This is a genomic window from Bradyrhizobium sp. LB8.2 (assembly GCF_040548035.1).
Lineage (GTDB): Bacteria > Pseudomonadota > Alphaproteobacteria > Rhizobiales > Xanthobacteraceae > Bradyrhizobium.
This window is the reverse complement of the sequence record NZ_JBEPQV010000014.1, coordinates 54780-111328: the sequence shown is the minus strand read 5'-3', so window position 1 is coordinate 111328 and position 56549 is coordinate 54780. Positions and strand designations below refer to the sequence as shown.

54 protein-coding genes and 3 tRNA genes (1 of these 57 only partly in view) are annotated in these 56549 nt (G+C 64.0%); 17 read left to right on the top strand and 40 right to left on the bottom strand.

The annotated features are described in order from the left end of the window. The 19 genes from ABIB06_RS18715 to ABIB06_RS18625 form a co-directional block, all read right to left on the bottom strand. Positions 1-935 carry the 5' portion of an NADH-quinone oxidoreductase subunit M gene (locus ABIB06_RS18715; RefSeq protein ID WP_247447335.1) on the bottom strand. 574 nt of this gene lie to the left of the window's left edge, so only the first 935 of its 1509 coding nucleotides appear in the window; the start codon lies at positions 933-935; its stop codon lies off the left edge, out of view. Further along, the gene (nuoL, locus tag ABIB06_RS18710) at positions 936-3035 is read right to left on the bottom strand and encodes an NADH-quinone oxidoreductase subunit L (protein ID WP_354049584.1); all 2100 of its coding nucleotides are present in this window, start codon (positions 3033-3035) and stop codon (positions 936-938) included. A 65-nt stretch (positions 3036-3100) separates the two neighbouring features. After that, entirely contained in the window at positions 3101-3409 is a 309-nt protein-coding gene (nuoK, locus tag ABIB06_RS18705) for an NADH-quinone oxidoreductase subunit NuoK (protein ID WP_015685769.1), read from the bottom strand. Then, the gene (locus ABIB06_RS18700) at positions 3406-4044 is read right to left on the bottom strand and encodes an NADH-quinone oxidoreductase subunit J (protein ID WP_007610978.1); all 639 of its coding nucleotides are present in this window, start codon (positions 4042-4044) and stop codon (positions 3406-3408) included. The genes nuoK and ABIB06_RS18700 overlap by 4 nt, the downstream gene beginning before the upstream one ends. Before the next feature lie 9 nt (positions 4045-4053). Continuing rightward, positions 4054-4542, bottom strand: a complete 489-nt coding sequence (nuoI, locus tag ABIB06_RS18695; RefSeq protein WP_247349480.1) for an NADH-quinone oxidoreductase subunit NuoI — start codon at positions 4540-4542, stop codon at positions 4054-4056. Positions 4543-4556: 14 nt separating this feature from the next. After that, positions 4557-5624: an NADH-quinone oxidoreductase subunit NuoH gene (gene nuoH, locus ABIB06_RS18690; RefSeq protein ID WP_007603555.1), complete on the bottom strand. Its 1068-nt coding sequence runs from the start codon at positions 5622-5624 to the stop codon at positions 4557-4559. 4 nt (positions 5625-5628) lie between these two features. Next, on the bottom strand, positions 5629-7704 hold the full coding sequence (gene nuoG, locus ABIB06_RS18685) for an NADH-quinone oxidoreductase subunit NuoG (protein ID WP_354049585.1): 2076 nt from the start codon (positions 7702-7704) through the stop codon (positions 5629-5631). Between the two features lie 5 nt (positions 7705-7709). Then, a complete protein-coding gene (nuoF, locus tag ABIB06_RS18680) occupies positions 7710-9035 on the bottom strand; it encodes an NADH-quinone oxidoreductase subunit NuoF (protein ID WP_247447332.1) in 1326 nt (441 codons plus the stop codon). Positions 9036-9050: 15 nt separating this feature from the next. Continuing rightward, the gene (locus tag ABIB06_RS18675; RefSeq protein WP_247447331.1) at positions 9051-9257 is read right to left on the bottom strand and encodes a hypothetical protein; all 207 of its coding nucleotides are present in this window, start codon (positions 9255-9257) and stop codon (positions 9051-9053) included. Beyond that, a complete protein-coding gene (nuoE, locus tag ABIB06_RS18670; RefSeq protein ID WP_247349315.1) occupies positions 9257-9868 on the bottom strand; it encodes an NADH-quinone oxidoreductase subunit NuoE in 612 nt (203 codons plus the stop codon). The genes ABIB06_RS18675 and nuoE overlap by 1 nt, the downstream gene beginning before the upstream one ends. A gap of 12 nt (positions 9869-9880) precedes the next feature. Next, a complete protein-coding gene (locus ABIB06_RS18665) occupies positions 9881-10843 on the bottom strand; it encodes an FkbM family methyltransferase (protein WP_354049586.1) in 963 nt (320 codons plus the stop codon). Then, complete coding sequence (locus ABIB06_RS18660; protein WP_247349318.1) at positions 10843-12039, bottom strand: NADH-quinone oxidoreductase subunit D; 1197 nt, start codon at positions 12037-12039, stop codon at positions 10843-10845. The genes ABIB06_RS18665 and ABIB06_RS18660 overlap by 1 nt, the downstream gene beginning before the upstream one ends. A gap of 2 nt (positions 12040-12041) precedes the next feature. After that, positions 12042-12656, bottom strand: coding sequence for an NADH-quinone oxidoreductase subunit C (locus ABIB06_RS18655; RefSeq protein WP_354049587.1), 615 nt, complete (start codon positions 12654-12656; stop codon positions 12042-12044). Positions 12657-12667: 11 nt separating this feature from the next. Continuing rightward, a complete protein-coding gene (locus tag ABIB06_RS18650; RefSeq protein ID WP_247349482.1) occupies positions 12668-13249 on the bottom strand; it encodes a NuoB/complex I 20 kDa subunit family protein in 582 nt (193 codons plus the stop codon). Further along, positions 13246-13611 (bottom strand): NADH-quinone oxidoreductase subunit A, encoded by a 366-nt coding sequence (locus tag ABIB06_RS18645; protein ID WP_007603535.1) that lies wholly within the window; start codon positions 13609-13611, stop codon positions 13246-13248. The genes ABIB06_RS18650 and ABIB06_RS18645 overlap by 4 nt, the downstream gene beginning before the upstream one ends. Before the next feature lie 257 nt (positions 13612-13868). Then, positions 13869-14099, bottom strand: a complete 231-nt coding sequence (locus ABIB06_RS18640) for a hypothetical protein (RefSeq protein WP_354049588.1) — start codon at positions 14097-14099, stop codon at positions 13869-13871. Beyond that, positions 14099-15235 (bottom strand): PepSY-associated TM helix domain-containing protein, encoded by a 1137-nt coding sequence (locus tag ABIB06_RS18635; RefSeq protein WP_354049589.1) that lies wholly within the window; start codon positions 15233-15235, stop codon positions 14099-14101. The genes ABIB06_RS18640 and ABIB06_RS18635 overlap by 1 nt, the downstream gene beginning before the upstream one ends. Before the next feature lie 22 nt (positions 15236-15257). Continuing rightward, complete coding sequence (locus ABIB06_RS18630; protein ID WP_354049664.1) at positions 15258-17507, bottom strand: TonB-dependent siderophore receptor; 2250 nt, start codon at positions 17505-17507, stop codon at positions 15258-15260. A gap of 179 nt (positions 17508-17686) precedes the next feature. After that, positions 17687-18202, bottom strand: a complete 516-nt coding sequence (locus ABIB06_RS18625; RefSeq protein WP_354049590.1) for a MarR family winged helix-turn-helix transcriptional regulator — start codon at positions 18200-18202, stop codon at positions 17687-17689. Between the two features lie 180 nt (positions 18203-18382). Here ABIB06_RS18625 and ABIB06_RS18620 point away from each other — a divergent pair, with 180 nt between their 5' ends. From ABIB06_RS18620 to ABIB06_RS18610, 3 genes are all read left to right on the top strand, one after another. Further along, the gene (locus ABIB06_RS18620; protein ID WP_354049591.1) at positions 18383-19573 is read left to right on the top strand and encodes a Rieske 2Fe-2S domain-containing protein; all 1191 of its coding nucleotides are present in this window, start codon (positions 18383-18385) and stop codon (positions 19571-19573) included. A 61-nt stretch (positions 19574-19634) separates the two neighbouring features. After that, a complete protein-coding gene (locus ABIB06_RS18615) occupies positions 19635-20930 on the top strand; it encodes a spinster family MFS transporter (protein WP_354049592.1) in 1296 nt (431 codons plus the stop codon). Positions 20931-21074: 144 nt separating this feature from the next. Continuing rightward, entirely contained in the window at positions 21075-21278 is a 204-nt protein-coding gene (locus tag ABIB06_RS18610) for a hypothetical protein (RefSeq protein WP_247349336.1), read from the top strand. A 265-nt stretch (positions 21279-21543) separates the two neighbouring features. Here ABIB06_RS18610 and ABIB06_RS18605 read toward each other — a convergent pair. Further along, positions 21544-21620: transfer RNA gene (locus tag ABIB06_RS18605), tRNA-Asp, on the bottom strand. A gap of 251 nt (positions 21621-21871) precedes the next feature. Here ABIB06_RS18605 and ABIB06_RS18600 point away from each other — a divergent pair. Continuing rightward, the gene (locus ABIB06_RS18600; RefSeq protein WP_354049616.1) at positions 21872-22186 is read left to right on the top strand and encodes an HU family DNA-binding protein; all 315 of its coding nucleotides are present in this window, start codon (positions 21872-21874) and stop codon (positions 22184-22186) included. A gap of 102 nt (positions 22187-22288) precedes the next feature. Next, positions 22289-23539, top strand: a complete 1251-nt coding sequence (gene pepT / locus ABIB06_RS18595; protein ID WP_354049617.1) for a peptidase T — start codon at positions 22289-22291, stop codon at positions 23537-23539. 57 nt (positions 23540-23596) lie between these two features. Here the strand turns inward: pepT and ABIB06_RS18590 are convergent, their stop codons facing one another. Then, positions 23597-24484 (bottom strand): hypothetical protein, encoded by an 888-nt coding sequence (locus tag ABIB06_RS18590; protein ID WP_354049665.1) that lies wholly within the window; start codon positions 24482-24484, stop codon positions 23597-23599. A 351-nt stretch (positions 24485-24835) separates the two neighbouring features. Here ABIB06_RS18590 and ABIB06_RS18585 point away from each other — a divergent pair, with 351 nt between their 5' ends. The 6 genes from ABIB06_RS18585 to ABIB06_RS18560 all read left to right on the top strand — a co-directional run bounded on the left by ABIB06_RS18585 (position 24836) and on the right by ABIB06_RS18560 (position 32038). After that, complete coding sequence (locus tag ABIB06_RS18585; protein ID WP_247349348.1) at positions 24836-25069, top strand: hypothetical protein; 234 nt, start codon at positions 24836-24838, stop codon at positions 25067-25069. A gap of 120 nt (positions 25070-25189) precedes the next feature. Further along, entirely contained in the window at positions 25190-25552 is a 363-nt protein-coding gene (locus tag ABIB06_RS18580) for a hypothetical protein (protein WP_354049618.1), read from the top strand. A 55-nt stretch (positions 25553-25607) separates the two neighbouring features. Continuing rightward, positions 25608-26882 (top strand): divalent metal ion exporter subunit IhpA, encoded by a 1275-nt coding sequence (gene ihpA, locus ABIB06_RS18575; protein ID WP_354049619.1) that lies wholly within the window; start codon positions 25608-25610, stop codon positions 26880-26882. Then, positions 26879-27856, top strand: coding sequence for a divalent metal ion exporter adaptor subunit IhpB (gene ihpB / locus ABIB06_RS18570; RefSeq protein WP_354049620.1), 978 nt, complete (start codon positions 26879-26881; stop codon positions 27854-27856). Before ihpA ends, ihpB begins: the two co-directional genes overlap by 4 nt. Continuing rightward, positions 27849-31067: an efflux RND transporter permease subunit gene (locus ABIB06_RS18565; RefSeq protein WP_354049621.1), complete on the top strand. Its 3219-nt coding sequence runs from the start codon at positions 27849-27851 to the stop codon at positions 31065-31067. The genes ihpB and ABIB06_RS18565 overlap by 8 nt, the downstream gene beginning before the upstream one ends. A 2-nt stretch (positions 31068-31069) precedes the next feature. After that, on the top strand, positions 31070-32038 hold the full coding sequence (locus tag ABIB06_RS18560) for a cation diffusion facilitator family transporter (RefSeq protein ID WP_354049622.1): 969 nt from the start codon (positions 31070-31072) through the stop codon (positions 32036-32038). 37 nt (positions 32039-32075) lie between these two features. Here ABIB06_RS18560 and ABIB06_RS18555 read toward each other — a convergent pair whose 3' ends face one another. From ABIB06_RS18555 to ABIB06_RS18520, 8 genes are all read right to left on the bottom strand, one after another. Beyond that, a complete protein-coding gene (locus tag ABIB06_RS18555) occupies positions 32076-32936 on the bottom strand; it encodes a class I SAM-dependent methyltransferase (RefSeq protein WP_354049623.1) in 861 nt (286 codons plus the stop codon). Positions 32937-33003: 67 nt separating this feature from the next. Next, positions 33004-33079 (bottom strand) — tRNA-Val (locus ABIB06_RS18550). Between the two features lie 63 nt (positions 33080-33142). Beyond that, complete coding sequence (locus ABIB06_RS18545) at positions 33143-33547, bottom strand: GFA family protein (RefSeq protein ID WP_354049666.1); 405 nt, start codon at positions 33545-33547, stop codon at positions 33143-33145. Positions 33548-33619: 72 nt separating this feature from the next. Then, on the bottom strand, positions 33620-36043 hold the full coding sequence (lon, locus tag ABIB06_RS18540) for an endopeptidase La (protein ID WP_354049624.1): 2424 nt from the start codon (positions 36041-36043) through the stop codon (positions 33620-33622). 325 nt (positions 36044-36368) lie between these two features. After that, positions 36369-37640: an ATP-dependent Clp protease ATP-binding subunit ClpX gene (clpX, locus tag ABIB06_RS18535; protein ID WP_045003136.1), complete on the bottom strand. Its 1272-nt coding sequence runs from the start codon at positions 37638-37640 to the stop codon at positions 36369-36371. A gap of 444 nt (positions 37641-38084) precedes the next feature. After that, the gene (locus ABIB06_RS18530) at positions 38085-38717 is read right to left on the bottom strand and encodes an ATP-dependent Clp protease proteolytic subunit (RefSeq protein WP_247349357.1); all 633 of its coding nucleotides are present in this window, start codon (positions 38715-38717) and stop codon (positions 38085-38087) included. Positions 38718-39022: 305 nt separating this feature from the next. Further along, positions 39023-40384 carry a trigger factor gene (gene tig / locus ABIB06_RS18525; RefSeq protein ID WP_354049625.1) on the bottom strand — a complete coding sequence of 454 codons (1362 nt, stop codon included), beginning with the start codon at positions 40382-40384 and terminating at the stop codon, positions 39023-39025. 173 nt (positions 40385-40557) lie between these two features. Next, a tRNA-Leu gene (locus ABIB06_RS18520) sits at positions 40558-40642 on the bottom strand. A 153-nt stretch (positions 40643-40795) separates the two neighbouring features. Here ABIB06_RS18520 and ABIB06_RS18515 point away from each other — a divergent pair. After that, positions 40796-42100, top strand: a complete 1305-nt coding sequence (locus ABIB06_RS18515; RefSeq protein WP_354049626.1) for a multicopper oxidase family protein — start codon at positions 40796-40798, stop codon at positions 42098-42100. Between the two features lie 4 nt (positions 42101-42104). On the opposite strand, the gene ABIB06_RS18510 is transcribed toward ABIB06_RS18515, so the two are convergent. Then, positions 42105-43604 (bottom strand): NAD(P)H-hydrate dehydratase, encoded by a 1500-nt coding sequence (locus ABIB06_RS18510; RefSeq protein WP_354049627.1) that lies wholly within the window; start codon positions 43602-43604, stop codon positions 42105-42107. 382 nt (positions 43605-43986) lie between these two features. On the opposite strand from ABIB06_RS18510, the gene ABIB06_RS18505 reads away from it, so the two are divergent. Beyond that, on the top strand, positions 43987-44325 hold the full coding sequence (locus tag ABIB06_RS18505) for a P-II family nitrogen regulator (RefSeq protein ID WP_007603495.1): 339 nt from the start codon (positions 43987-43989) through the stop codon (positions 44323-44325). A 150-nt stretch (positions 44326-44475) separates the two neighbouring features. Continuing rightward, the gene (gene glnA, locus ABIB06_RS18500; protein ID WP_247349362.1) at positions 44476-45885 is read left to right on the top strand and encodes a type I glutamate--ammonia ligase; all 1410 of its coding nucleotides are present in this window, start codon (positions 44476-44478) and stop codon (positions 45883-45885) included. Between the two features lie 77 nt (positions 45886-45962). Here glnA and ABIB06_RS18495 read toward each other — a convergent pair whose 3' ends face one another. The 4 genes from ABIB06_RS18495 to ABIB06_RS18480 form a co-directional block, all read right to left on the bottom strand. Then, a complete protein-coding gene (locus ABIB06_RS18495; RefSeq protein ID WP_456649665.1) occupies positions 45963-46721 on the bottom strand; it encodes a slipin family protein in 759 nt (252 codons plus the stop codon). After that, complete coding sequence (locus ABIB06_RS18490; protein WP_354049628.1) at positions 46721-48100, bottom strand: NfeD family protein; 1380 nt, start codon at positions 48098-48100, stop codon at positions 46721-46723. Before ABIB06_RS18490 ends, ABIB06_RS18495 begins: the two co-directional genes overlap by 1 nt. Positions 48101-48342: 242 nt before the next feature. Then, complete coding sequence (locus ABIB06_RS18485) at positions 48343-49116, bottom strand: gamma-glutamyl-gamma-aminobutyrate hydrolase family protein (RefSeq protein ID WP_354049629.1); 774 nt, start codon at positions 49114-49116, stop codon at positions 48343-48345. A 90-nt stretch (positions 49117-49206) separates the two neighbouring features. Beyond that, complete coding sequence (locus ABIB06_RS18480) at positions 49207-49911, bottom strand: hypothetical protein (RefSeq protein ID WP_354049630.1); 705 nt, start codon at positions 49909-49911, stop codon at positions 49207-49209. Positions 49912-50048: 137 nt separating this feature from the next. Between ABIB06_RS18480 and ABIB06_RS18475 the strand changes: the two genes are divergently transcribed. Continuing rightward, complete coding sequence (locus tag ABIB06_RS18475; protein ID WP_354049631.1) at positions 50049-51182, top strand: AI-2E family transporter; 1134 nt, start codon at positions 50049-50051, stop codon at positions 51180-51182. Between the two features lie 6 nt (positions 51183-51188). Here the strand turns inward: ABIB06_RS18475 and ABIB06_RS18470 are convergent, their stop codons facing one another. The 6 genes from ABIB06_RS18470 to ABIB06_RS18445 form a co-directional block, all read right to left on the bottom strand. Continuing rightward, positions 51189-51485 carry an antibiotic biosynthesis monooxygenase family protein gene (locus tag ABIB06_RS18470; protein ID WP_354049632.1) on the bottom strand — a complete coding sequence of 99 codons (297 nt, stop codon included), beginning with the start codon at positions 51483-51485 and terminating at the stop codon, positions 51189-51191. Between the two features lie 102 nt (positions 51486-51587). After that, on the bottom strand, positions 51588-51824 hold the full coding sequence (locus ABIB06_RS18465) for a hypothetical protein (protein ID WP_354049633.1): 237 nt from the start codon (positions 51822-51824) through the stop codon (positions 51588-51590). Between the two features lie 57 nt (positions 51825-51881). After that, a complete protein-coding gene (locus ABIB06_RS18460) occupies positions 51882-53114 on the bottom strand; it encodes a GGDEF domain-containing protein (protein WP_354049634.1) in 1233 nt (410 codons plus the stop codon). A gap of 229 nt (positions 53115-53343) precedes the next feature. Beyond that, a complete protein-coding gene (rpsI, locus tag ABIB06_RS18455) occupies positions 53344-53823 on the bottom strand; it encodes a 30S ribosomal protein S9 (protein ID WP_247443245.1) in 480 nt (159 codons plus the stop codon). 1 nt (position 53824) lies between these two features. Continuing rightward, positions 53825-54289, bottom strand: a complete 465-nt coding sequence (gene rplM, locus ABIB06_RS18450) for a 50S ribosomal protein L13 (protein WP_092028874.1) — start codon at positions 54287-54289, stop codon at positions 53825-53827. 158 nt (positions 54290-54447) lie between these two features. Beyond that, positions 54448-54876, bottom strand: a complete 429-nt coding sequence (locus tag ABIB06_RS18445; RefSeq protein WP_247349374.1) for a PaaI family thioesterase — start codon at positions 54874-54876, stop codon at positions 54448-54450. Positions 54877-54962: 86 nt separating this feature from the next. On the opposite strand from ABIB06_RS18445, the gene ABIB06_RS18440 reads away from it, so the two are divergent. Together ABIB06_RS18440 and ABIB06_RS18435 are read left to right on the top strand one after the other, a co-directional pair. Further along, positions 54963-55787, top strand: coding sequence for an enoyl-CoA hydratase (locus ABIB06_RS18440; RefSeq protein WP_354049635.1), 825 nt, complete (start codon positions 54963-54965; stop codon positions 55785-55787). A gap of 103 nt (positions 55788-55890) precedes the next feature. Next, positions 55891-56475 carry a CoA-binding protein gene (locus ABIB06_RS18435; protein WP_247349378.1) on the top strand — a complete coding sequence of 195 codons (585 nt, stop codon included), beginning with the start codon at positions 55891-55893 and terminating at the stop codon, positions 56473-56475. Positions 56476-56549: the final 74 nt, after the last annotated feature.

Sequence of the window (56549 nt, the reverse complement as noted above, 5' to 3'; positions counted from 1 at the left end):
ATATGCGCCACTGAGGAGTACGCAATCAGCTTCTTCATGTCCTCCTGCATCAGCGCCACCAGCGAGGTGTAGATGATGGCGATGGCGGAGAGCGTGAACACAAGCGGCGCGAAATCATGCGACGCCAAGGGGAACATCGGCAGCGAGAAGCGCAGGAAGCCATAGCCGCCCATCTTCAGCAGGATCGCGGCGAGGACCACGGAGCCTGCGGTCGGCGCCTCGACGTGCGCGTCGGGGAGCCAAGTGTGTACCGGCCACATCGGCATCTTCACCGCGAACGAGGCGAAGAAGGCCAGCCAGGCCCAGGTCTGCAACGAGCGCGGCACGGCCGTGTGCATCAGGGTCGGGATGTCGGTGGTGCCGCCGTTCCAGTACAGCGCCATGATGGCGAGCAGCATCAGGACCGAGCCGAGCAGCGTGTAGAGGAAGAACTTGAAGGACGCGTAGACCCGGCGCGGACCGCCCCAGACCCCGATGATCAGGAACATCGGGATCAGGCCGCCTTCGAAGAACAGATAGAACAGCACGAGATCGAGCGCCGAGAAGGTGCCGATCATCAGCGTTTCCAGGATCAGGAACGCCATCATGTATTCGCGGACGCGGTTGGTGATCGCCTTCCAGCTCGCGATGATGCAGAACGGCATGATGGCGGTGGTCAGGATCACCAGCGGCAGCGAAATGCCGTCCACGCCCATGTGATAGGTGATGCCGGTGGCGAGCCAGTTCGCCTTCTCGACGAACTGGAAGTCGGCGTTCGACGCGTCGAACCGCATGACCAGGATCACCGATACCGCGAAGGTGATCAGCGTGGTCCAGAGCGCGATCCAGCGCGAGTTGCGCCGGGCCGCCTCGTCATCACCGCGGCTGAGATAGACGATCAGCGCGCCGACCAGCGGCAGGAACGTCGTGACGGATAGAATTGGCCAGGTCGTCATTTACTGGCCTCCAAGGCCGAACATGAACCAAGTGATCAGGCCGGCGGCACCGATCAGCATGGCGAACGCGTAGTGGTAGAGATAGCCGGTCTGGATCTTCACGACGTTGTGGGTGACATCCAGCACGCGGGCCGAGATGCCGTCGGGGCCGAGGCCGTCGATGATGAAGCCGTCGCCCTTCTTCCAGAGCTGATAGCCGATCCACTTCGCCGGACGGACAAAGATGAGATCGTAGAGCTCGTCGAAGTACCATTTGTTGAGCAGGAACTTGTACAGCATCGGCTGCGTTTTCGCGAGCTCGACCGGCAGATAGGGCCGGCGGATGTAGAACAGGTACGACACCAGGAAGCCCAGCACCATCATCACCGTCGGCAGGAAGGCGATGGTCTCGGGGATGTGGTGCATCCCCTCGATGATGTGCGGGTTCATCTTCACGGACTCGCGGAAGAACTCCTCGATGCCGTGACCGGCGAACAGCTCCTTGAACGGGAAGCCGGCCGAGATGGAGCCGACCGCGAGCACGCCGATCGGGATCAGCATCCAGATCGGCGCTTCATGCGCAGCCTCATAGTGATGCTCGTCATGGGGCTCGCCGTGGAAGGTCTTGAAGATCAGGCGCCACGAATAGAACGAGGTCAGGCCGGCCGCGACGACCGTCATCACGAAGCCGTACATCGCGAACGGATTGTGCGAGGCGTAGGCGGACTCGATGATCGCGTCCTTGGAGAAATAGCCGGCGGTCAGCGGGAAGCCGGTGAGCGCGAGCGTGCCGACCACCATCACCGCGTAGGTGTAGGGGATCTTGCGCCAGAGGCCGCCCATGTTGCGGATGTCCTGCTCGTGATGCATCGCGTAGATCACCGAGCCGGAGCCCAAGAACAAGAGCGCCTTGAAGAAGGCATGCGTGAACAAATGGAACATGCCGACCGAATAGGCCCCTGCTCCCATCGCCACGAACATGTAGCCGAGCTGCGAACAGGTCGAGTAGGCGACGATGCGCTTGATGTCGTTCTGGACGAGGCCGATGGTCGCCGCGAAGAACGCCGTGGTGGCGCCGAAGAACATCACGACGGCCTGCGCGTTCGGCGCGAGCTCGAACAGCGGCGACAGGCGCGCCACCATGAACACACCGGCGGTGACCATGGTCGCCGCGTGGATCAGCGCCGACACCGGGGTCGGGCCCTCCATCGCGTCCGGCAACCAGGTGTGCAGAAGGAACTGCGCCGATTTGCCCATCGCGCCCATGAACAGCAGCAGGCAGGTCAGGGTCAGCGCATCGGCGTGCCAGCCGAGGAAGTCGATGGTCTTGCCGGTCAGGCTCGGAGCTGCATGGAAGATGGTCTCGAAATCGGTCGAGCCGACCAGCAGGAAGATCGCGAAAATGCCGAGCGCGAAGCCGAAATCGCCGACGCGGTTGACCACGAAGGCCTTGATGGCGGCCGCGTTCGCCGACGGCTTCTGGTACCAGAAGCCGATCAGGAGATAGCTCGCCAGACCCACGCCTTCCCAGCCGAAGAACAGCTGCACGAGGTTGTCCGCGGTCACCAGCATCAGCATGGCGAAGGTGAACAGGCTGAGATAGCCGAAGAAGCGCGGCCGGTTCGGGTCCTCGTCCATGTAGCCGATGGAATAGAGGTGCACGAGCGAGGACACGGTGGTGACCACCACCAGCATCACCGCGGTGAGCGTGTCGACCCGCAGCGTCCAGTAGACCTGGAGATCGCCGGAGAGAATCCACGGCAACAGCGGAATGCGCATGTCGTGGTGCATGAAGCCGACGTTGACCAGCGTCATCCAGGACAGCGCCGCCGACACGAACAGGAATGCCGTGGTGATCAGCTCGGCGCCGCGCGAGCCCGCCGCGGGCGGCTCGGAGACGTGATGGTCGTCGTGACCGTCGCCGGGCTCGTGATGGGACTCCTGGATGACCGACGCATCCTCGTTGATCGTATCGGACGCATGCGCCTGTGCGCCGTGTCCGTGATCATCGTGGTGCTCGACCGTGTCGCCCGAGGGGTTGCGGGCATGCGCGCCGAACAGCGCGATCAGGCCAGCCAGAATGGCCCCCAGCAGAGGCAGAAAGACGATTGCCTGGACCATGACTTATTTCTCTTTGCGCATGATCTGACCGGAAAACCGGTATCCACTTTTCCGGATCATGCGCGTTAGCCCTTCATCAGATTGACGTCCTCAACCGCGATCGAGCCGCGGTTGCGGAAATAGACCACCAGGATGGCGAGACCGATCGCGGCTTCGGCGGCCGCGACGGTGAGCACAAGAAGCGCGAAGACCTGCCCAACGATATCGCCGAGGAAGGTCGAGAACGCCACGAGGTTGATGTTGACCGCGAGCAGGATCAGCTCGATCGACATCAGGATGACGATGATGTTCTTGCGGTTCAGGAAGATGCCGAGGATCCCGAGCGTGAACAGGATCGCGCCGACCGCAAGATAGTGTCCGAGCCCGATCGTCATTTCACCCACTCCGCCGCGTCAGAGTCCTGGAGCCCCTGCCCCGGCGCCACCTTGCGTATCGCCATCGCAATTTCGGGCGTGCGGGCGTTCTGAACGTTGATGTCCTGCCGCTTGACGCTCGCCTTGTGCCGCAGCGTCAGCACGATGGCGCCGATCATGGCGACCAGCAGCACCATGCCCGAGAGCTGGAAGTAGTGGATGTACTTCGTATAAAGCACCAGGCCGAGCGCCTCGGTGTTCGAGACATTGGTCGGGATCGCCGCCGTGATCGTCTTGGCGACGCCCGGGTTGATGACCCAGAAGCCGACCGTGAGCAGCAGCTCGAACAGGAAGATGCCGCCGATCACGAGCCCTACCGGCAGGTACTCGATGAAGCCCTCGCGCAGCTCGAGGAAATCGACGTCGAGCATCATGATCACGAACAGGAACAGCACGGCGACGGCGCCGACGTAGACGACGATCAAGATCATCGCCAGGAATTCGGCGCCCATCAGCACGAACAGGCCGGAGGCGTTGACGAAGGCCAGGATCAGGTACAGCACGGAGTGCACGGGATTGCGCGAGACAATCACCATCACCGCCGAGGCGACGCAGACGCCGGCGAAGAGATAGAAGAACAGCGCGGGAAGGATCATGCTCTCATCTCACCGGTACGGCGCGTCGAGCTCGATCGCTTTTGCGATCTCGCGTTCCCAGCGGTCGCCGTTGGCGAGCAGCTTGGCCTTGTCATAGAACAGTTCCTCGCGGGTCTCGGTCGCGAACTCGAAGTTCGGGCCTTCGACGATCGCATCGACCGGACAGGACTCCTGGCAGAGGCCGCAATAGATGCACTTCACCATGTCGATGTCGTAGCGCACGGTACGGCGGGTGCCGTCGTTGCGCCGCGGGCCGGCCTCGATGGTGATGGCCTGCGCCGGGCACACCGCTTCGCAGAGCTTGCAGGCGATGCAGCGCTCTTCACCATTCGGATAGCGGCGCAGCACGTGCTCGCCGCGGAAGCGCGGCGAGATCGGGCCCTTCTCGAACGGATAGTTCAGTGTCGGTTTCGGCTGGAAGAAATAGCGCATGGCGAGGAAGAACGCCGAGACGAATTCCGACAGCAGAAGCGAGCGTGCAGTGGCGTTGATGTTGATACCCATGACGGCCCTCACTTCGGCGCGATGCCGGCGAAGTGCAGCACTCCGGCCACCACGATCACCATCGCCAGCGACAGCGGCAGGAACACTTTCCAGCCGAGGCGCATCAGTTGATCGTAGCGGTAGCGCGGCACGATCGCCTTGGCCATCGCGAACAGGAAGAACATGAAAAACAGTTTCAGCGAGAACCAGATGATCCCCGGCACCCAGTTGAAGGGCGGGAGGTCCACCGGCGGCAGCCAGCCTCCGAGGAACAGGATCGTCGCCATCGCGCACATCGTGGCAATCGCGACATACTCGCCGAGCATGAACAGCAGATACGGCGTCGAGCCGTATTCGACCATGAAGCCGGCCACGAGCTCGGATTCCGCTTCGACCAGGTCGAACGGCGGACGGTTGGTTTCCGCCAGCGCCGAGACGTAGAAGATCACGAACATCGGAAACAGCGGCCAGACATACCAGTTCAGGATGGTGAGCTGCGGCAACCCGATCAGGCTGGCGAGGCCGCGGACATGCTGGGCTTCGACCACGGCCGAGAGGTTCAGCGTGCCGGCGCAGAGCAGCACCGTGATGATGACGAAGCCGATCGAGACTTCATACGACACCATCTGCGCCGCCGAGCGCAGCGCCGCCAGGAACGGGTACTTCGAGTTCGACGACCAGCCCGCCATGATGATGCCGTAGATCGACAGCGACGAGATCGCGAAGATGAAGAGGACGCCGACATTGATGTCGGAAATCACCCAGCCGAGATTAGTCGGGATCACCGCCCACGCGGCGAGCGCGAGCACGCACGACACCAAGGGAGCAAGAAGGAACACGCCCTTGTTGGCGCCGGACGGAATGATCGGCTCCTTCAGCACGAACTTCAGGAGATCGGCGAAGGACTGCAACAGCCCCCAGGGACCGACAACGTTCGGGCCGCGGCGTATCTGCACCGCCGCCCAGATCTTGCGGTCGGCGAGCAGGATGTAGGCGATCGCCACCAGCAGGACGACCAGCACCAGGACGCTCTCCGCGATCATGATGATCAGCGGCCAGAGGAACCCGGTCCAGAATGCGCTTTCGAAGAATTCCATCAGCTCACTCCGCTGCGGTCAGCATCTGCCCGGAGGCAAGCCGCGAACACTCCGCCATCACGGCGGACGCACGCGCGATTGGGTTGGTCAAATAGAAGTCCTCGACCAGCGGCTTGAACGGCGCCTTCTCCATCGTGCCGCCCTTGCCCGCGAGTTTCTTGATCTGGTCGGCGGAGCCGGCCTCGATCTGGTCGAGACGGATTAGATGCGGCACGGCCTTGAAGATTGCCTGGCGCAGGGCCGAAAGCGAGTCGTAGCCGAGCTTCTTGCCGAGCGCCTCCGACAGCGCGCGGACAATCGCCCAGTCCTCGCGGGCCTCGCCCGGCGGGAACGCGGCGCGGCCGGTCATCTGCACGCGGCCTTCGGTGTTGACGTAGATCGCGGACTTCTCGGTATAGGCGGCTGCCGGCAGGATCACGTCGGCGCGATGCGCGCCGCGGTCGCCGTGGGTGCCGATATAGACGACGAAGGTGCCGTCCGACGGCTTGATCTCGTCGGCGCCGAGCAGAAACAGCAGGTCGAGCGTCCCGAACGTCGTCATCTGCGCCACGTTAAGCCCGCCCTGACCGGCGACAAAGCCGATATCCAGCGCACCGACGCGCGAAGCGCTCTCATGCAGTACGCCAAAGCCGTTCCAGCCGTCCTTGAGCGCGCCGACGTCGAGCGCAAGCTTGGCGGCGGCGGCGAGAATAGCAGCGCCGTCGTGGCGCGAGGCCGCGCCCGCACCGACCAGGATGATCGGGTTCTTGGCGTTCTTCAGCACGTCCATGAAGGAGTGCTTGCCGGCCGCGAGTTCACCGAGCGTCTCGGTGCCCGCGCCGAGATGGTCATAATCGTAGGTCAGGTCGTCCTTGGCGCCGATCACGCCGACCTTGAAGCCGCCGGCGCGCCAGCGCTTGCGGATGCGGGCATTGAACACGGCCGCCTCTTTCCGCGGATTGGCGCCGATGATCAGCAGCGCGTCGGCCTGCTCGACGCCCACCAGCGTCGGATTGAAGATGTAGGAGCCGCGGCCGAGCGCGGGGTCGAAGGCGTCGCCGCCCTGCACCGCCAGATTGCCCGAGCCGTATTTGGCCAGCAGGTCCTTCAGCGCGAACATCTCCTCGATGCCGGCGAGGTCGCCCGCGATCGCGCCGATGCGCTTGCCGTCGGTGCGCGCCGCCTTCGCGGCGATCGCGGCAAAGGCTTCGGGCCAGCTTGTCGCCCGCAGCTTGCCGGCTTCGCGGATATAGGGCCGGTCGAGGCGCTGGGTGCGCAGGCCGTCGACGACGTGGCGGGTCTTGTCCGAGATCCACTCCTCGTTCACGGCCTCGTTGATGCGCGGCAGGATACGCATCACTTCGCGGCCGCGGGTGTCGACGCGGATCGCGGATCCGATGCCGTCCGTCACGTCGATCGACTGGGTCTTGCCGAGCTCCCACGGGCGTGCGGCGAAAGCATAAGGCTTCGAGGTCAGCGCACCCACCGGGCAGATGTCAACCAGATTGCCCTGCAACTCCGACGTCAGCGCGTGCTCGAGATAGGTCGTGATCTCCATGTCCTCGCCGCGGCCGGTCGCGCCCATTTCAGGGGCGCCGGCCACTTCCGCCGAGAAGCGGACGCAGCGGGTGCACTGGATGCAGCGGTTCATCGAGGTCTTGACAAGCGCGCCGAGATATTTGTCCTCGACCGCGCGCTTGTTCTCGGCGAAGCGGCTGGTGTCGACACCATAGCCCATCGCCTGGTCCTGCAGATCGCACTCGCCACCCTGGTCGCAGATCGGGCAGTCCAGCGGATGGTTGATGAGAAGGAATTCCATCACGCCTTCGCGCGCCTTCTTCACCATCGGCGAACGCGTGGAGATTTCCGGCGGCTCGCCCTTGGGACCCGGACGGCAATCGCGCACGCCCCAGGCGCAGCTTGCGACCGGCTTCGGGCCGCCCTTCACCTCGACGAGGCACATCCGGCAATTGCCGGCGATCGACAGCCGCTCGTGATAGCAGAAGCGCGGAATCTCGGCGCCGGCCGCCTCGCACGCCTGAAGCAGCGTGTATTCGGCGGGGACATCGATCTCTTTGCCGTCGATGATGAGCTTGGTCATTCTCTCTACTCCGCCGCGACCATGTTCACGGGATCGCGGACGCCGGCATCGTCGATGTCGGCCTTATGCGAATACTGGTCGATGCGCGCTTCGATCTCATGACGGAAATGCGCGATCAGGCCCTGGATCGGCCACGCCGCCGCGTCGCCAAGCGCGCAGATGGTGTGGCCTTCGACCTGCTTGGTGACCTCCAGCAGCATGTCGATTTCGCGCTTGTGGGCGCGGCCGTCGGCCATGCGGCTCAAGACGCGCCACATCCAGCCGGTGCCCTCGCGGCACGGCGTGCACTGGCCGCAGCTCTCATGCTTGTAGAAATAGGAAATGCGGGCGATGGCGCGGATCAAATCGGTCGACTTGTCCATCACGATCACGGCCGCGGTGCCGAGGCCCGAGCGCAGCTTGCTCAACGAGTCGAAATCCATCGGCGTGTCGATGATCTGCTCGGCCGGCACCATGCGCACCGAGGAGCCGCCGGGGATCACGGCCTTGAGGTTGTCCCAGCCGCCGCGGATGCCGCCGCAATGCTTCTCGATCAGCTCACGGAACGGAATGCCCATGGCCTCTTCGACGTTGCAGGGCCGCTCGACATGGCCGGAGATGCAGAACAGCTTCGTGCCGACGTTGTTCGGACGGCCGATGCCGGCGAACCACGCCGCGCCTCGGCGCAGAATGTCCGGCGCGACCGCGATCGACTCGACGTTGTTGACGGTGGTCGGGCAGCCGTACAGGCCGACATTCGCCGGGAACGGCGGCTTCAGACGCGGCTGGCCCTTCTTGCCTTCGAGGCTCTCGAGCAGCGCGGTTTCCTCGCCGCAGATATAAGCGCCGGCGCCGTGGGCGACGTAGATGTCGAACGGCCAGCCGTTGACGTTGTCCTTGCCGACCAGCTTGGCCTCGTAGGCCTGGTCGATCGCCGCCTGGAGATGCTCGCGCTCGCGGATGAACTCGCCGCGGACATAGATGTAGCAGGCATGCGCGTTCATCGCGCAGCTCGCGATCAGGCAGCCCTCGATCAGGAGGTGCGGATCGTGCCGCATGATCTCGCGGTCCTTGCAGGTGCCGGGCTCGGATTCGTCGGCGTTGACGACGAGATAGCTCGGCCGGCCGTCGGTCGATTCCTTCGGCATGAACGACCATTTCAGGCCGGTCGGGAAGCCGGCGCCACCGCGGCCGCGCAGCCCCGACGCCTTCATCTCGTTGATGATCCAGTCACGGCCCTTGTCGATGATGTTCTTCGTACCATCCCAGGCGCCGCGGCGCCGCGCGCCCTCGAGCCCCCAATCATGGAGGCCGTAGAGGTTCTTGAAGATGCGGTCCTTGTCCTCGAGCATGTCAGTGCTTTCCGATCAACGGTTGGCTTGCTTGTAGGCAAGCCCGGCGGCGCAGACGGCGAAGGTCAACGCCCAGAGCAGACTGGATTCCAGCGGCGCGTTCAGGGCGAAGCGCTGAAGCAGGAAAATGAACGTGGCCGCCGCGGCGGAATGCATTGCGATGAAGCCCCACTTCTTCACAACACTGCTCCCTTCAACGACTGGCGACGAGAGATCACGCATCAGGTGACCTCCTTAAGTGTGGTCGGCCCGCCCGTCGGCGCCGAGAACTGGCGGCCGTTCTGCGGGCCGGGCTTGGGCGGATTGCCCGAAGCAAAGCCGTCGAGCACCTTGCCGAAGCTTTCCTTGGTCAAATCCTCATAGGTGTCCTTGCCGATCAGCACCATCGGCGCGTTCACGCAGGCACCGAGGCACTCCACCTCTTCCCAGCTGAAATTGCCGTCCTTGGAGAGATGGAAGGGCTCGTGATGGATGCGGTGCTCGCAGACGTGGATCAGATCCTCGGCGCCGCGCAGGCGGCACGGCGTGGTGCCGCAGACCTGGACGTGGGCCTTCTTGCCGACGGGGGCCAGCTGGAACATCGTGTAGAAGGTCGCGACCTCGAGCACGCGGATATAGGGCATGTCGAGCATGTCGGCGACGACGCGGATGGCGGCTTCCGAGACCCAGCCGTCGTGCTGCTCCTGCGCCCGCCAGAGGATGGCGATGACCGCCGAAGCCTGGCGTCCGGCCGGATATTTCGCGATCTGCTGCTTGGCAAACGCGAGGTTCTCCTCCGTCAACGCAAAGCTCGCGGGCTGGACTTCCTTCGGTGCTAATCGGCGAACGGACATCTCTTCAATCTCTCACTGCATGCGGCGCGCGGTTTTGGCATTCAGGGCTTCGATCCTGTCCTGCCAGAATGCGCTTGCGGTGCCGAAAACGTTGTAGCCGACGTGGGTCGAGACCTTGATGCGATCGAGGATCGACAGTTCGGTCACGGTCTCCATCCGGTTGCTGCGCGGATCGAACACGATCAGCTTCAGCGGGGTGTGTTCAAGGATGTAGCGCGACACCGCATGCGAGCGGTCGCTGCCGTGCTCTTCGCACATGATGACGCTGTCGGCCTGGAGCAGCCGGGCGCCGCCCTTGATCGCCTCGATCTCGACGCCCTCGACGTCAAGCTTGATCAGGTACCTGCCGCTGGCGGCAACCTTGCCGTCGTCGATGAGATTGTCGAGCGCGATCACAGGCACGTCCTCGCCGCCCGCCGATGCACCGCCGGCAATGCTGAAGGCCTCGTGCTTGGTGCCGGACAGTCGCGCAGTGCCGCGGGCCGCGCCGATCGCGCATTTCATGGTCTCGAAGCGATTGCCGTTGACGCGGGCGTTGTTGGCGAGCTTCGGATAGTTCTGGCCCGACGGCTCGATCGCAATCGCCATGTGCGAGCCGAACGGCTTGCTCGACACCAGCACCGACCAATAGCCGTAATTGGCGCCGCAATCGAGCAGCGTGTAGTCGACGTCGATGGAGTCGGCGAACAACAGCTCCAGTTCGTCCTCGTAATTGTAGGAGCGATTGAGCAGCTTGCTCCAGTAACCGTCGCCGTACGGGAATTCGAACACAGCGTCGGGGTTGAGCTTGATCGCGATGTTGCGCTCGGTCAGCGTCTTCCGCAGCAGGTTCGCGCAGGCGATGTAGCCCATATGCGAGAAGTGCGACGAGATCTTCGATCCCGTCACCAGCGCCAAGGCAGCCGTCCGCTCCCACAGGTTGGCCCCTTCAAGGGCCCCCGAGGCACGGTCAAACTGGATTGGCACCTGCGCCATCACCGATCGACCTCTCCGAACACGATGTCGAGCGAGCCGAGGATGGCCGAGACGTCGGCGAGCAGATGGCCGCGGCAGATGTGGTCCATGGCCTGGAGATGCGCAAAGCCCGGCGCGCGGATCTTGCACTTGTAAGGCTTGTTGGAGCCATCGGAGACGAGATAGACACCGAACTCGCCCTTGGGCGCCTCGACCGCGGCATAGATCTCACCGGCCGGTACGTGGACGCCTTCGGTGTAGAGCTTGAAGTGATGGATCAGCGCTTCCATCGAGCGCTTCATCTCGCCACGGCGCGGCGGAGCAACCTTGTTGTCTTCGACGACGACCGGGCCTTTTCCTTCGGCTGCGTTCAGCTTCTGGATGCACTGCTTCATGATGCGCACGGACTGGCGCATCTCTTCCATGCGGATCAGATAGCGGTCGTAGCAGTCGCCGTTCTTGCCGATCGGAATGTCGAAATCCATCTCGGCGTAGCACTCATAGGGCTGCGACTTGCGCAGATCCCAGGCGGCGCCCGAGCCGCGCACCATCACGCCCGAGAAGCCCCACTCCCAGGCTTCCTTCAGCGACACCACGCCGATGTCGACGTTGCGCTGCTTGAAGATGCGATTGGCGGTGAGCAGCCGATCGAGATCTTCGACCACCTTCAGGAACGGATCGCACCAGGTGTCGATGTCGTCGACCAGCTTCTGCGGCAGGTCCTGATGCACGCCGCCGACGCGGAAGTAGGCTGCGTGCATGCGGCTGCCGGAGGCGCGCTCGTAGAACACCATCAGCTTTTCGCGCTCTTCAAAGCCCCACAGCGGCGGGGTCAGCGCGCCGACGTCCATCGCCTGCGTGGTGACGTTGAGCAAATGCGACAGAATGCGGCCGATCTCGCAATAGAGCACGCGGATCAACTGAGCGCGGCGCGGCACCTCGATGCCGAGCAGCTTTTCCGCGGCCATGCAGAAGGCATGCTCCTGGTTCATCGGCGCGACGTAGTCGAGGCGGTCGAAATAAGGGATCGCCTGGAGATAGGTCTTCTGCTCGATCAGTTTTTCGGTGCCGCGGTGAAGCAGGCCGATATGCGGGTCGACGCGGGCGACGACTTCGCCGTCAAGCTCCAGCACCAGACGCAGCACGCCATGCGCCGCCGGATGCTGCGGACCGAAGTTGATCGTAAAGTTGCGAAGGTTTTCGGGTTGCTCGTTCATGTTCAGACCTTCGGCCCTGCTTTTTCATCGCCCGGAAGGACCGGATAGTCGGCGCCCTCCCACGGAGACAAAAAGTCGAACTTGCGGAATTCCTGGTTGAGCCTGACCGGCTCGTACACCACCCGCTTCTCCTGGTCGTCGTAGCGGACCTCGACGAAACCGGTGGTCGGGAAGTCCTTGCGCAGCGGATGGCCCTCGAAGCCATAGTCGGTCAGGAGGCGGCGCATGTCGGGGTGGCCGACGAAGAACACGCCATAGAGGTCGTAGGCTTCGCGCTCGAACCAGTCGGCGCCCGGGAACACCTCGATCAGCGACGGCACCTGCGTGGTCTCGTCGGCCTGGGCCTTGAGCCGGATCCGCGCATTCAGGGCCGGTGACAGGAAGTGATAGATCACGTCGAAGCGTTTTGCGCGCGAAGGATAGTCCACCGCCGTGATGTCGGTGAAGTTGATGAACCGGCAGTTCGGGTCGTCGCGGAGGTACTTGACCACCTCGACGATCTTGCTGGCTTCGACATCGACCGTGAGCTGGTTGAAGGCCACCGAATGACCGATGGCAGCGCCCGGAAGCGCGCTAACGATCGTCTGCCCCAGGGCGTCGAGCTTGGCGTCGTCCATGACGTAAAACCTTAGCGTTCGATGGTACCGGTGCGGCGGATCTTCTTCTGCAGCAGCAGCACCCCGTAAAGCAGCGCTTCCGCCGTCGGTGGGCAGCCCGGCACGTAGATGTCGATCGGTACGATACGGTCGCAACCGCGCACGACCGAGTAGGAATAGTGATAATAGCCGCCACCGTTGGCGCAGGAGCCCATCGAGATGACGTAGCGCGGCTCGGGCATCTGGTCGTAGACCTTGCGCAGCGCGGGCGCCATCTTGTTGGTCAGGGTGCCCGCGACGATCATCACGTCGGACTGGCGCGGCGAGGCACGCGGGGCGAAGCCGAAGCGCTCGATGTCGTAGCGCGGCATCGACACCTGCATCATCTCGACCGCGCAGCAGGCGAGACCGAAGGTCATCCACATCAGCGAGCCGGTACGCGCCCAGGTGATGAGGTCGTCGGTCGCGGCCACGAAGAAGCCCTTGTCGGACAGCTCCGAATTGACCTCGAGGAAGAACGGATCACGGGCCCCGATCGGCTTGCCGGTCGACGGATCCAGAATGCCCTTGGGGGCCGGCGCTACAACCGGACCGGAGGACGGTGCAGGGTTCAATCCCATTCGAGTGCCCCTTTCTTCCATTCATAGGCGAATCCGACCGTCAGCACGCCGAGGAACACCACCATGGACCAGAAGCCGGTCGCGCCAAGCTTGCCGAACGCCACCGCCCAGGGAAACAGGAACGCCACCTCGAGGTCGAAGATGATGAAGAGGATGGCGACCAGATAGAAGCGGACGTCGAACTTCATGCGGGCGTCGTCGAAGGCGTTGAAACCGCACTCATACGCCGACAGCTTTTCCGGATCCGGCTGCTGGAACGCGACGATGAAGGGCGCGATCAGCAGCACAAGGCCAATGAGGCCCGCTACCCCTATGAATACCACGAGTGGAAGATAGTTCTGAAGAATGCCGCTCATTGACGAGCCCTTTTTCCCGCAGCCTCGGGACAGCCACGGATTCGTCCAGTTTGGAATTATTCTGAGCCTTAGCGCAGTGCACCAATGGGCGCAAGACACGCTCTTTTTAGGCCCTTTCCCGCTCCCGGAACGGTGAAATTCCGGAATCACCCCGCGCTGGTATGGAGCAGATCAGAAAACCCGGCAAGGGTTGGGCAAGGGCGCCCACGGTTTTGCAGGGCAGCGGTTCTGAGATTGCGGCGCACGGGCCGAGGCAGCTACTTGCCGCGCATCATCCGGTCAAAATGCCGGGGTTTTTGGCTGCCGCGGCGCACCCAAACCCAGGCGATGACCAGCACAGGCGCTCCCACCGTCACCCAGGCGACGTACTGGCCGACGGTCCCCCAGAGCAGCGCAGCGAGCAGACCAGTGATGGTCGCAGCCGCAAGCAGGACAGGTGCGGCAAAGACACGTATCCACCGGCGCGTACGATCAGGGGAGCCATGCATCACGACGGGACCGGGGCTCGTCTGGCGAATGCGTTGGATTTGGCAGGCGCGCGCTTGCGCCGCCGCGCCAGCCAGAGATAGAGGCCGCTGCCGATCACAACGATCGTGAGCAGGTCGAGCGCGGCCCAGATCACCTTGAGCGGCATCCCGCCATAGTCGCCGAAATGCAGCGGCTGCGAGATCAGGAGCGCCTGGAGATAGACCGGCAACGCGCGGCTGTCGGCGACCTCCCCCGTCTCTCCGTCGAGCAGCACCGGCTTGAGCAGCCGCGCCGTCAACGCCGTGTCGCCGCGCATGAAGGCGGCGAAGTGATGCGACGAGGTGAAGGGCGTCCCTGGAAAGGCGATGAAGGCGATCTCCATGCCTGGCGCGGTCTGTCTGGCGCGTGCGACGACGTCGTCGAGCGAGGCCAGATGCGACGGTGGCGGCTTGCCGGTATATGGCGCGACCATGCTGGCGAGTTCGGTCACCTTCCACTGGTTGAGCATCAGCTCGGCCCAGGTGTTGACGACGCCGGTCAGGCCCACCACCAGCGCCCAGGCCACCGTCACCACGCCGATCAAATTGTGCCAGTCGAGCCAGCGCACGCGGGTTGAGGCGCGGTCGCGAATAGTGGCAAAGCGCAGACGGCGAGTGAACGGCCAGTACAGCACCACGCCGGAGATGATGGCGACGGAGAACAGCAGACCCATCCCGCCCAGAAACAGCTTTCCGGGCTGGCCCGCGAACATGTCGGTGTGCAGCTTCAGAACGATCAGCATCGGCCCGACGCCGACCGGGCCGAGCAGCCTGGTCGAGACCGCATCGAAGGCGCGCACGGTGGTATTATCGGGCAGCCCGTCGACGGCACTGTTGGTGAAAGCCGTGACGATCCCGGGCTCGTCCTTGTCCCAGGAGATGTATTGCAGCACGCGGCCGGGATCGGCGGCGAGCGCGGCGCCGGCGACCGCCTGGGTCGTCGCACGCGCCGCGCTCGCATGAGCTTCGGGCTGGGGGGCATAGCCCAGGAGCTCATCGATCTCGTGATGGAAGATCAGCGGCAGGCCGGTCAGGCAGAGCAGCAGCAGAAAGACAGTCGAGATCAGGCTGGTCCAGGTGTGGACCACGGACCAGAGCCTGACCGTGCGCGCCTTCACGAAGCCCTCCCCTCGCCTGCGCCTACCATTTGTAGGAAACGCTGGCGGTGACGCGCCGGCGGTCGCCGTAGAAGCACGACGTCGCCGAGGCACAGCTCGCGACATAGATCTTGTCGGTCAGATTGATCACGTTGATAGCCGTGCGCCAGTTCTGCCATTCGTAATGGACTGCGAGATCGCCGAGCACAACCGCGGGAACCTCGAGGGTGTTGGCGGCGTCGGCCCAGGAAGACCCGACATAGCGCGCACCGCCACCGAAGCCGAAGCCCTCAAGCGGGCCGTCCTTGAAGGTGTAGTCCGCCCAGCCCGATACCAGCAACTCAGGCGTGTTGGTCGGCGTCTTGCCGACCAGCGACGGGTCGAGATCCCTGCTGTTGAACAGGTGATAGGCCGTGAACGCGCCGATCAGCTTCAGCTCCTTCGTGGCATTGGCCACGGCTTCGAGCTCGATGCCGCGCGAGGTCACCTCTCCGGTCTGGTTTTGCAGCAGCACATTCGACGGATCGGTCGTCGCCACATTCTGGCGCTTCAGGTCGAACACCGAGGCGGTGAAGTAGCCGTCAAATCCCTTCGGCGCGACCTTGACGCCGATCTCGGCCTGCTTGGCGGTCTCCGGCAGGAACAGCTGGTTCTGTGCGTTGAGGCCGATGATCGGATTGTAGCTCGTCGAATAGGAGACATAGGGTGCGATGCCGTTGTCGAAATTGTAGATCAGGCCGGCGCGCCCGCTGAATCTGCTGTCGTCGCGTTGGGCGATGTTTGCGCCCGTGTCGCGGGCGGCCTGCGTCGTCTCGACCCAGTCATTGCGGCCGCTCAGCACCAGCGTGAAGTTGCCGAGCTTCATCTGGTCCTGAACGTAGGTGCCGGCCTGCTTCTGCGTGAGCAGGAAGTTGCGGAACGGCGCGCCCGCGAGCGGGATGTCGATACCGTAGGCCGGATTGAAGACGTTGATCGGAGGAACCGTGCCGAAGTTGAAGGCCTGATAGTCATCGATCTGATAGCCCTTCAGATCGACACCGAACAGCATCGTGTGCCTGACCGGGCCACTGTTGAAGCGATACTCGAGCTGGTTGTCGAGATTGGCCTGATTGGCGGTGTTCTTTGCATACCAATTGTAGCGGCCCATCGTAGCCGTATTGATATTGTCCCAGCCATTACCGATGTAGCCGCGATAGGTCAGGTCGATATGTGCAAATCGCGCGTTCTGCCGGAACGTCAAATCGTCGGTGAGATTGCGCTCGAACTGGTAGCCGAGCATCTCCTGCTCGCGCGTGAACTTGTCGACGCTGGGATCGCCCACGAAGAAGCTGGTCGGGATCTTGCCGAACGGCGCGTTGGTCACCGTGCCCTGGTAGGGCAGGAAGTTGATGCCGCGGGTGCCCTGCTTCGAGGCCGAGGCCAGCACCGTGAAAGTGGTGTCGGCATCCGGCTTCCAGGTGAACGACGGCGCGATGAAGTAGTTGTTGTCGGGCGTGAAATTGACCTGCGTATTCCCGTTCTGGACCTGGCCGACGACGCGGTAGAGCAGCTTGCCATCCTGGGACTGCGTCGCGACAGGACCGCCGACATCGAAGCCGACATAGGCATTGCCGAAATTGTTGACGCCGGTCTCGATGTAACGGACCGGCTCGGTCGGCGGCATCTTGCTGATGACGTTGACAATGCCGCTCGGGCTCGATCCGCCATAGAGCACGGCCGACGGACCACGCAGCACCTCGACGCGCTCCATGTTCGGCGGCTGCAGCTTCCAGCTCGCATAGGACGTGTAGAACAGCTGCATGCCGTCGAGAAACAGGCCGACGTCATCGGATTTGAAGCCGCGGATCAGCCACCAGTCGTTGCGGGTATCCGCACCGAACGTTCCGGCGCGCACGCCGGCGGTGTAGCGCAGCACTTCGTCGAGCTTGTTCGGCTTCTGGTCGCGGATCTGCTCGGCGCCGATTACCGACACCGACTGCGGCGTTTCCATGATCGGCGCGTTGGTCTTGGTGCCCGACGAACTGCGACCGGCGACGTAGCCGTGCACCGGGCCGAGCGGGGTCTCGACGAAACCGATATTGCGCTGCGGCTGCGGCTTGCTTCGGTTAGCAGTCTGCTGGGATGATCGCGGCGCGCGACGCTGGGCGGCGGCAGCACGGCGGCGCCCTTCCGGCGCGGCGACGGTCACCGACGGAATGTTCTGCGCGCCGCTCTGCGCAGAAGATTGTGCAAGCGATGCCTGCGGCACCAAAACCCAAGCGGATGCGGTCGCCAATACGGCCGACCGCAGCATTCCAAGACTGTTCACGCGCCACCCCAAACGTATCTGCATGCGTCATGCCGTCAGCCACGTGACGGCACTGCGGTGACGCTTAAGTGAGCGCGCGCGAAATCCCTAATTGAAAAGTTCTTAGAAGGATTCTTAGAAAATTTCTTAGAAGCGATCCAATATTTCCAGAGATTGCCGCGCAATCAGCGCGGAACTTTCTCGGCTTCGAGCAGCTTTTCAGCCGTCGCCGTGAGACGGTCGATCTGCGCCAACAGCGTCTCGAACTCGTCCTTGCTCAACTGTTCCAGCAATTTTCGATTACGGTCCTGCGCGCCTTCGACGATCGCATCATGCGCGGCGAGCCCTGCCGGTGTGAGCGAGACCAGCACCTCGCGGCTGTCCTTCGGGTTCGCCGATTTCGCAATCAGCTTGCGCGAGACGAGTTCCGCAAGCGCACGGCTGATCTGTCCCTTGTCCTGGCCGACGGCTTCGGCGAGCCGCGCCACGCTCATCGGCGGGCGGCGGCCGAGCGAGGCGACGAGGCCGAACTCGACGGAGGACAATCCGGCTAGGCGCTTGTAGCGCAGCATCGCACCGCGCTTGAGCAGATTGGCCAGCACCATCAGCCGTGACGACAGCATTGCGGTGATCGGCGCCGGCGAGTGACTTTCGTCCGCATCGGACGATGTGCGCCCGTCCCTGCTTGGTGTCTGGCTCATGATCCACCTCTGCCAAGAAAGCCGCGGCCTGCCAAGGGTTGGTAGCGCTAGCTCCCCAGCCTGATCCGAATGCGACTAAGAGGCATTTGGAAATTCGTTGACATTGTCATCGATCGGCCCTTCACTGGTGTTCAAGGCGTCAAAAGCCGGGCCAGCACGGCCGACAGCGGGAGGATCAGCATGACCATCACCCAGCGGGATCGCGATCTCGGCACCGCCTATGCGATGAAGCCGGCGCTCACACGTACCGAGCTCACCTCGGTCGTGCGCGGCACGCCGATGGGCGAGCTGCTCCGCCGCTACTGGCATCCGGTCGGACTTGTCAGTGATGCCACCGACACGCCGAAGAAGATGCGTGCCCTCGGCGAAGATCTGGTGCTGTTCCGCGACAAGCACGGCCGCGTCGGCCTCCTGCACGCGCGTTGCTGCCATCGCGGCACCACGCTCTACTACGGCAAGGTCGAGGAGGACGGCATCCGCTGCTGCTATCACGGCTGGAAGTTCGACACCGAAGGTCACTGCCTGGAGCAGCCCTGCGAGCCCGACGGCGGCCTGTACAAGGACAAGGTGCGCCAGCCCTGGTATCCGGTCGAGGAGCGCTACGGGCTGATCTTCGCCTATATGGGCCCGGCCGAGAAACGCCCGGTGCTGCCGGCTTACGAATGCCTGGAGACCATGGATGACGGCGAGTTCGTCGAAGCCGACGATTCCTCGATCGGCGGCGGTGGTCCGGCGATCATCCCCTGCAACTGGCTCCAGCATTTCGAGAACGTGGTCGATCCCTACCACGTGCCCGTGCTGCACGGCTCGTTCTCGGGTCCGCAATTCACCAACATGATGGCGTCGATGCCGGAGGTGAAATTCGACAAGACGCCGCGCGGGATCGCCGTGCGCTCTATCCGCAAGCAGGATGACGGCAAGGTTTTTTACCGCGTTACCGAGGCCGCGCTGCCTACCTTGCGCGTCGTGCCGAACCCGCGCGTCGCGCAATTCGCCCGCGTTGAATCGATCGGCTGGACGCTGCCGATCGACGACACCTCGTTCCGCATCTACGTCGCCGGCCGCGTCAAGAACTCCGGCGACATCGGCCGCATGCGTTCGAAATTCAACGGAAAATTCTGGTGGGACATGACCGAGACCGAGCACCAGCAATTCCCCGGCGATTACGAGGCTCAGGTCGGTCAGGGCCCGCAGACCGTCCATTCCGAGGAACATTTCGGCCAGAGCGACCGCGGCGTCCTCATGATCCGGCGCATGCTGAGCGACCAGCTCGAAGCGATGGAAGCAGGCCGCGATCCGATCGGAATTTCCTTCGACGCAAGCGCGCATCCCGTCGAATTCGAAGCGGGGAATTACATCCGCGAAGGCTGACTATCGGGCTCCAAATAAGAGCTGGACCGACAACGATAACAAAGACTAATTGGGGGAAGCGATGGTCGATGTGACGTCACAAATGTCGGTGCGAACGGCCGCCGCGGCAAAGCCTTCGGCGCGGCGCTATTACGTGCTGGGCCTGCTCACCATCATCTATGCGCTGAACTTCCTCGACCGCACGATCTTCAACGTCCTGATCGAGCCGATCAAGAAGGAGTTTCAGCTCAGCGACACCATGATGGGCCTGCTCGCGGGCTTCGGCTTCGCGCTGTTCTACTCCCTGCTCGGCATTCCCATCGCGCGCGTCGCCGACCGGCTCAACCGGCGCAACATCGTCGCCGCCGCCTTCGCGTTCTGGAGCGCGATGACGGCACTGTGCGGCGCAGCTTCGAGCGTCACCTCGCTGGCGCTGGCGAGGATCGGCGTCGGCATCGGCGAATCCGCGGGCTCGCCCGCCTCGCAATCCATCGTCGCTGATCTCTTCGCCAAGAACGAGCGTCCGCGCGCGCTCGGCATCTACGCCGTCGGCACCTATCTCGGCGTCTTCCTCGGCTATTTCGTCGGCGGCTACGTCAACCAGCACTATGGCTGGCGGATGGCGTTCTACGTCGCGGGCGTGCCCGGCATTCTGCTCGCATTGATCCTGTGGCTGACGATCTCCGAGCCGAAGCGCGGCGCCATGCAGGAGAGCTTCGTGCCCGAGCCGCTCGGCCCGACGCTGCGCTTCCTCGCATCCCAGCGAAGCTTCATCATCGTGCTGATCGGTTTCTGTCTCACCACTTACACGAACTACGCGACCGCGGCGTGGATCCCGCCGTTCCTGGCCCGCGTGCACCATCTGTCGAGCGCCGAGATCGGCACCTATGCCGGCACCTTCAAGGGGCTCGCCGGCATGGCCGGCACCCTGCTCGGCGGCTTCGTGGTGGCCAACATCAGCCGCCGCGACGATCGCTGGAAGCTGTGGGCGCCCGCGATCACCTCTGGCCTCGCCGGCCCCGTGTTCGCGGTATGCATGCTGACGCAGGACTTTGCGATGATGGTGGCCATGCTGGCGCTGAACTCGTTCCTGGTCGGCTTCCATCTCGGGCCGATCTTCGCGATCGCACAGACGGTGGCCAAGCCGAGCATGCGGGCGCTGGCCTCCGCCCTCATCGCACTCACCGCCACCTGCTTCGGCCAGGGCGTCGGCCCGCTCGCCGTGGGCATGGTCAACGACGCCCTCAAAGGCAGCTATGGCGCGGACGCCGTGCGCTATTCGCTGCTTTCGGCTGCGGTCACGACCACGCTGGGGGCGCTCCTGTTCGTCTGGGCGGCCCGCACCATCCGGAACGATATCGGCCGGGCCGCAGCCTGAGGCAGGCCCTGGAACACCTCCACCCGGTGAAACCCGCCGGGCGGCCAGATGAAACCATTTTGCGGAACCCGCGAAACCATCCGGAAACAGACGGTCCTTACAACGAGAGCCATAGACGGCGGCAAAGCCCGTCGGGAGGCTCAGATGAACCACTCCATTCACTCTGCTGATCGTGCGACCCACCTGAAGATCGTGGTTGTGGCGCTGGTGGCCGGCATCACTGTGGCCGGCTTCGGGATCGCAGCCCGCACCAATGCCGATCACAGCCAGACCGCCCAGTCGACCCACGTGATCAAGGCCGGCAAACCGGTCGTGGTGACGAGCGCCGGGACGTCAGATATCCGCTGACGCGAGGCTTACGGACAGACCAGTGGCCGCCTCCGGGCGGCCTTTTTGATTCAGGCGACGGGTGAGGACGCCGACATGGATCGGGTCAATAGCTGCCACATCTGTGCTTGAATTTCTCGCCTGAACCGCAACAGGGCGCCGCGCGAGCGCGGGAGTTTTACGCCGGTCGAAGGCCAAAAAGCACGCAGGAGTCGCGCCGCGAGCGACCGGGGATCGAAGCAAGAAGAGGATTCGGAGGTAAGGGTATGAAAGGATTGCCAAAAAATGGCGCGAGAGACGGGGCTCGAACCCGCGACCTCCGGCGTGACAGGCCGGCGCTCTAACCAACTGAGCTACTCCCGCGTGACACGCAAATGTCTGCGGAACGAGGGGGGACTTAAAGGCCGGACCTGTTGAAGTCAAGGATGTTGCATCCGCAGCCGGAACGAGCGGATTTCCGTCGAGGGCGCGCACGAACGTGACCCCCGGCCGCGAGGGCTGACGTAGTCAGTCCGGTCCCGAATCGTCTACGCCTCCGGGAACTTGCGGGTTCCGGGGCCGTCTTCCCGACCACCGGCAGGAATCGAGGAGGCCAGGCAACGAGGAGGCCAGACATGGCGAAGAAGGACTCGGCGAAGAAGGCTGCCGCTCCCGCCACCATCACGCTAAAGCGCCTCGCCGCCGACATCGCGGAGAGCCAGGACCTGTCGAAAAAGCACGCCGAGGCGGTCCTGACCGAGATGGTCGACCTGATCACCAAGCACCTCAAGAAGGGCGACCGCGTCCGCATCGTCGGGCTCGGCATCCTCCAGGTCCGCAAGCGCGCCGCCCGCACCGGCCGTAATCCCGCGACTGGCGAGCCGATCCATATCAAGGCCAGCAAGAAAGTCGCCTTCCGCCCGGTCAAGGAACTGAAAGAGGCGATCTAACCACTCACGTTTCGTTAAGCCTGAGCAGCGTCGTCCCGCCGCAACGCGGCCCACTTTTCTGGTATACCGCCTCTCTCCCCTGACCCGGCGGTTTGACCAGAAATGTCCTCCCTCATCTTTTCGCATACAGTGACCGAGCGCTTCCTGCGCTACGTCCTTATCGACACCCAGTCCGATCCGGAATCCCCGGCCTCGCCGTCGACCGAGAAGCAGAAAGACCTCGGCCGTGTGCTCGCCGCCGAGCTTAGAGACATGGGCGTTGCCGATGCCCATCTCGACGATTACGGCTACGTCTACGGAACGATCCCGGCGAACACCGGCAAGAAGGTGCCCGTGATCTGCTTCTGCTCGCACATGGACACCTCGCCCGACGTTACCGGCAAGGACGTCAAGCCGCAGGTGGTCAACAACTATCGCGGCGGCGATATCACTCTATCCGGCGACACCAGCCAGGTGATCCGTTTCGCCGAGCATCCAGCGCTGAAGAACCAGATCGGCAACGACATCATCACCACCGACGGCACCACGCTGCTCGGGGCCGACAACAAGGCCGGCGTCGCCGAGATCATGGATGCCGCGCATTTCTTCATCAACAATCCGCAAGTGAAGCACGGCACCATCAAGATCCTGTTCACGCCCGACGAGGAGATCGGCCGCGGCGTCGACAATGTCGACCTGACGAAGCTCGGCGCCGAGTTCGGCTACACCATGGACGGCGAGAGCGCGGGCTGCGTCGAGGACGAGACCTTTTCCGCCGACGGCGCCGTCATCACCATTAACGGCGTCAGCGCCCATCCCGGCTATGCCAAGGGCAAGATGGAGCACGCGATCAAGATCGCGGCGGCCATCGTCGAGCGGCTCCCGAAGGAAGGCTGCTCGCCCGAGACGACCTCAGGCAAGCAGGGCTTTCTGCATCCGATCGGCATCGAGGGCGCACTGGAGCAGGCAACGCTCTCCTTCATCGTGCGCGACTTCACCGAGGAAGGGCTCAAGGAGAAGGAAGTCCTACTCGAGAACATCGTCAAGGACGTGATGAAGGACTATCCGCGCTCGACCTTCAGGTTCGAGGTGCGAGAGCAGTACCGCAACATGAAGCAGGTGATCGATCGTCATCCGCACATGCTCGAATACGCCATCGAAGCGATCCGCCGCGCCGGCCTGCGCCCGATGCGCACCGCGATCCGCGGCGGCACCGACGGCTCCCGGCTCTCCTTCATGGGCCTTCCCTGCCCCAACATCTTTGCCGGCGAGCACGCGTTTCACTCGCGCCTCGAATGGGTCAGCCGGCAGGACATGGAGAAAGCCGTGCAGACCATCGTGCATCTCGCGATGATCTGGGAGGAGAAAGCGTAGATACGCGCAGACGCCGTGGCCGGGCTTGCTCCCGGCCACAAGCGCAGGCCGCAGCCTTTACGGCACCGGCTTCGCGCGAGGGGTGCGATGGAAGCGGTTGGAGCTTACGATCCAGTTCGGCAGCGGCTCTCCATCGCGATGCCGTCCGCCGGCAACAGCAGCAGCCCAGGCTACCACGGCCCCGATCAGAGTTGCGGCTGCAACCGAGAATGCGAGGATGATCGAGCTGTGTCGCGCACGGTTGATCGCCGTCCGGGAGTCCGCAATCGCGGCGTCGACCCGGCGCTCGGAGTCCGGCCCGGTCAATCCCGTCAACGCTGTAACCTGCTGCACAAGATAGGTTCGATCGTCGCTGCTGACGCCGCTGTGGCTCGACGACGTCATCAGGATGCGTCCGGCTTCAGCGCGGGTTTCCCCGAGATCGGTGGGAGGCCGACGCGCACGGAATAGCTTGTCCAGTTCATAACCTAAAAGCGGCTCGGCTGCGGTCGCGTTGCCTGACGACGAACGTGCCGGAGAGCGGTCAATTGTACCCGCACCGAGAAAGGCGAGGAAAACGCCGCCGATCAGTACGGCAAGCGCCCATGACATCAGGCCATGGAGCCCGTCCCACCGCTCGCCATCGTCATCGATGGCCGAAACTGCGGCCGCCTGACGCGTGGTCCGGCCCGCGATATAGCCGCCGAAGCCGAAACTGGCGATCGCCTGCAAAATCAAATACAACCCCGAAAGAAGCGCCAGAGCCGCTGATGCGTCGCGCCATGTCGGCGACGTCGAGCTGATGCCGAGCCCGATAGCGACGCCAAAGCTCACCAGGATGAAGGACAAGGCGGCGGCGGCGAATGCGCCTGCGACGATAGAACTCCATTGGATGCTCCAGCGGTCTTGGGCGACTCGCGGACGACTTTCGGTGACTTCTTCCTGCACGAGAGCTTCGATGGCCATATTCAGCTCTCTCAACGCAGGCCGAATAACGACAAGACCGCCATGATCACCACGATCAAGCCGACGAGATAAATCAGTCCGTTCATGGTGCGTCCTCCTCGATTTTCTCCTGCGCGCTAATGAGGAGGAACGCGGAACGTTCCTAATTTTTGCAGCCGACGGGAACGAACTCACCGGAATCGGGTTGGGTGTGAGCCCCAAGGGTGAAGTTTGCGAGCACGAGGCCTCAGCCGGTCAACACCGGAGTTGGGGCCTTTGTCTTGAGCTGCGCTCCCTGTCCTATGTTAGCGACGCCGGCGCCGGGATCATCGAAGATGCGGTCGGGGCGGGACTCCGGATCGGGAGAGCCGCGTGGATCGCAGAACCGCGTGCCTTCATCAGGCAGATGCATTCCGGGAAAAGGCGATCGCCGATCCCGAGCACCACGACCAGTGGATCGATGAAGCCATCAAATGGCTGGAACGGGCAATGGAAGCCAGCTGTCGCGCCGTCGTCACGGTCGAAGCCGGCGACACCGGCGACATTCCGGAGCTGGCACGCGGAGCGCCAGCCGATGCTCAACTGAGCCTGATCACGCGTCAATGAGAAGCGCTGGCGTCTCCGCCACTGCTGCGGCAATTGCGCCAGGGACGTAACAATGTTGCGGGTCGACACTGTTCCCGCGCCCATGCTAGGCCCGACGCAGACCGCAATCAGAGTGACCTCGTGCTCGCGAACCGCCAGCCCCCAGGATCTTGCCGCCCGCGCAACTGGCGCGGGCTGCTGTCTGTGCTGATCGCGGTTGTCTATCTGCTCGCGGGAACGCTGCACGGCCTGCACGACATCGACGTCACCACGCCCGGCGGCGGCACGGAGATCGCTGCGATCATTGATGGCTCCTCAGATCACAGCGACCACAAGGCCATCGGCGGGCATCATTGCCATGGCTGCTTCTCGGTGATGGTCGCGCAGCCGGCGCCGCCGGCCGCATCGATCGCGCTCGTGTCCGCATCGCGCCCGCAACGCCTATCCCGGCTCGCCGGCATTGTCCCCGATACCGACTCCCCGCCTCCCAAACATATTGCCTGAACGGATTGGTCGGGCGCCCCGCGCCCATTAGGTTCATCCTCCACAGGTCGGTTTCATGTTTTGCAGGGGAATGGCCGCGCGCCTGGCGTGCGCGGCAGCGTGTCTGATTGGCGGATTGGCGCTTGCGCCGTCCCACGCCCAGACACTGACGATGCGGAGTGCGCTCTCGCGCGCGCTGGCCACGAGCCCGCGGCTGACCGCGGCAGAGCGCGACGTCGGCATCGCCACGGGCCAGCGCATCCAGGCAGGCGCGCTTCTCAATCCGGAGCTGTCCTACGAACAGGACAATTCGTTCGGGTCCGGCATCTATCGCGGCACGCGATCGGCCGAGACCACGCTGCAGATCAGCCAGGCCTTCGAGCTGTTCGGCAAGCGCGACGCGCGGATTGCAGCGGGCGTCGCCGGCATCGAGGTCGCAGCGATCCAGCGCAAGGCCGTCAGGCTGGAGGTGCTGTCGGAGACCGCGATCGCCTTCCTCAGCGTGCTCGGCGCGCAACGGCGCATCCAGATCCTCGACGAGCAGATCGCCGCCATCGACCGGCTGACGCCGCTTTTGCGCCGCCGCGTCGAGGCCGGCGCCTCCTCGCCGGCCGAGACCGGCCGTGCCGAGGTAGCTTCCGCACTGGTGAAGGCCGACCGCGAACGCTTCAAGGCGACGCTGGCGAGCGCCCGGCGCGAGCTTGCGGTCTTGATGGGCGACGCGGCACCGAAATTCGGCGAGGTCTCCGGCCGGCTCGACACCATGGGACGGCCACCGACGTTCCAGTCGGTCGTCGCCGCCATCGATGCCAATCCGCAGCTGGTGCGCTGGACCGCGATCTATGCCCAGCGTAACGCCGAGCTGTTGCTGGCCCGGCTCAGGCCCTATCCCGACGTGCGGATCGCCGCCGGCTGGCGCCATTTCAACGAGACCAATGACGACGCGGCGCGCCTCACCGTCTCGGTGCCGATTCCCGTGTTCGACCAGAACCAGGGCAATATCCTCTCGGCACAGGAAAGCCTCGCCAAAACCAAGGCCGAGCGCGAGGCCAACCGCAACACGCTGATCGTGGTCGCCGGCCGCGCCTACGACTCGCTCCAGGGCTCGCTGCGCGAGCTCGCGGTGCTGCGCGAGAGCGCCATTCCCAAGGCCACCGAAGCCTCGGACGCAATCGCGCAAGGCTACGGCCAGGGCCGCTTCACCCTGCTCGAAGTGCTCGACGCGCAGGCGAGCGTCACCCAGGCGCGGCTGCGCGAGCAGGAGGCGCTCCAGAATTTCCATGCGGGGGTGGCGGCCATCGAAGGTCTCGTCGGCAATCCCTTCACGCTGGCGCGGGAGCGCGCACGATGAAGACGTCCTCCACCGTCCTGGTCGCCGTCGTTGCCGCCGCACTCGGCGCTTACGGCTATTCCCTGCTCGCCCCGACCAGGGTCGAGCATGCCGAACACAGCGCGGACAAAAAGCCGGAGAAGCCGAACGACCATGTCGAGCAGGACGAGCACGGCGCCGACCGGATCCGGATCTCCGACGTCAAGCTTGCCGCCGCCGGCGTGACGCTGGCGGAGGCCGCGAGCGCGACATTGACTGACACGCTCGCCTTCAACGGCATCCTGCGCGCCAACCAGGAAGCGGTGGTGCAGGTGACGCCGCGCTTTCCCGGCGTTGCCAAATCGATCCAGAAGCGCATCGGCGACAAGGTCGGCAAGGACGATCTGCTCGCCGCGATCGAGAGCAACCAGAGCCTCACTGTCTACGAGCTCAAGGCGCCGATTGCCGGCACCATCATCGAGCGGCAGATCTCGCTCGGCGAATACGCCTCCGAACAGAAACCGGCCTTCGTCGTCGCCGACCTCTCCAGCATCTGGGTCGATCTGTCGATCTATCGGCAGGACTTGCGGCGCGTTCGCCTCAACGACGAGGTGCTGATCGATCCCGACGACGGCCGCGGCGAGATCAAGGGCACGATCTCCTACATGGCGCCGATCGGCAGCAGCGAGACCCAGACCGCGCTGGCGCGCGTGGTGCTGCCAAATCCGGACGGGCGCTTGCGTCCCGGCCTGTTCGTCACGGCACGGCTGATCCTCGCCGCGCGCAACGTCGCGGTCGCCGTGCGCCGAAGCGCGATCCAGACGCTGGAGAACCGGACCATCGTGTTCGTCCGCGAGGACGGCGACAAGATCGAGGCCCGCCCCGTGGAGCTCGGCGATTCCGATCCCCGTCATGTCGAGATCAAGGCCGGCCTTTCAGCCGGCGAGCATTACGTCGCGGAAAACAGCTTCGTCGTGAAGGCGGAGATGGGCAAGGGCGAGGCCGAGCATGATTGAGCGTCTCATCGCGCTCTCGCTGCAGCAGCGCTGGCTGGTCCTGCTGCTCGCGTTCGGCGCCGTCGCCTTCGGGGCCTGGAATTTCCAGCGCCTTCCGATCGACGCCGTACCCGACATCACCAACGTCCAGGTCCAGATCAACACCCGCGCGCCCGGCCATTCGCCGCTGGAAACCGAGCAACGCATCACCTTCCCCGTCGAGACCGCGATGGGCGGCCTGCCGAAACTCGACTACACCCGCTCGCTGTCGCGCTACGGCTTGAGCCAGGTGACGGTCGTCTTCAAGGACGGCACCGACATCTATTTTGCCCGCCAGCTTGTCGGCGAACGCATCCAGCAGGTGAAAGACCAGCTTCCGGCCGGCGTCGAGGTCGCGATGGGCCCGGTCTCGACCGGACTCGGCGAAATCTTCATGTACACCGTCGAGGCCAAGGCGGGCGCGAAGACGCAAGGCGGTCACGACTATTCGCTGACCGATTTGCGCACCGTGCAGGACTGGATCATCAAGCCGCAGCTTCGCAACGTGCCCGGCGTGATCGAGGTCAACACCATCGGCGGCTTCGAGCGGCAATTCCACGTGCTCCCCGACCCCGGCAAGCTGATGGCCTACCGACTCGGCTTTCGCGACGTCATGACGGCGCTCGCCGCCAACAATGCCAATGTCGGCGCCGGCTATATCGAGCGCAACGGCGAGCAATATCTGGTTCGCTCGCCGGGCCAGGTCGGCAATGTCAGCGAGATCCGGGACATCGTCATCGGCTCGCGCGGCGGCAATCCCGTCAGGGTCAGGGATATCGCGACCGTCACCGAAGGCCGCGATCTGCGCACGGGAGCCGCGACCCGCGATGGCGAGGAAACCGTGCTCGGCACCGCCATGCTGCTGATCGGCGAGAACAGCCGCACGGTGGCGCGCCGTGTCGCGGCCCGGCTGGAAGATATCGCCAAATCGCTGCCCGACGGCGTCGTGACGCGGACCGTCTACGACCGCACCCATCTGGTCGAGGCCACCATCCGCACGGTCGAGAACAACCTGCTGGAGGGCGCGGCCCTGGTCGTGGCCGTGCTGTTCCTGATCCTTGGCAATATCCGCGCCGCGCTCGTGGTGGCCTGCGTCATTCCGCTGTCCATGGCCATGACGATCACCGGCATGGTCGAGACCAAGGTCAGTGCAAATTTGATGAGCCTGGGCGCGATCGATTTCGGCATCATCGTCGACGGTGCCGTGATCATCGTCGAGAACTGCCTGCGCATGCTGGCCGAGGCCCAGCGCGAGAAAGGCGGCCTGCTCACGATCTCCGAACGGCTGCGCGCGATCCGGCGCGGATCGAGCGAGGTCATCAAGCCGAGCCTGTTCGGAACGCTGATCATCGCGGTGGTCTATCTGCCGGTGCTGACGCTGACGGGCGTCGAAGGCAAGATGTTCACGCCGATGGCGCTGACAGTGCTGATGGCGCTGGGCGCCGCGGTGCTGTTCTCCGTCACCTTCGTGCCGGCGGCGGTTGCCATCTTCGTCACCGGCAAGGTGTCCGAACAGGAAAACCTGTTCATGCGGCTGGCGAAGCGCGCCTACCTGCCCCTGCTCCGGCTTGCGATCGACAATCGCCTCAGCGTCGCAATCATGGCCGCCATCATCGTGGTCGCAAGCTGCGTGGCCGCCGCGCGCATGGGCGGCGAGTTCATTCCGAGCCTGGACGAAGGCGACATCGCGCTGGCTTCGATCCGGATTCCCGGCACGAGCCTGACCCAGTCGCTGGACCTGCAAATGGCGTTGGAAAAGCGCATCAAGCAGATTCCGGAGGTGAAGGAGTTCTTCACCCGCATCGGCACCGCGGAGATTGCGACCGACCCGATGTCGCCGGCGCAGACCGACGGCTACATCATGCTGAAGCCGCGCGCCGAATGGCCCGACCCGGACAAGCCCAAGTCGGACGTGATCGAGGCTATCCACCGTGCCGCCGACGACATCCCCGGCAGCGCCTATGAAATCTCCCAGCCGATCCAGTTCCGCGTCAACGAACTGATCTCCGGCGTGCGCAGCGACGTCGGCGTCAAGATCTTCGGCGATGACCTCGACATCCTGCAAGGCGCGGCAAAACAGGTGGAGGCCGCGATCCGGGGCATCCGCGGCGCCAGCGACGTCAAGATCGAACAGGTCTCGGGCCTGCCGATCCTCACCGTCCGCCTCGACCGCCAGGCGCTCGCCCGCTACGGGCTCAGCATCAGCGAGGTGCAGGGCATCGTCGAGATCGCGGTGGGCGGCAAATCGGCCGGCAAGCTGTTCGAGGGTGACCGCCGCTTCGACATCGTCGTGCGCCTGCCGGAGCATCTGCGCGGCAATCTCGAGGCGATCCGGGCGATCCCGATCCCGCTGCCGCCGGGTGAGGAAGCGACGTCCAGCACGCCGATCCGGACGGCCTTGCCCGCCTCGCCCCTCGCCCAGATGCGCTATGTGCCGCTGTCGTCGGTCGCTACCGTCGATGCGACACCCGGCCCCAATCAGATCAGCCGCGAGAACGGCAAGCGGCGCATCGTCGTCACTGCCAATGTCCGCGCGCGCGATCTCGGCTCTTTCGTCTCCGAGGCCGAGGCGGCCGTCGCGGAAAAGATCAAGCTGCCGCCGGGCTACTGGATCGGCTGGGGCGGACAATTCGAGCAGCTTGTCTCCGCCACCAAGCGGTTGACGCTCGTGGTGCCGGTGGCGCTGCTGCTGGTGTTCTTGCTGCTGTTCATGGGCATGGGATCGGCAGCGGACGCGGCTCTCGTGTTCTCCGGCGTGCCACTGGCGCTGACCGGCGGTGTCGTGGCGCTGCTGCTGCGCAGCATTCCCTTATCCATCAGCGCCGGCGTCGGCTTCATCGCGCTGTCGGGAGTGGCCGTGCTCAACGGCCTCGTCATCATCGCCTTCATCGAGCGGCTGCGCAGCGAAGGCCATCCCGTTGCCGACGCGGTGCGCGAGGGCGCGCTGACACGCCTGCGTCCGGTGCTGATGACGGCGCTGGTGGCGTCCCTCGGCTTCGTGCCGATGGCCCTTGCCACCGGGGCCGGGGCCGAGGTGCAGCGCCCGCTCGCGACCGTGGTGATCGGCGGCATCATCTCCTCGACCGTGCTGACGCTGCTGGTGCTGCCGGCGCTCTACGTGCTGTTCCGCCGTGACGCAGGCACCGAAACGCCTACAATAGCGCCTGATTTGGCAGCGTCCGGGGAGCGCTAGAATTGGGCAACCACGACCATCACGGTCATCATGACCATGCCGGCCACGGCCACGATCATGGTCACGATCACGGTCCTGGCCACGCGCATGTCCATGCGCCCACCAATTTCGGCAAGGCGTTCGCGATCGGCATTTCGCTCAACACCGCGCTGGTCGTGGCCGAGGCGATCTATGGCTATATTGGCAACTCCACCGCCCTCCTCGCCGATGCCGGCCATAACCTTTCCGACGTGCTCGGCCTGGTCGTGGCCTGGTGCGCGTCGATCGCGGCGAGGCGCGCGCCGAGCGGTCGCTTCACTTATGGACTGCGCGCCTCCACCATCCTGGCGGCACTGGCGAACGCCGTGTTCCTGCTGGTTGCAACCGGTGCGATCGGCTGGGAAGCGGTCCTGCGCCTGCGCGAACCGGAGCCCGTCGCGGGCGTCACCGTGATGGTGGTCGCCGGCATCGGCATCCTCGTCAACGGTTTTACGGCCATGCTGTTCGCGCGCGGCCGCAAGGACGACATCAACATCGAGGGCGCTTATCTGCACATGGCGGCCGACGCCGCAGTCTCGCTCGGCGTCGTCATCTCGGCGGCGCTGATCATCTGGACCGGCTGGCTCTGGCTCGATCCCGTCACCAGCCTCGTCATCTGCGTCACCATTCTCTGGAGCACGACCAGCCTGCTCCGCGGCTCCATCGACATGTCGATGGCGGCAGCCCCCAAAGGCACCGACCTCGCCGCGGTCAGGGCGTTCCTGCTGGCACGTCCCGGCGTGTCCGGGATCCACGATCTCCACGTCTGGCCGATCTCGACCACGGAGACGGCGCTGACCTGCCACCTCGTCATGCCCACCGGCGCCGGCGACGCATTTCTGATGGAGACCGCGCAGATGCTGAAGACCTCCTTCCGCATCGGCCATACCACCCTTCAAGTGGAAACCCATCCCGACAATGGCTGCGCCCTGGCGCCGGATGATGTGGTGTAGAACTCACAGACCCATCTGACGGCAGAGACAGCAGGGCCTACGCCGCCTTCGCCGTCACGATCCAGATTGCGCCCTGGAGCGCCACGCTCTGCCCCTTCAGGAACGGCGCCAGCATCTCGCGGATCGAGGCTTTTGCGGCGGCATACGTCTCGGGCGGGTGGCCCTGCAGTGCGCGGCTGGCCGGGCCGATCTGGAGCGAGCCCTCGACCGCGGCATCAAGCCCGCCACCGATTGCGACATCCATCGCGAGATCGTGCGGCTCCATCGCGACATCGACGAAGCCGGCGCCGCCAAGGATGCGTTTCACGCGCTCTTCCGCGGCGAAGGCGAAAGGCCCGGGCTCCTCGGGCCCGACCGGCGGCATCTTGGGGACGTGTTTGTAGACCGCCATCAGCGGCGCCATCATCCAGGGATTTTCCTTCGGCTCACGCCAGCAGGCAAACGCGAGCCGCCCGGACGGCTTCAGCGCACGACGAAGGTTGGTGAAAGATGCGATCGGGTCAGCGAAGAACATCACGCCGAACCGCGAGGCCAGCAGATCAAAGCTCGCCGGCTCGAATGGATGGACCGTCGCATCGGCCAGTGCGAACTCGAGCGGGAGGCCTTTCGGCGCCAGCGCGCGCGCCTGCGACAACATGGGATCGGAGACGTCGAGCCCGAGCGCAAATCCGTTCGGCGCGACAGCCTTCGCGAGCGCGAACGTCGTTGCGCCGGAGCCGCAGCCGACATCGAGGACGCGCTCACCCGGCTTCGGCCTGGCGCGGTCGATCAGCACGTCGGAAATGGGTCCGAGCAGGCTCTCCTGTGCCGCATGGCGATCGGCCCAGCGTTGCCCGCTCGGGCCGTTCCAATAGGCGATCTGGTCTGCGTTCTCTTCGTGTCCGCTTGGCTGCTGCATCGGGCCTCCCGTATGACGGCTCGCAGGGCTGGCCCGCAACGCCGGCGCTCGCTTCGCGAGCAACGGCTGGTGGGCAGTGACGGGCTCGAACCGCCGACATCCTGCGTGTAAAGCAGGCGCTCTACCAACTGAGCTAACCGCCCCTCGCCGCTTCTTTATCCCCACCGGCCCCGAACGGGCAAGCGCGGAACTCCACTTCCTGGGCCTCAATCGCCCGGCCGGCCAGGCAGCAGCGGTACCGCGTCGATCCACACTGCCGCCGACTGGCACCAGATCTGCCTGACGGGCCGCAATTTGTCGCGCTGGCGGATGCTGCCCCAGCGGATGCCCCAATCGTCGGCCTGGTCACCCTCGCCGCTGGTGAACAGCGGGGAACCGCAATCGGCGCAAAAGTGCTGGAAGCGCATCCGGCCATTGTCGCCGCGCTTGCCGTAGATTTTTGGCGAACCGCCGGTCAGACGGACATCGGCGCCGGAACATACGGCAGTCACCCGGAACGGCGAGCCCGTCAGCGTCTGGCAATCGGTGCAGTGGCAGACCGACACCGTCTCGGGGTCGATCTCGGCTTCAAAGGTGATCTGCCCGCAATGGCATTGCCCGTCGATGTGCATTGTCGTCATCCGCTGCCCCAATCAAAAACGGCGCCCGAAGGCGCCGTTTTATCATCTTTCCGAGCTGCGATCTCAGTGAGCGGTCAGGCCGCCGGCGGCTTCGTCGCCGTCCGGCTTCACCGTCACCTTGGTGTCCTCTTCCCAGACGATCGGCACCGGCTTCTTCACCAGGGCCTTGGCGACGACGTCGTCGAGGCGCGAGACCGGGATGATCTCCATGCCGCCCTTGATCGCATCGGAAATCTCCGTGAGATCCTTGGCGTTGTCCTCGGGGATCAGCACCGTCTTGATGCCACCGCGGGCAGCGGCCAGCAGCTTCTCCTTGAGGCCGCCGATTGGCAGCACGCGGCCGCGCAGCGTGATCTCACCGGTCATCGCGACATCATGGCGGACCGGAATGCCGGTCATGACCGAGATGATCGCGGTGGCCATCGCCACACCGGCCGACGGACCGTCCTTCGGCGTCGCACCTTCCGGCACGTGCACGTGGATGTCGCGCCGGTCGAATAGCGGCGGCTCGATGCCGTAGACGATCGCGCGCGAGCGCACGTAGGACGCCGCCGCCGAGATCGATTCCTTCATCACATCGCGCAGATTGCCGGTGACCGTCATCTTGCCCTTGCCGGGCATCATGACGCCTTCGATGGTCAGAAGCTCGCCGCCGACATCGGTCCAGGCAAGGCCGGTGACGATACCGACCTGCGGCTCGCTCTCGATCTCGCCGTAGCGGTACTTCGGCACGCCCAGAAGCTCTTCGAGAGTCTTCTCGGTGACCTTGACCGACTTCTTCTTGGAGATCATCAGCTCCTTCACCGCCTTGCGGGCGAGTGTGGAGAGCTCACGCTCCAGATTACGTACGCCCGCTTCGCGGGTGTAGCGGCGGATCAGCAGCAGCAGCGCGTTGTCGTCGATCGAGAACTCCTTGGAGTCCAGGCCATGCTTGGACACCGCTGTCGGGATCAGATGCTTGCGCGCGATCTCGACCTTCTCGTTCTCGGTGTAGCCCGCGATCCGGATGATCTCCATGCGGTCCATCAGCGGTCCCGGAATATTGAGCGTATTCGCGGTCGTGATGAACATCACGTTGGACAGATCGTAGTCGACCTCGAGGTAGTGGTCGTTGAAGGTCGCGTTCTGCTCGGGGTCGAGTACCTCGAGCAAAGCCGAGGACGGATCGCCGCGGAAATCGGCGCCCATCTTGTCGATCTCGTCCAGCAGGAACAGCGGATTGGACGACTTCGCCTTGCGCATGGACTGGATGATCTTGCCGGGCATTGAGCCTATGTAGGTCCGGCGGTGACCACGGATCTCGGCCTCGTCGCGCACGCCGCCGAGCGAGACGCGCACGAACTCGCGTCCGGTCGCCTTCGCGATCGACTTGCCGAGCGAAGTCTTGCCGACGCCGGGAGGTCCGACGAGGCACAGGATCGGTCCGGTCAGCTTGTTGGCGCGCGTCTGCACCGCGAGATACTCGACGATGCGATCCTTGACCTTCTCGAGCCCGTAGTGGTCGGCATCCAGAACCGCCTGCGCGGCTTCCAGATCCTTCTTCACCTTGGACTTCTTGTTCCACGGGATCGACAGCAGCCAATCCAGATAGTTGCGCACGACGGTCGCTTCCGCGGACATCGGCGACATCTGGCGCAGCTTCTTCAGCTCATGCTGTGCCTTCTCGCGCGCTTCCTTGGAGAGCTTGGTCTTGGAGATCTTCTCTTCGAGATCGGCGAGCTCGTCACGACCTTCGTCGTCGCCGAGTTCCTTCTGGATCGCCTTCATCTGCTCGTTGAGATAATACTCGCGCTGGGTCTTCTCCATCTGGCGCTTGACGCGCGAGCGGATGCGCTTCTCGACCTGCAGCACCGAGATCTCGCTCTCCATCAGGCCCAGCACCTTCTCCAGGCGCTGCGTGACCGAAAGCGTCTCCAGGATGCCCTGGCGATCCGCGATCTTGACGGCGAGATGCGAGGCGACGGTATCGGCGAGCTTGGCGAAGTCGGTGATCGCCTGCACGACGCCGACGACCTCGGCCGAGATCTTCTTGTTGAGCTTCACGTAGCTCTCGAAGTCGGACACGACCGAGCGCGCCATGGCCTCCGCCTCGACCGACTTCGCATCGGTGTCGGCGAGCGCAATCGCGGTCGCTTCGTAATAGTCGGCGCGATCGGTGTATTTCTGCACACGCGCACGCTCGAGCCCTTCGACCAGCACCTTCACGGTGCCGTCGGGAAGCTTCAAGAGCTGCAGCACGCTGGCAAGCGTACCGGTCTCGTAAATGGAATCGGGGGCCGGATCATCGTCGGACGCGTTCTTCTGGGTCGCGAGCATGATCAGCGCGTCGTTCTTCATCACCTCTTCGAGCGCGCGGATCGACTTCTCGCGGCCGACGAAGAGCGGAACGATCATGTGCGGGAAGACGACGATGTCGCGCAGGGGCAGCACGGGATAGGCGTGTGTTTCGCCATGAACGATGGTTGGCCTGGGTTTTGGATTAGTCATGGCCTTTTCCTTTTGCTTTGCCCCCTTGCACGCAGCCCGCCATGCTCATGCGCAACCGCCACAAGGTGCCGAGGTGATCCGCAAAACCGGTCGGTCCTTTTCTCAAGTTGGACCGGCCTGCCGAATCGGAACTGAGGCGAATCTTGAAGAGAATTCTCGCTCGCCGCCGACATTAGGTGGCTATCGACCCGGGGGGTGTCAAGTCATTGAAAGACGCGCGCCATCAGGCGCTTACGCACGCAAATAAGTGACACAACACCGGCTGCGGAGATACTTTCCGCAGCCCTCAATTGATGAGACGATTGGAGCGTTCCAGCGCCGCAAATCAGGCGCTGGCGTTCTCGACGGCGCGATCGGACCGATCGGCGTAGATGTAGAGCGGACGCGCCGTTCCTTCCACGACTTCGCGCGAAATCACGACTTCTTCCACACCTTCGAGGCCCGGCAGGTCGAACATGGTCTCGAGCAGGATCGCCTCGAGGATCGAACGCAGTCCGCGCGCACCGGTCTTGCGCTCGATCGCCCTGCGGGCCACCGCGCCAAGCGCCTCGTCGGCGAAGGTCAGCTCGATGTTCTCCATCTCGAACAGCCGCTGGTACTGTTTCACCAGCGCGTTCTTCGGCTCGACCAGAATCTTCTTGAGCGAAGCCTCGTCCAGATCCTCCAGCGTCGCCACGACAGGCAGACGGCCGACGAATTCCGGGATCAGCCCGTACTTCAGGAGATCCTCCGGCTCGACGTGACGGAAGATTTCGCCGGTACGGCGGTCTTCCGGCGCGAGCACCTGAGCGGCGAAGCCGATCGAGGTCGAACGTCCACGTGCCGAGATGATCTTTTCAAGGCCGGAGAACGCACCACCGCAGATGAACAGGATGTTGGTGGTGTCCACCTGCAGGAATTCCTGCTGCGGATGCTTGCGGCCGCCCTGCGGCGGGACCGAAGCCACCGTGCCTTCCATGATCTTGAGCAGCGCCTGCTGCACGCCCTCACCTGACACGTCGCGCGTGATCGAGGGATTGTCGGACTTGCGGCTGATCTTGTCGATTTCGTCAATGTAGACGATGCCGCGCTGGGCGCGCTCGACATTGTAGTCGGCGGACTGGAGCAGCTTCAGGATGATGTTCTCGACGTCCTCGCCGACATAGCCGGCTTCGGTCAGCGTCGTCGCGTCCGCCATCGTGAACGGCACGTCCAGGATGCGGGCGAGCGTCTGCGCGAGCAGCGTCTTGCCCGAGCCGGTCGGACCGATCAGCAGAATGTTCGACTTCGCAAGCTCGACGTCGTTGTGCTTGGTCTGGTGGTTGAGGCGCTTGTAGTGATTGTGCACCGCGACCGACAGGACCTTCTTCGCATGGCTCTGGCCGATCACGTAGTCGTCCAGGACCTTGCAGATTTCCTTCGGCGTCGGAATGCCGTCGCGCGACTTCACGAGCGAGGATTTGTTCTCCTCGCGGATGATGTCCATGCAGAGCTCAACGCACTCGTCGCAAATGAAGACCGTGGGACCCGCGATCAGTTTACGGACTTCGTGCTGGCTCTTGCCGCAGAACGAGCAATACAGCGTATTCTTGGAGTCGCTCGTGCCGACCTTACTCATTCATGTCTCCGTCCGCGGTTCGATCCCGTTCCGCTCGATCGCTCCATTCCGACACGATGATCGGCATGAAGCTTAAATAGAGCAAATTCCGTACCAAAAAAGACCCTACGCGTTACATCCCGTGCGAATCACGGTCTCAATTCTCCCGCGATCATAGCCGATCGTTCGTAGCCAACCATGCTGTCACCCGACTATCAAGAATTCGCTAATCGGGGGTCGCCGGCTACCCGTGACAATACCGTGATTTCCGGTCTTGGCACGGGCGAAGTGATCGAAATCACCCCGGCGTTGCTGGATTGCCACGAAAAACAAGCACGAAAGCGGAACTTTCTGCCTGTCGCAGGGCGCAAAACTGCGTTTTTGCGACGCGCACACGTGTCTTTAACGTGAACGCACCCTGATGGATGCACGGCATTCCCCGGAGGGATCGCCGTGACCGTAGTGCTACGGAGTCTTCGCCGACGCCTCTTCGGCGCGTTTGTCGATGACCCTGTCGACCAGACCGAACTCCTTGGCATCGCTCGCGGTCAGGAACTTGTCGCGTTCCAACGCGTCCTCGATCGCCTTGTAGGTCTGGCCGGTGTGCTTCACGTAGATCTCGTTGAGCCGCTTCTTCAGGTTCAGGATTTCCTGGGCGTGCAGCATGATGTCGGTAGCCTGGCCCTGGAAGCCGCCGGAGGGCTGATGCACCATGATGCGCGCGTTCGGCAGCGAGAAGCGCATGTCCTTTTCGCCGGCGGCAAGCAACAGCGAGCCCATCGAGGCGGCCTGGCCCGTGCACAGCGTCGAGACCGGCGGGCGGATGAACTGCATGGTGTCGTAGATCGCGAGACCCGACGTCACCACGCCGCCCGGCGAGTTGATGTACATCGAGATTTCCTTCTTCGGATTTTCCGCCTCAAGGAACAGCAACTGCGCGACGATCAGCGTCGACATGCCGTCCTCGACCGGTCCGGTCAGGAAGATGATGCGCTCTTTCAGAAGGCGCGAGAAAATGTCGTAGGCGCGCTCGCCACGGTTGGTCTGCTCGACCACCATCGGCACGAGGTTCATGTAGGTTTCAACCGGATCGCGCATGAGTCACCTAGGGTTTTGAAGAGGCGGACATCGCCAGTCTTGGCTGCCAGTTTGGCTGGATGGGCCGGAAGGCCGATGGACGTCCCGTGATGCAGGAACTTGGTAGAAGAACTTGGTAGAAGCAGAAGGCGTACCGACAGATATAGCCCAATTCGCGCCTGACAAGTGCGGAGCGAATTAAGGCTTAATCCGTGAGGCACTTGAAGCTGATTCGTACAAAGAGGCCCAGCCGGCCACCTGGCTAGCTCGACCTCTTCGCTGATCATCCTTAATGGAAGGCTCTATGGAGGGCCCTCCTGGAGCCTTCAGGCGGCGGTCTTTTCCGCCTCGTCGTCCTTGTAGAGGTCGTCGCGCGAGACCTTCTTCTCGGTCACCTTGGCGAGCTCGAGGATGAAGTCGACGACCTTGTCCTCATAGATCGGTGCACGAAGCTGGGCCAACGCTTGGGCGTTGCTGCGGTAATAGTCCCAGACTTCCTTCTCGCGGCCGGGCATCGAGCGCGCCCGCTCGATCACGGCGCGGCCGACCTCGTCGTCGGTCACGCTGATCTTGTTCTTCTCGCCGATCTCGGAGAGCACGAGGCCGAGCCGCACGCGGCGATCGGCGATCTTGCGGTACTCTTCCTTGGCGGCGTCTTCAGTGGTGTCCTCGTCGGCAAAGGTCTTGCCGGCCGAGTCCATCTCGGCCTTCACCGAGTTCCACATCAGATTGAACTCCTCGTCGACCAGCGAGGGCGGCGCCTCGAAGCGATGCGCCTCGTCGAGGCGGTCGAGCAGCGCGCGCTTGACGCGCTGGCGCGTCGCGGTCGCGAACTCGGCGACCAGCCGCTCGCGCGCCGCTTCCTTCAGCTTGTCCAGCGATTCGAGGCCGAGCGTCTTGGCGAACTCGTCGTCGATCGCGAGATCCTGCGGCGCCTCGATCAGCGTCGCGGTGGTCTCGAACTCGGCCGGCTGGCCGGCGAGCTTGTCGTTCATGTAGTTCTTGGGGAACGCCACCTTCAGCGTGCGGGTCTCGTTGGCGGCGATGCCGGTGAGCTGCTCCTCGAAGCCGGGGATGAAGGTGTTGGAGCCGATCACGACCTGGATGCCCTCGCCGGCGCCGCCCTCGAAGGCTTCGCCGTTGATGGTGCCCTTGAAGGCGATGGTGACGCGATCACCCGATTCAGCCTTGGCGCCCTCGGCCTTCGCGGCATAGCCGCGATTCGAATCGGCGATGCGCTTGATCGCCTCGTCGACGTCGGCGTCGGTGACTTCGGCGACGGGCTTCTCGACCTCGAAGGACTTGAAGTCGGCGAGCGCAATCGACGGCACCACCTCGATCGCAACCGTGTAGGTCAGATCGGTCTTGCCGTTGAGCAGCTCCTCGACCTCGGCCTGCTCGGTCGGCATGGTGATCTTCGGCTCGGTCGCAAGGCGGAAGCCGCGCTCGGAGAACAGCTGCGTGTTGGTGTCGCGGATGGTCTGGTCGATGGTCTCGGCCATCACCGAGCGGCCATAGACCTTCTTGAGGTGCGTGACCGGCACCTTGCCGGGACGGAAGCCATTGATTTTGACCTTGTCCTTGAGGTCGACGAGCTTGGCACCAGCCTTGGCGTCGAGATCAGACGCGGGAACGCTGATCTTGAACTCGTGCTTCAAACCTTCCGAGAGGGTTTCTGTGACCTGCATGGCGTCCAATCTTCTTCTCGTTCGGTCTCGGCGCGCATGCGTCGGGACGCTGTCATTAATCGATCCGGCGCGAGGCAAACGCCTCAACGCCGGTGGTTCATCGGACCGGCTTCAGGCGGACAAACATCCGCGCGGGAGCAGGTCGCGTAATCCGTGCAAACGCTGAAAGCGCTTGGTGCGGGCGGAGGGACTCGAACCCCCACAACTTTCGTCACTGGAACCTAAATCCAGCGCGTCTACCAGTTCCGCCACGCCCGCGTAAATTTGCATCAAGACCGGCCGCGATGCCGCGGGCGGCGGGCTTATAACATGGGCCCGCCTGTTCGCAGCAAAAAAATGGCCGCTTGGCGGCACGCTTTAAGTAGGCACGGCGGCTGGACTTATCCACCGCGGCGTGGTCCGGATCGGCCCATGAAAACGCGGATCTTTGCCCTGACGAGGCGCGAGGTTTTGGCCAGCTTTGGAGCCTCGGCGGCCGGGCTGATGGTGGGCGGCGCAGGCCCACTCGTGACCACCCAGCTCGCCCTTCAGGCAAGGCCGACAACCCTGGCTCTGAGGCCGGGTCAGCCGCCTACACCGATCTGGGAGCTGGCCGCCGTAAGCCACCTCGGGGACGTTCGTCTCAAGCGTGGCGACCGCTGCGAGGTGGTCTTCCGCAACGAGCTGCCTGTGCCGCTTGCACCAGTCTGGTACGGCCTCAATGGCCCGGCCGCGGCCGACCCGCTCCGCGGTCGCGCGCCGACTGCGCCGGACGCGACTGAAACATCAATTATTTCAATACCAAGCGCCGGAACCCTGCTGGCCGACTTCCGTCTCTTCGAAGACGGCCTGAAGCAGCCTGCGCGCCCGCTTCCGATCATCGCCGCCGAGACCAACCCGGTCGCCGTCGATCGTGACGTGGTCCTCTTGATCGAGGAATGGCGGCTGCGGCCGGATGGCACCGCGCTCCCCCCGGGCCGGGACCCCAAGGACACGACCCCGCTCTATACAATCAACGGGCGGACTTCATTCGAACTCTCAGCCGCGGCCAATGAACGGCTGCGGCTGCGCTTTATCAATGGCTCGCAACGTTCTGTTCTGGCGATCAAATTGGAAAGCCACGAGGTCCACGTGATCGCCCTGGACGGACAGCCGGCCGAGCCGTTTTCGGCACGCAGCGGCGCTCTCGTGCTGGCTCCGGGCGCACGCGCCGACGCCTTTGTCGATGCGGCCGCCTCGGCCTCATTCCTGCTGCACGACGGCAAGGAGGCGCGCCAGGTTGGCGGCCTCGTGATCTCGGGCAAGCAGGAGCGGCGCGTGCCACTAGCGCCGCCACAGCCGCTCCCGTCAAATGACCTGCCTGACCGACTCGATCTGAAAGGCGCCCTGCGGTTCGATGTCGCGCTCGGCGCACCCGACGCCGGGTGGATACGGCCTGCTAATTTCTCGACGTCCTCTGCTCCTGCCTTCCGCGCCAAGGCCGGCCGCACCATGGTGCTGGCGCTGAAGAACCCCGGGCCGGTCGCATCCGTGTTCCACCTGCACGGCCACCATTTCCGCCTGCTCGACAAGCTCGACGACGGCTGGAAGCCCTATTGGCTCGACACGCTCGCGATCGAACCCGGCCAGACCCAGCGCATCGCATTCGCTGCGGCCTCCCCCGGGCGATGGCTGATCGAATCCGTCGCAACCGGCTGGGCCGCGCCGCGGCTGGTGCGCTGGTACGCGGTGGAGTGAGAGCTCAGTACTCTATGCCGAGCGCGTTATAGATCCGCCGGTGCACGGCCGGCAGCGTTTCGGTCAGGTCCTCCGCAATCAGCCCCGGCCCGGCCTCGCTCCCGGCCTCGCCATGCATCCACACCGCGATGCTGGCGGCTTCGAATGCCGGCACGCCTTGCGCAAGGAGACCGGCGATGATGCCGGCGAGCACGTCGCCGGCGCCGGCGGTGGCGAGCGAGGGCGGCGCGTTGGCGGCGATAGTGGCGCGGCCGTCGGGCGCGGCGATCGTGGTGTCCGGGCCCTTCAGCAATACGACCGCGCCGGAGCGCTCGGCGGCGGCGCGCACACGCTCGATCTTCGAGCGGCCCGGATATTTGTTGCTGAGGTCGGAGAACAGGCGTGGAAACTCGCCCTCGTGCGGCGTCAGCACCACCGCCTTGTCCTGCGAGGACTTGATCGATTCAAACAGCCGCTCGGGATTCGCGGCAAAGCTGGTCAGCGCATCCGCGTCGAGCACGAGATGCCGCTGTGCGTTAAGCGCCGTGTGGACGAAATCGCAGGTGCGATCGCCGATGCCCGCGCCGGGGCCGATCATGCAGGTGTTGTAACGCTTGTCGCCGAGGAGTTCGCCGAACTCGATCGCGGTGTCGATGGGACGAACCATCACCGCGGTGAGCGCAGCCGCATTGATCGCGAGCGCATCACGCGGCGTGGCCAAGGTCACCAGGCCCGCGCCGGCGCGCAGCGCCCCGCGCGCGGCGAGCCGCGCCGCGCCGGTCGCAGCCATATCGCCGGAGACCGCGAGCACGTGACCACGCGCGTATTTGTGGCCGTCGATGCGCGGCACCGGAAAGGCCGCGCCCCAGAAATCCGGATCGTTCTCGAAGATCTGCGGCGCGATCTCGTCCAGCACCTGCGCGTCGATGCCGATGTCGGCGATGCGCACGTGGCCGCAATGCATCCGCCCCGGCAGCAGCAGATGCGCCGGCTTCTTGCGAAAGAAGGTAACGGTCTCGGTGGCATTCACCGCCACACCCAGCACCGCGGCGCTGGTGCCGTTGATGCCGCTCGGCAAATCGACCGCGAGCACCGGCGCGCCATTGGCGTTGATCGCCTCGATCATCGCGCGTGCCTCGCCGTCGACCGGGCGGCTGAGGCCTGCGCCGAACAGCGCATCGATGATCAACGCGGGCCTGCCGATCGCCTGCGGATTGAACGGGAGCACCGGATGCTTCCAGCCGCGCGCGGCGGAGGCCGCATCGCCCTGAAGCTGGTCGCGCTCGCACATCAGGATCACCGAGACCTCGCGGCCCTGGGCGGCGAGCTCGGCAGCTGCGACAAAACCGTCGCCGCCATTGTTGCCCGGGCCGGCGACGATCAGGATCGGCCCCTCCTCCACCAGCGCATTGGCGGCCTCCGTCACCGCCTGGCCCGCGCTGAGCATCAGCTTGAAACCAGGGGTGCCTGCCGCAATACTGAGCTGATCGGCGCGCTGCATTTCGGCGTTGGTTAGAACTTCCATGCCACTTCCCCGTCCAAACGCCTTTTCAACAGGCACGTTTCGTGCCGGCTCATCCGACGGAACAACGATCTGCACAGATATTGAACCGTTTGCCTATTTCGTAGTCTTCGGTATTTTGTGCCGGTCGGCGCCACCTATCAGGGCTGCACGTTAAAAGGCTGATAACGCTCCAATAATCAGGGCATTTGCAACTTGGCATAGACCCTGCTTTCGCGGAAGCCGCTTCGGTTCGTCGTGCTCACTGGCATTTATCATGCTGTGGCCGGCCGTTGTTGCCGGACTGGTCAGGTTATTCCGGCATAGCGAAGACAAGATCGTGCGTTAAGAAAAGCGCATCCTGACGAAGACGTTGCTATTTGATCGACAGGCCGGGAGGCGCGCAGTGAAGAAAATCGAAGCCATCATCAAGCCATTCAAGCTCGACGAGGTGAAGGAAGCGCTTCAGGAAGTTGGCCTTCAGGGCATCACCGTCACGGAGGCCAAGGGCTTTGGCCGCCAGAAGGGCCACGCCGAGCTTTACCGCGGCGCAGAATATATCGTCGACTTCCTGCCCAAGGTGAAAATCGAGATCGTCATCGGCGACGATCTGGTTGAACGCGCCATTGACGCGATCCGCCGCGCCGCGCAAACCGGGCGCATCGGCGACGGCAAGATCTTCGTCTCCAACATCGAAGAGGCGATCCGCATCCGAACCGGCGAATCCGGGCTGGACGCTATCTGAGCCGGGTGCTATCCCGCATTTTGGCGACACTCTGACAAGAAATAGGCTGCTTCGGCGGCCTCGTTTTGTTTGTGCCTCGCGCGCCTCAAGAAGCGTGAACACGGTCGCTTGAAGTTTGGAAACCGACCCGCAGAGCCAAAAGGGGTATGCATGAAGACCGCCAAAGACGTCCTGAAATCGATCAAGGACAACGACGTCAAATACGTCGACCTGCGCTTCACCGATCCGCGCGGCAAGTGGCAGCACGTCACGTTCGACATCAGCATGATCGATGAAGAAATTTTCGCCGAAGGAACGATGTTCGACGGCTCCTCGATCGCCGGCTGGAAGGCGATCAACGAGTCCGACATGTGCCTGATGCCCGATCCGGTGACCGCGACGATCGATCCGTTCTTCGCCGAGACCACGATGGTCATTACCTGCGACGTGCTCGAGCCGACCACCGGCGAGCCCTACAACCGCGACCCCCGCGGCATCGCCAAGAAGGCGGAAGCCATGGTGAAGTCGATGGGCGTGGGCGACACCGTGTTCGTCGGGCCTGAAGCCGAGTTCTTCGTGTTCGACGACGTGCGCTTCTCCGCCAACCCCTACAACACCGGCTTCCGTCTCGACTCCTCGGAACTGCCGACCAATTCCGACACTGAATATGAAGGCGGCAATCTCGGCCACCGCGTCCGCACCAAGGGCGGCTACTTCCCGGTGCCGCCGCAGGATTCCGTGCAGGACATGCGCTCGGAGATGCTGGGCGCCATGGCCAAGATGGGCGTGAAGGTCGAAAAGCATCACCACGAGGTCGCTTCCGCCCAGCACGAGCTCGGCATGAAGTTCGACACGCTGACGCTGATGGCCGACCACATGCAGATCTACAAATACTGCATCCACCAGGTCGCGCACATCTACGGCAAGACCGCCACCTTCATGCCGAAGCCGGTCTTCGGCGACAACGGCTCGGGCATGCACGTGCACCAGTCGATCTGGAAGGACGGCAAGCCGGTGTTCGCCGGCAACAAATACGCCGACCTGTCGGAGACCTGCCTCCACTACATCGGCGGCATCATCAAGCATGCCAAGGCGATCAACGCCTTCACCAACCCGTCGACCAACTCCTACAAGCGTCTGGTCCCGGGCTATGAGGCCCCCGTGCTGCTCGCCTATTCCGCGCGCAACCGCTCGGCCTCCTGCCGCATCCCCTACACGGCGAACCCGAAGGCCAAGCGCGTCGAGGTGCGTTTCCCCGATCCGCTCGCCAATCCCTATCTCGGCTTCGCCGCGATGCTGATGGCCGGCCTCGACGGCATCAAGAACAAGATCGATCCGGGTCCGGCGATGGACAAGGACCTCTACGATCTGCCCAAGGAAGAGCTCAAGCAGATCCCGACGGTGTGCGGCAGCTTGCGCGAGGCGCTCGAAAACCTCGACAAGGACCGCGCGTTCCTCAAGGCCGGCGGCGTGTTCGACGACGACTTCATCGACGCCTATATCGAGCTGAAGATGACCGAGGTCGTCCGCTTCGAAATGACCCCGCATCCGGTCGAGTTCGAGATGTACTATTCGGGCTAACGGGCTCGAACCCTATGCGACTAGCAAAAGGCGCCCCGCGAGGGCGCCTTTTCGTTTGAGAGCGTAGGACCTTCCAGCTACGGGTTCTCGCGCCGCGGCATCAAATGATCGAGCAGGCCGATTGGCAGTGGAAACACGACGGTCGACGACCGCTCGCCCGCGATGTCGTGCAGAGCCGCGAAGTAACGCAGCTGCATCGCCTGCGGCTCCTGCGCGAGAATCCGGCCGGCCTCGACCAGCTTTTCGGCGGCCTGCTGCTCGCCCATCGCATTGATCACCTTGGCGCGCCGCAACCGTTCCGCCTCTGCCTGCTTGGCGATCGCGCGCACCATGGTTTCGTTGAGATCGACGTCCTTGATCTCGATTCCGGTAACCTTGATGCCCCAAACGTCGGTCTGCTTGTCGAGGATCTCCTGGATGTCGGCGTTCAACCTGTCGCGTTCGGCCAGCATCTCGTCGAGCTCGTGCTTGCCCAGCACCGAACGCAACGTGGTCTGAGCGAGCTGACTGGTCGCGGCCATGTAATCGCCGACCTTGATGATGGCGCGCTCGGGGTCGACGATGCGGAAATAGAGAACGGCATTGACCTTGACCGAGACGTTGTCGCGCGAAATCACATCTTGGGGCGGCACGACCTGCACCATCACCCTGAGGTCGACCTTGACCAGCTGCTGCACGATCGGAATGAGGATGATGAGGCCCGGCCCCTTCACCCCGGTGAAGCGGCCAAGCGTGAAGATAACGCCGCGTTCGTATTCCCTGAGGATGCGAACGGCCTGGGTGAGAAACATGATGACGATCAGCGCAAGCACTGCGTAAATCGAATATTCAAACATCAGAGTTGACCTCCCTCGCTCACAGCGCCCGGACGCCGGACCACCAGCGTCAGGTCGACGATATTGGCGACCTCGACCCTCTCGCCAGGCTTGAAGATGTCGGCGCCGCGCGCTTGCCAGCGTTCGCCATGCGTAAAGACGTGCCCCTCGTTCTCGGTCCAGTCGAGGACCTCGGCAGTCAGGCCTCGCATGGCTTGCGCGCCGACCCGCGGCGGACCGCGGCGGGCGCGCCGAAGCGCGCCGAGCACGGTCAGAACGAAACCTGTGAACGCCGCCGCGACGATGGCGATGACCGACCACGACAGCCGGTAGCCCGGCGCTTCGACCCTGACCAGCATGATGGCACCCAGCACGAAGGCGACGACGCCTCCAAGGCCGATCACGACGGTCGGATTGAACGCCTCGATGGCAAGGAGCGCGATCCCGACCAGCATCAAGCCGAGGCCGGCATAATTGATCGGCAGCAAATTGAGAGCGTAGAGACCGAGCAGCAGGCAGATCGACCCGACCACTCCCGGAGCGACTGCACCGGGGGACATGAACTCGAAGATCAGGCCGTAGATGCCGACCATCAGGAGAATGAACGAGACGTTGGGATCGGTGATGACCGCCAGGAATCGGGAGATCCACCCGGGATCGACGGCTTCGATGACGGCGTTCTGCGTTGCCAGGCGTTGCGTCTTGCCGCCCGCAACCTCGACGTCGCGACCATCGATTTGCCTGAGCAGGTCGGCCGGATCGCGCGCGACAAGGTCGATGGCGTGCGCCTGCAACGCGCCGTTGGCGGACAGGGTGGCGGCCTCACGGACCGCCTTCTCGGCCCAATCGGCATTACGGCCGCGCAGTTCGGCGAGGCTGCGGATAAAGGCGACGGCATCGTTCGTCACCTTCGCCGTCATCGCGTCTTTCGGTTCGTCCTTCTTGTCCTTGCCGTCCTTCTCGGGCGTGCCACTCGGCAGGCCTGGAAGCGGTCCGCCAATCTGCACCGGCGTCGCGGCACCGATATTGGTGCCTGGCGCCATCGCTGCGATATGGGTCGCATACAGGATATATGTCCCGGCGCTCGCCGCATGGGCGCCTGCCGGCGCGACGTAGCCGATCACAGGAACGGACGAGGCGAGCACATCCGCGATGATCTCGCGCATGCTGGAGTTGAGACCGCCGGGGGTGTTCATTCGAAGAATCACGATCTCGGCGCGTCGTTCGCCTGCCTTGGTCAACGCCTCTTTCAGATAGCTTGCCGATGCTGGGCCAATGGCTCCCCCGATCGTGACAGTGATTGCAAGAGGACGATTCTCCTCCGCTGAGCCGGGAAGGAGATAAAAAAGACAAGCGACGATGCCGATTGTCGCAACGAGGGCCGCCTTCATGGTCTGCACGGCAAGGGCTCCCTTGCCAAAGATATGGTGTTCCTCTCCCAAACCTCAATGTGGTGGCTTGTCGTCCGCGGTTGCGATTGTGCGATGCAATGGACGGGATCGAACTGCGGCAATCCTTGGCAGGCATGTGGAGCTCAGCGACGCGCTTCGACTTGAGATGCAAATTGTCAGGATTTGCGTCGCTGCGCTCGCAACGATGGGGCGGAATGCGCTCGCGTTAGAGCTTCCGACACCGCGTTCAACTACGCCGCCGCGCGCTGGCGTTCGACCATGGCTTCGCCAAACGCCTCGAACAGTTTTCGGTTGATCGGATTGCACTGCGGGTCGTATTCGGCGTGCCATTGCACCCCGAGCGCAAAGGTCGGGGCTTCCGCGATGCGAATGGCCTCGATGGTGCCGTCCTCGGCGATACCCTCGATCAGCACGCGTTTGCCGGGATCGAGGATGCCCTGGCCGTGCAGCGAATTGACCCTGATCTTCTCGCAGCCGAGCAGCGTTGCGAACGCGCCTCCGGGCGTCAGATCGACGTCGTGACGGTCGGCGAACACGACGGTCGGATCGGGATGGATCTCGCCGTTTTCGAGCCTCGGCATGCGGTGGTTCATGCGGCCCGGGATTTCGCGGATCTCGGGGTGCAGCGAGCCGCCGAAGGCGACGTTCATCTCCTGCAGGCCCCGGCAAATGCCGAACAGCGGGATGCCGCGGGACACACAGGCGATGGACAGCGCCAGCGCCACCTCATCACGGTGAATGTCGTAGGGCTCGTGCCGTTCACACGGATCGACATTGAAGCGGGTCGGATGGACGTTAGCCCGGGCGCCGGTGAGCACGATCCCGTCGACCACATCGAGCAGTGCGCCGAGATCGGTGATGTCGGGTGCTCCCGCAAACATCACCGGCAAGCCGCCGGAAACCTCGGCCACCGCACGCAAATTGCGTTCGCCGACCATCTGGACCTGAAATCGATTTTCGACGCGATGGGCGTTCCCGATCACGCCGACGACCGGCTTTCTCATCTCCCGTTCCGACCTCTCCAGTAAGAAGATTCTCCAAACATGCCCTTGGGGTGGAACAAATTCAACAGAAGGCTTCGCGGGACGGCAATGCTATTTCCGCGCAAATGCCTCCCGGGCCTCAATCTCGCCGCCGACGGGCAGGCCGGCGGCCTTCCCTGCGGTGGCCGCCGCCTCGCCCTGTGCAGCCAGCCAGGGCAGTTTTGCCTCGATTCCGCGCGTCACGGGCTCCCCGAGCACGCCCCCGAAATCCATCGGCCAGAATCCGTTGGGCACCACCTCGGCGGTGAGGCCGCGGATCGAGTAGCCGTCGCCCAGCACCGCCTCCGCATGGTCGGCGGCGACAAAGCGCGCGGAATCTGGCTCCATGGGATCGCCAAAGCTCACGAGCACGGGAATGAGGTCGCCCTGCACCGGAACGGTGCCGGTCTGCCGGTTGATATCGCTAAACGAGACGCGGTTGCCGCGCGCGGCGCCATAGGCGCGGAGCGCGACGTAGTTGATGTCATCGAGGTCGAGCTTGCCGCCCTGCCGATGCGCCAGCAATGCCACCAGGTTCTTGCCCCGACCGAGGTCGACGAAGACCGCCTCCCCGCGCATCGTAGTGTGGCCGCCGCGGTTATAATTGCGGTCGGGCACGACGGCCAGAATGCCGGATGCGGTCTTGATCCCGTCAGGCGTCATCACCTCGACCGTGAGGCGAAATTTGTGGCCGGGCCGGTTGATCCGGATCTGATCGCCGACCACGAGCACGGCCAAAAGCCCAAGCAGACCGGCCCATTTGCTGATGAAACTCAAGCGTCCCCCCACCTGTTCATTCCTCATCGCTCTGCGCCGTTCGCGCGGCAGCGTCAAACCAGCGCGTTGCCCGGTCTTGATCGGAAGCGCGTTTGCCGAAAGAGTGCCCCGCCCGCCGCTCTCGAAAAGGACCCGATGTGACCATTCCCAGAGATGAACGGCCCCGGACCCGCAACGATCTGGCCTGGTCGATCTCGGTCGGGGGCATCGGCATCGTGCTGTTCGCGGCAATGCTGGTGTTCAGCTGGTATTTTGCCACCACCCTGCTCCTGATCTTCACCGGCATGCTGCTCGGCGTTGGCCTCAACGCGCTGACCAACGCGCTTGGGCGGCGCGTTCACCTGCCCCATGCGGTCCGGCTCGCGATCGTCTGCACCGCGCTGGCCGTAATGCTCGCGGGTGTCGGCTATCTCGGCGGCGCTACCATCGCCGATCAGGCTTCGGTGCTGAGCAAGACCATCAAGTCGCAGATCACGAACGTAAAGTCCTTCCTCGACAACCACGGCATCGACACCAGCGTGTTCGATCTCGGCAATGCCGGACCCGCCGCCCCCACCGACGCCGGCTCGACGCCCGCCCCCAGTTCCGCCCCGCATGGATTGCCGAGCGGTGCCGGCGCGCTCGCCTCGAGCGGCGGGGCGATCGTCAGCCAGACCTTCAAGCTGCTGCTCGGCACGATCAGTGCCGTCGGCAACATCTTCATCGTGCTGTTTCTTGGGCTCGCCTTCGCCGCCCAGCCCAGCGTCTATCACGACGGCTTGTTATTTCTTGCACCGGCGAAGCATCGCACTCGCGTGGCATTGATCATCGACCGCATCGGCGAGACGCTGGAGCGCTGGCTGATCGCGCAGATCGTCGTGATGCTTGCGGTCGGGGTCGTGACCTGGATCGGGCTTGCCGTCATCGGCATTCCCGGCTCGTTCATCCTGGGAATCCAGGCGGGCCTGCTCGCCTTCATCCCGACCGTCGGCGCCATCATTGCCGGCGTCGTCGTGGTGCTGGCGAGCCTCGCCTCGGGCTGGATCCCGGCGCTGTCGGCCTTCATCCTCTTCCTGGGCGTGCACGCCATGGAGAGCTATTTCCTGACGCCGATCCTTCAGCGCCAGGCACTGGACATCCCGCCGGCCACGCTATTCGCGTTCCAGATCCTGCTCGGCGTCGTGTTCGGAATCTGGGGCCTGGCGCTGGCGTTGCCACTGGTCGCCATCGCCAAGGTCATGATCGACCATTTCAAAGCGTATGAGGCGCCGCCTTTGGCGGAGGCGGCCTGACCGGCATCAGGTTGTGAGCACGGTCGCGGTGTGCTCGACCTCCGGGGGCGACGCAAAATACTGGCCGACGAGGCCGCGCCATTCGGTGAAATTCTCCGAGCCGCGGAAGTCGACGGTGTGGCTTTCCAGCGTCTCCCATTTCACCATCAGCCGGTAACGCTGCGGCTTCTCGATAGACTTGTGCAGCTCGAAACCATAAAAACCCTTGGAGCGGCCGAAAGCGGCCTTGGCCTTGGCGACGGCGGCCTCAAAGTCCTTCTCGCTGCCCGGCTTGACGTCGATTTGCGCGATCTCGGTGATCATCTGTTTCCACCCATTTTTGTTCGATGGCCGTGTCTAGCGCAGCCGGCGACAAAGAAAAAGGCGTCGAAACGGCGCCCTGCCCGGTCCAAAAATGCAGATCACTCAGGCGAGCAGCAGAACAGTGCCCGCCACCATGAGCGCACAACCGACGAACAGCGCGAGCGGCCAGTAGTTGCGGCCTTGCGCATAGCGCCCCTGGGCGCGGCGCTCGCTGATCAGCGCGCTCTCGTATTCATCCGCGGTAGAGAACAGGCAAGCGAAACCGCCGCGTGCCGAGGCCGCGGCGGCTTCCAGCGACATCAGGGCAGTCTGCGGGTTCTGTCGACGGATCGATTCCATGACCGCAATGTTAGGGATCGAATGGTAAACAGGAGCTTACCACAAGGCCTCCCTTGCCTAGGCTGTCGCCGGCTGCGCCTTAGACTGTGTCTTGGGTACGCCGATCCGCGCGGCGCTCTGGCGGCGCCAGTTCTCCAGCGACAGTGGCAGCTCCTCCGCCGCCTCGACGCGGTTACGGCCGCCGCGCTTGGCCTGGTAGAGCGCAGTGTCGGCCGAGGCCAGCAGGACCTCGAGCTCGGTGCCGGCCGGACCGCCGGCGACGCCGATGCTGACTGTGGTGTCGACCGGGCCTTCATCGACCATGACGCCGGAGGTTTCGAACGCCTCGCGCACGCGCTCGGCGACCAGCACGCCCTCCTCCAGCGAACAGGGCAAGAGGGCAGCGAACTCCTCGCCGCCGATCCGGCCCGACATGTCGGTGATGCGCAGATTGCTGACGACGACGGTCGAGAACAGTTTCAGCATCTCGTCGCCGGCGGGATGGCCGAAGCGGTCGTTGATCGACTTGAAATGATCGATGTCGAAGATCATCACCGTCACCGGGCGGCCAGCCTTGGCCTCGCGCTCGATCACGCGGCCGCAGGCTTCCGAGAAGCCGCGGCGGTTGAGCATGCCGGTCAGTGGGTCCGTGGACGCGGCAGTCCGGTGCGCGGTGACCGTGCGCTCGGACACCAGCATGAAGATCACGAATACGGTGCCGACGGCATAAAGCACGAGCTCGACCGCGAACACGGTGACCCAGATGCTGCCGGAGAAGCCGGCATCGTTCGGTCGCAGGAAACTGCCGAGCAGGATCGGCAGCATCAAGGCGCAGCCGTGCATCACCGGGACCACGAACGCCGGCCAGCGCCGTTGCAGGCTCTTGCGCCGCTCGACCCAGAGCTCGCTCGCGGTCAGCGCCGCATAGACCGAGACGATGCCGGCGCCCGCGATCATGCGCAGCATGGACGCCGTGGGATCGAGCAGCGTAGCGGCAGCGGCCCAGGCGAGCGCGCCGACCAGGAGACCCGGCCAGTTCGGCTTGCGGCCGTGGAAGACGCGCGCCGCATTCCAGACCATGCCGCAGGCGACGAAGCCGACCGCGTTCAGCGCGAGGTAAAGATGCGGGCCGAGCTTTTCGCCGGCCGCAGTCCACAGCGCGACCGATGCGGCGCCGAGGAGATACGCCGTGCCCCACCATTTCAACGCAGGGCTGTTCTCCTGCCTGCCGAAAAACACCATCATGGCGCCGAGCAGTGCGGCAATCATGGTGGCGACCAAATAGAGCGTGATGCTATCGAGCGACGTCATGTCGGCCCCCTTCTAGACATAGCAGTTACGCGATCGGCTCAGCCGATTTGCGCGCCCTTCCAGATGCGACGCTATGTCTCGCGCCTTCCATTCAGGTTTTTATCCAGACCCAACTTTTCAGGAAACACGCCATCAATTTGCATACAAACGAACAGCAAAAAGGGCGCTGAAATCAGCGCCCTTTTGCATCTCATTGAAGCCGCTTTCGCGGCGAATGTGACCGAAGCGATTAACGCTTCGAGAACTGGAAGGACCGGCGGGCCTTGGCCTTGCCGTACTTCTTGCGCTCGACCACGCGGGAGTCGCGGGTGAGGAAGCCGCCCTTCTTGAGCACGGTGCGCAGCTCCGGCTCGAAATAGGTCAGCGCCTTGGAGATACCATGACGCACCGCACCGGCCTGGCCGGACAGACCGCCGCCGGCGACCGTGCAGATCACGTCGTACTGGCCGGAACGCGCGGCCACGGAGAAGGGCTGCTCGATCATCATGCGCAGCACGGGACGGGCGAAATAGACCTCGACCTCGCGCGCGTTGACCGTGACCTTGCCGGCGCCCGGCTTGATCCAGACGCGGGCGACCGCGTCCTTGCGCTTGCCGGTGGCATAGGCGCGGTTGAACTTGTCGACCTTCTTCTCGTGCTTGGGCGCGTCGGGCGAGGCCGCCGTCTTGAGCTGCGAGAGCTGGTCGAGCGACTGGATGGATTCGGCCATGTTATGCGGCCCTCGTGTTCTTGCGGTTCAACTTGGCGATGTCGATCTTCTCGGGCGTCTGCGCCTCGTGCGGATGATCGGCGCCGCCATAGACGCGGAGGTTGCCCATCTGGACGCGACCGAGCGGACCACGGGGGATCATGCGCTCGACGGCCTTCTCGAGCACGCGCTCGGGATGCTTGCCCTCGAGGATCTGGCGCGCGGTGCGCTCCTTGATGTGGCCGACATAGCCGGTGTGCTTGTAGTAGGTCTTCTGCTCGCGCTTGCGACCGGTGAGGACCGCATGCTGCGCGTTGATGATGATGATGTTATCGCCGCAATCAACGTGCGGGGTGTAGGTCGGAAGGTGCTTGCCGCGCAGGCGCATGGCGACGATGGTGGCGAGACGGCCGACGACCAGACCCTTGGCGTCGATCAATACCCACTTCTTCGTCACCTCAGCCGGCTTTGCCGAAAAGGTTTTCATGTCAAAGTTTCCGTGAACGGGGAGCATCGGCGCGAACACCGCACCGGACTGAGCGGTTTTCTAGAGAACAGAGGCGCCATGGTCAATGCCCAAAGGCGCAATTTAAATGTTCAATATCAATGGGTTAAAAATATGGTATCGAGATACCCGCGAAAAGCTCAAGCATTTGGAATGGAATAGGTCGAGGTGACATGGGCAATCGGATCGGGCGAAGTGCCGGACAACAGGTTCACCTCGCCGACCGCCAGCCGCTTGCCGAGCTTGAGGAGCCGCGCCTCCGCCAGCACGTCCTGCCCGGGCTGGCCCTTGCGCAGGAAGTTGATGTTGAGATTGGTGGTCACGGCGAGCCCGATCGGCCCGATCGCCGACAGCAGCACCACGTACATCGCGAAATCGGCGAGTGCCATCAGCGTCGGGCCGGACACGGTTCCACCCGGCCGCAGCATCCTTTCGCTGTAGCGCTGACGCAAAAGGCAGGCCTGGCCGTCGGCGCTCTCGATCGTGATGTCGTCGCCGCTGAAGGCCTGGGGAAACTCGTTGCGGAGAAACTGCTCGAGCTCCGCCACGCTCATTTTCGCTAACGCCATGCTACCCCTCACCCTCGCTTCACGTCCCCTGTTACATTAAGTTATCTGCGTCATCCAATCGCAATAATCCAACCGGAAACGCTTCGATGTCCGTCCAGGCCGCCCGCGCCCCCTCCCCGCAACCGCCGATCCTGCTGCGCGAGACCATAGGTCCCATCGCGGTCCTGACCCTCAACCGCCCGGCCGCCCGCAACAGCCTCTCGGAGGCGATGATCGCAAGCCTGCATGCCGAGCTCAATGAGATCCGCGACGACAAGGCTGTCCGCGGCGTTGTGATCGCGGCCAATGGTCCCGCCTTCTCCGCCGGCCACGATATGAAAGAGCTGACCGCGCGCCGCGACGACCCCGATCGCGGCCGTGCCTTCTTCGCCGAGATGATGACCGCCTGTAGCGCGATGATGCAGGCGATCGCACACCTGCCCAAGCCCGTGGTCGCATCCGTCCAGGGCATCGCGACCGCCGCCGGCTGCCAGCTCGTGGCGAGTTGCGATCTCGCGATCGCCTCGGAAGCTGCGAGCTTCGCCACGCCCGGCGTCGACATCGGCCTGTTCTGCTCGACGCCGATGGTGGCGCTGTCGCGCAACGTGCCGCGCAAGCAGGCGATGGAGATGCTGCTGACGGGCGAGCCGATCCCGGCTGCACGCGCCCGCGAGATCGGGCTCGTCAATCGTGTCGTCGTCGTTGGCACCGAGCGCGAGGCCGCGATCGCGCTGGCCGAACAGGTCGCGCTGAAATCCGCCTACACCGTCAAGCTCGGCAAGGAGGCGTTCTACCGCCAGGCCGAGATGAGCCTTGCGGACGCCTATCGTTATGCGGCAGAGGTGATGACCGAGAACATGATGGCGCGCGACGCCGAGGAAGGCATTGGCGCTTTCATCGAGAAGCGCACGCCGACATGGCGGGACGAGTGAAATTCGTCGTTGCGAGCGAAGCGAAGCAATCCAGGATATCTCCGCGGTGACAGTCTGGATTGCTTCGCTTCGCTCCTCGCAATGACAGCAAGAAGAAGAGCCAATGAACCACGACAGCTATCCCGACAATTACATCCGGGGCATCCTCAACGGCGTGAAGTCGATCGCGATGGTCGGCGCCTCGCCGGTCAACGTGCGACCGAGCTATTTCGCGTTCAAATATCTGGCCCAGCGCGGCTACGACATGATTCCGGTCAATCCCGGCCATGTCGGCAAGGAGCTGCTCGGAAAGCCCTTCGTCGCCTCGCTGTCCGACATCGGGCGTCCCATCGACATGATCGACATTTTCCGCAACTCCAGCCACATCATGCCGGTGGTCGAGGAAGCTCTCACACTCGATCCGCTGCCGACGGTGATCTGGATGCAGCTTGGCGCTCGCGACGATGCGGCGGCGCTGAAGGCGGAATCGGTCGGTATCAAGGTGGTGATGAACCGCTGCCCCAAGATCGAATATGGCCGTCTGTCCTCGGAGATCTCCTGGATGGGCGTCAATTCGCGCACGCTGAGTTCCAAGCGCCCCCCGGCGCCGACGCAGGGGATGCGCTTATCGCTCAATCGGATGAGTGTCGGCGGTGGCGAGACCGCGGCATCGGATCGCGCCGCCAAAAACAAGACCGAGCAAAGCTGACGCAATTGCGACGGGTTCATTTCGCGAACGCGACAATGCGTAGCACGATCATTCTGATGTGAAGCGCCGCCTTG

What these genes read in the sequence shown, in the direction of transcription:
- ABIB06_RS18590 (WP_354049665.1), bottom strand. Translation starts at nt 24,484, where the DNA reads ATGGCCATCGAAGCTCTCGTGCAGGAAGAAGTCACCGAAAGTCGTCCG.
- ABIB06_RS18435 (WP_247349378.1), top strand. Translation starts at nt 55,891, where the DNA reads ATGAACCACGACAGCTATCCCGACAATTACATCCGGGGCATCCTCAAC.
- ihpA (WP_354049619.1), top strand. Translation starts at nt 25,608, where the DNA reads ATGTTTTGCAGGGGAATGGCCGCGCGCCTGGCGTGCGCGGCAGCGTGT.
- nuoF (WP_247447332.1), bottom strand. Translation starts at nt 9,035, where the DNA reads ATGCTCGAGGACAAGGACCGCATCTTCAAGAACCTCTACGGCCTCCAT.
- ABIB06_RS18565 (WP_354049621.1), top strand. Translation starts at nt 27,849, where the DNA reads ATGATTGAGCGTCTCATCGCGCTCTCGCTGCAGCAGCGCTGGCTGGTC.
- lon (WP_354049624.1), bottom strand. Translation starts at nt 36,043, where the DNA reads ATGACTAATCCAAAACCCAGGCCAACCATCGTTCATGGCGAAACACAC.
- ABIB06_RS18470 (WP_354049632.1), bottom strand. Translation starts at nt 51,485, where the DNA reads ATGATCACCGAGATCGCGCAAATCGACGTCAAGCCGGGCAGCGAGAAG.
- ABIB06_RS18665 (WP_354049586.1), bottom strand. Translation starts at nt 10,843, where the DNA reads ATGGCGCAGGTGCCAATCCAGTTTGACCGTGCCTCGGGGGCCCTTGAA.
- ABIB06_RS18610 (WP_247349336.1), top strand. Translation starts at nt 21,075, where the DNA reads ATGAACCACTCCATTCACTCTGCTGATCGTGCGACCCACCTGAAGATC.
- nuoH (WP_007603555.1), bottom strand. Translation starts at nt 5,624, where the DNA reads ATGGAATTCTTCGAAAGCGCATTCTGGACCGGGTTCCTCTGGCCGCTG.
- ABIB06_RS18600 (WP_354049616.1), top strand. Translation starts at nt 21,872, where the DNA reads ATGGCGAAGAAGGACTCGGCGAAGAAGGCTGCCGCTCCCGCCACCATC.
- ABIB06_RS18545 (WP_354049666.1), bottom strand. Translation starts at nt 33,547, where the DNA reads ATGCACATCGACGGGCAATGCCATTGCGGGCAGATCACCTTTGAAGCC.
- ABIB06_RS18660 (WP_247349318.1), bottom strand. Translation starts at nt 12,039, where the DNA reads ATGAACGAGCAACCCGAAAACCTTCGCAACTTTACGATCAACTTCGGT.
- nuoK (WP_015685769.1), bottom strand. Translation starts at nt 3,409, where the DNA reads ATGACGATCGGGCTCGGACACTATCTTGCGGTCGGCGCGATCCTGTTC.
- ABIB06_RS18485 (WP_354049629.1), bottom strand. Translation starts at nt 49,116, where the DNA reads ATGAGAAAGCCGGTCGTCGGCGTGATCGGGAACGCCCATCGCGTCGAA.
- pepT (WP_354049617.1), top strand. Translation starts at nt 22,289, where the DNA reads ATGTCCTCCCTCATCTTTTCGCATACAGTGACCGAGCGCTTCCTGCGC.
- rplM (WP_092028874.1), bottom strand. Translation starts at nt 54,289, where the DNA reads ATGAAAACCTTTTCGGCAAAGCCGGCTGAGGTGACGAAGAAGTGGGTA.
- ABIB06_RS18515 (WP_354049626.1), top strand. Translation starts at nt 40,796, where the DNA reads ATGAAAACGCGGATCTTTGCCCTGACGAGGCGCGAGGTTTTGGCCAGC.
- ABIB06_RS18460 (WP_354049634.1), bottom strand. Translation starts at nt 53,114, where the DNA reads ATGACGTCGCTCGATAGCATCACGCTCTATTTGGTCGCCACCATGATT.
- ABIB06_RS18555 (WP_354049623.1), bottom strand. Translation starts at nt 32,936, where the DNA reads ATGCAGCAGCCAAGCGGACACGAAGAGAACGCAGACCAGATCGCCTAT.
- ABIB06_RS18465 (WP_354049633.1), bottom strand. Translation starts at nt 51,824, where the DNA reads ATGGAATCGATCCGTCGACAGAACCCGCAGACTGCCCTGATGTCGCTG.
- nuoE (WP_247349315.1), bottom strand. Translation starts at nt 9,868, where the DNA reads ATGTCCGTTCGCCGATTAGCACCGAAGGAAGTCCAGCCCGCGAGCTTT.
- ABIB06_RS18630 (WP_354049664.1), bottom strand. Translation starts at nt 17,507, where the DNA reads ATGCTGCGGTCGGCCGTATTGGCGACCGCATCCGCTTGGGTTTTGGTG.
- glnA (WP_247349362.1), top strand. Translation starts at nt 44,476, where the DNA reads ATGAAGACCGCCAAAGACGTCCTGAAATCGATCAAGGACAACGACGTC.
- ABIB06_RS18645 (WP_007603535.1), bottom strand. Translation starts at nt 13,611, where the DNA reads ATGAGCGGCATTCTTCAGAACTATCTTCCACTCGTGGTATTCATAGGG.
- ABIB06_RS18700 (WP_007610978.1), bottom strand. Translation starts at nt 4,044, where the DNA reads ATGATCCTTCCCGCGCTGTTCTTCTATCTCTTCGCCGGCGTCTGCGTC.
- tig (WP_354049625.1), bottom strand. Translation starts at nt 40,384, where the DNA reads ATGCAGGTCACAGAAACCCTCTCGGAAGGTTTGAAGCACGAGTTCAAG.
- ihpB (WP_354049620.1), top strand. Translation starts at nt 26,879, where the DNA reads ATGAAGACGTCCTCCACCGTCCTGGTCGCCGTCGTTGCCGCCGCACTC.
- ABIB06_RS18510 (WP_354049627.1), bottom strand. Translation starts at nt 43,604, where the DNA reads ATGGAAGTTCTAACCAACGCCGAAATGCAGCGCGCCGATCAGCTCAGT.
- ABIB06_RS18440 (WP_354049635.1), top strand. Translation starts at nt 54,963, where the DNA reads ATGTCCGTCCAGGCCGCCCGCGCCCCCTCCCCGCAACCGCCGATCCTG.
- ABIB06_RS18445 (WP_247349374.1), bottom strand. Translation starts at nt 54,876, where the DNA reads ATGGCGTTAGCGAAAATGAGCGTGGCGGAGCTCGAGCAGTTTCTCCGC.
- ABIB06_RS18615 (WP_354049592.1), top strand. Translation starts at nt 19,635, where the DNA reads ATGGTCGATGTGACGTCACAAATGTCGGTGCGAACGGCCGCCGCGGCA.
- nuoL (WP_354049584.1), bottom strand. Translation starts at nt 3,035, where the DNA reads ATGGTCCAGGCAATCGTCTTTCTGCCTCTGCTGGGGGCCATTCTGGCT.
- ABIB06_RS18675 (WP_247447331.1), bottom strand. Translation starts at nt 9,257, where the DNA reads ATGCGTGATCTCTCGTCGCCAGTCGTTGAAGGGAGCAGTGTTGTGAAG.
- ABIB06_RS18655 (WP_354049587.1), bottom strand. Translation starts at nt 12,656, where the DNA reads ATGGACGACGCCAAGCTCGACGCCCTGGGGCAGACGATCGTTAGCGCG.
- ABIB06_RS18620 (WP_354049591.1), top strand. Translation starts at nt 18,383, where the DNA reads ATGACCATCACCCAGCGGGATCGCGATCTCGGCACCGCCTATGCGATG.
- ABIB06_RS18495 (WP_456649665.1), bottom strand. Translation starts at nt 46,721, where the DNA reads ATGTTTGAATATTCGATTTACGCAGTGCTTGCGCTGATCGTCATCATG.
- clpX (WP_045003136.1), bottom strand. Translation starts at nt 37,640, where the DNA reads ATGAGTAAGGTCGGCACGAGCGACTCCAAGAATACGCTGTATTGCTCG.
- ABIB06_RS18625 (WP_354049590.1), bottom strand. Translation starts at nt 18,202, where the DNA reads ATGAGCCAGACACCAAGCAGGGACGGGCGCACATCGTCCGATGCGGAC.
- nuoG (WP_354049585.1), bottom strand. Translation starts at nt 7,704, where the DNA reads ATGACCAAGCTCATCATCGACGGCAAAGAGATCGATGTCCCCGCCGAA.
- ABIB06_RS18530 (WP_247349357.1), bottom strand. Translation starts at nt 38,717, where the DNA reads ATGCGCGATCCGGTTGAAACCTACATGAACCTCGTGCCGATGGTGGTC.
- ABIB06_RS18640 (WP_354049588.1), bottom strand. Translation starts at nt 14,099, where the DNA reads ATGCATGGCTCCCCTGATCGTACGCGCCGGTGGATACGTGTCTTTGCC.
- rpsI (WP_247443245.1), bottom strand. Translation starts at nt 53,823, where the DNA reads ATGGCCGAATCCATCCAGTCGCTCGACCAGCTCTCGCAGCTCAAGACG.